49 protein-coding genes and 1 pseudogene (2 of these 50 running past the window's edge) are annotated in these 57,671 nt (G+C 58.5%); 21 read left to right on the top strand and 29 right to left on the bottom strand.

The annotated features are described in order from the left end of the window. Both ACQUTI_RS16305 and araC read right to left on the bottom strand, forming a co-directional pair. Positions 1-629 carry the 5' portion of a DedA family protein gene (locus ACQUTI_RS16305; RefSeq protein ID WP_087833114.1) on the bottom strand. Its footprint begins 139 nt before the window's first position, so the window shows 629 of its 768 coding nt (coding positions 1-629); the start codon lies at positions 627-629; its stop codon lies beyond the left edge, outside the window. 128 nt (positions 630-757) lie between these two features. Further along, positions 758-1,603, bottom strand: coding sequence for an arabinose operon transcriptional regulator AraC (gene araC / locus ACQUTI_RS16310; protein WP_004204301.1), 846 nt, complete (start codon positions 1,601-1,603; stop codon positions 758-760). 337 nt (positions 1,604-1,940) lie between these two features. Between araC and araB the strand changes: the two genes are divergently transcribed. The 6 genes from araB to rluA all read left to right on the top strand — a co-directional run bounded on the left by araB (position 1,941) and on the right by rluA (position 12,293). Continuing rightward, positions 1,941-3,650, top strand: a complete 1,710-nt coding sequence (araB, locus tag ACQUTI_RS16315) for a ribulokinase (RefSeq protein ID WP_064183584.1) — start codon at positions 1,941-1,943, stop codon at positions 3,648-3,650. 10 nt (positions 3,651-3,660) lie between these two features. Continuing rightward, entirely contained in the window at positions 3,661-5,163 is a 1,503-nt protein-coding gene (araA, locus tag ACQUTI_RS16320; protein ID WP_004204297.1) for an L-arabinose isomerase, read from the top strand. A 136-nt stretch (positions 5,164-5,299) separates the two neighbouring features. Further along, positions 5,300-5,995, top strand: a complete 696-nt coding sequence (gene araD, locus ACQUTI_RS16325) for an L-ribulose-5-phosphate 4-epimerase (protein ID WP_049004281.1) — start codon at positions 5,300-5,302, stop codon at positions 5,993-5,995. A gap of 175 nt (positions 5,996-6,170) precedes the next feature. After that, a complete protein-coding gene (gene polB / locus ACQUTI_RS16330; protein ID WP_053810770.1) occupies positions 6,171-8,528 on the top strand; it encodes a DNA polymerase II in 2,358 nt (785 codons plus the stop codon). Between the two features lie 187 nt (positions 8,529-8,715). Continuing rightward, the gene (gene rapA / locus ACQUTI_RS16335) at positions 8,716-11,622 is read left to right on the top strand and encodes an RNA polymerase-associated protein RapA (protein ID WP_017901204.1); all 2,907 of its coding nucleotides are present in this window, start codon (positions 8,716-8,718) and stop codon (positions 11,620-11,622) included. An 11-nt stretch (positions 11,623-11,633) separates the two neighbouring features. Further along, positions 11,634-12,293 (top strand): bifunctional tRNA pseudouridine(32) synthase/23S rRNA pseudouridine(746) synthase RluA, encoded by a 660-nt coding sequence (gene rluA, locus ACQUTI_RS16340; protein ID WP_004204288.1) that lies wholly within the window; start codon positions 11,634-11,636, stop codon positions 12,291-12,293. 42 nt (positions 12,294-12,335) lie between these two features. Here the strand turns inward: rluA and citX are convergent, their stop codons facing one another. Together citX and ACQUTI_RS16350 are read right to left on the bottom strand one after the other, a co-directional pair. Next, positions 12,336-12,875: a citrate lyase holo-[acyl-carrier protein] synthase gene (gene citX / locus ACQUTI_RS16345; protein ID WP_004204286.1), complete on the bottom strand. Its 540-nt coding sequence runs from the start codon at positions 12,873-12,875 to the stop codon at positions 12,336-12,338. 179 nt (positions 12,876-13,054) lie between these two features. After that, a complete protein-coding gene (locus tag ACQUTI_RS16350) occupies positions 13,055-14,419 on the bottom strand; it encodes a 2-hydroxycarboxylate transporter family protein (protein WP_428923321.1) in 1,365 nt (454 codons plus the stop codon). A gap of 332 nt (positions 14,420-14,751) precedes the next feature. Here ACQUTI_RS16350 and ACQUTI_RS16355 point away from each other — a divergent pair, with 332 nt between their 5' ends. After that, positions 14,752-16,377, top strand: a complete 1,626-nt coding sequence (locus tag ACQUTI_RS16355) for an ATP-binding protein (protein WP_017901206.1) — start codon at positions 14,752-14,754, stop codon at positions 16,375-16,377. Continuing rightward, positions 16,367-17,065: a response regulator gene (locus ACQUTI_RS16360; RefSeq protein ID WP_004204282.1), complete on the top strand. Its 699-nt coding sequence runs from the start codon at positions 16,367-16,369 to the stop codon at positions 17,063-17,065. Before ACQUTI_RS16355 ends, ACQUTI_RS16360 begins: the two co-directional genes overlap by 11 nt. Positions 17,066-17,095: 30 nt before the next feature. Here ACQUTI_RS16360 and djlA read toward each other — a convergent pair whose 3' ends face one another. Beyond that, complete coding sequence (gene djlA / locus ACQUTI_RS16365) at positions 17,096-17,923, bottom strand: co-chaperone DjlA (RefSeq protein ID WP_049093231.1); 828 nt, start codon at positions 17,921-17,923, stop codon at positions 17,096-17,098. A gap of 243 nt (positions 17,924-18,166) precedes the next feature. On the opposite strand from djlA, the gene lptD reads away from it, so the two are divergent. Genes lptD through apaH form a run of 6 tightly spaced genes read left to right on the top strand, consistent with a single transcriptional unit; the run spans position 18,167 to position 24,902 of the window. Further along, positions 18,167-20,515 carry an LPS assembly protein LptD gene (gene lptD, locus ACQUTI_RS16370; RefSeq protein ID WP_032455544.1) on the top strand — a complete coding sequence of 783 codons (2,349 nt, stop codon included), beginning with the start codon at positions 18,167-18,169 and terminating at the stop codon, positions 20,513-20,515. 54 nt (positions 20,516-20,569) lie between these two features. Beyond that, a complete protein-coding gene (gene surA, locus ACQUTI_RS16375) occupies positions 20,570-21,856 on the top strand; it encodes a peptidylprolyl isomerase SurA (protein WP_004204278.1) in 1,287 nt (428 codons plus the stop codon). 5 nt (positions 21,857-21,861) lie between these two features. Further along, the gene (gene pdxA, locus ACQUTI_RS16380; protein WP_048294146.1) at positions 21,862-22,851 is read left to right on the top strand and encodes a 4-hydroxythreonine-4-phosphate dehydrogenase PdxA; all 990 of its coding nucleotides are present in this window, start codon (positions 21,862-21,864) and stop codon (positions 22,849-22,851) included. Beyond that, entirely contained in the window at positions 22,848-23,669 is an 822-nt protein-coding gene (gene rsmA, locus ACQUTI_RS16385) for a 16S rRNA (adenine(1518)-N(6)/adenine(1519)-N(6))-dimethyltransferase RsmA (protein ID WP_004204275.1), read from the top strand. Before pdxA ends, rsmA begins: the two co-directional genes overlap by 4 nt. Positions 23,670-23,671: 2 nt before the next feature. Further along, complete coding sequence (gene apaG / locus ACQUTI_RS16390; RefSeq protein ID WP_004204274.1) at positions 23,672-24,049, top strand: Co2+/Mg2+ efflux protein ApaG; 378 nt, start codon at positions 23,672-23,674, stop codon at positions 24,047-24,049. A 4-nt stretch (positions 24,050-24,053) separates the two neighbouring features. Then, positions 24,054-24,902 (top strand): bis(5'-nucleosyl)-tetraphosphatase (symmetrical) ApaH, encoded by an 849-nt coding sequence (apaH, locus tag ACQUTI_RS16395; protein ID WP_004204272.1) that lies wholly within the window; start codon positions 24,054-24,056, stop codon positions 24,900-24,902. Between the two features lie 207 nt (positions 24,903-25,109). Here the strand turns inward: apaH and folA are convergent, their stop codons facing one another. The 8 genes from folA to ACQUTI_RS16435 all read right to left on the bottom strand — a co-directional run bounded on the left by folA (position 25,110) and on the right by ACQUTI_RS16435 (position 35,288). Then, complete coding sequence (gene folA, locus ACQUTI_RS16400) at positions 25,110-25,589, bottom strand: type 3 dihydrofolate reductase (protein WP_004204271.1); 480 nt, start codon at positions 25,587-25,589, stop codon at positions 25,110-25,112. Positions 25,590-25,762: 173 nt separating this feature from the next. Continuing rightward, positions 25,763-27,628 carry a glutathione-regulated potassium-efflux system protein KefC gene (gene kefC / locus ACQUTI_RS16405; RefSeq protein ID WP_032455542.1) on the bottom strand — a complete coding sequence of 622 codons (1,866 nt, stop codon included), beginning with the start codon at positions 27,626-27,628 and terminating at the stop codon, positions 25,763-25,765. Then, entirely contained in the window at positions 27,621-28,154 is a 534-nt protein-coding gene (kefF, locus tag ACQUTI_RS16410) for a glutathione-regulated potassium-efflux system oxidoreductase KefF (RefSeq protein WP_004204269.1), read from the bottom strand. The genes kefC and kefF overlap by 8 nt, the downstream gene beginning before the upstream one ends. Before the next feature lie 131 nt (positions 28,155-28,285). Continuing rightward, positions 28,286-28,519, bottom strand: a complete 234-nt coding sequence (locus ACQUTI_RS16415) for a YgdI/YgdR family lipoprotein (RefSeq protein ID WP_002888059.1) — start codon at positions 28,517-28,519, stop codon at positions 28,286-28,288. Between the two features lie 168 nt (positions 28,520-28,687). After that, entirely contained in the window at positions 28,688-31,912 is a 3,225-nt protein-coding gene (gene carB / locus ACQUTI_RS16420; RefSeq protein WP_017901208.1) for a carbamoyl-phosphate synthase large subunit, read from the bottom strand. Between the two features lie 17 nt (positions 31,913-31,929). Next, positions 31,930-33,078, bottom strand: a complete 1,149-nt coding sequence (gene carA, locus ACQUTI_RS16425; RefSeq protein ID WP_004204266.1) for a glutamine-hydrolyzing carbamoyl-phosphate synthase small subunit — start codon at positions 33,076-33,078, stop codon at positions 31,930-31,932. 457 nt (positions 33,079-33,535) lie between these two features. Continuing rightward, complete coding sequence (gene dapB / locus ACQUTI_RS16430) at positions 33,536-34,357, bottom strand: 4-hydroxy-tetrahydrodipicolinate reductase (protein ID WP_004204265.1); 822 nt, start codon at positions 34,355-34,357, stop codon at positions 33,536-33,538. A gap of 301 nt (positions 34,358-34,658) precedes the next feature. Next, positions 34,659-35,288, bottom strand: a complete 630-nt coding sequence (locus ACQUTI_RS16435) for a hypothetical protein (protein ID WP_064795068.1) — start codon at positions 35,286-35,288, stop codon at positions 34,659-34,661. Positions 35,289-35,380: 92 nt separating this feature from the next. Between ACQUTI_RS16435 and ACQUTI_RS16440 the strand changes: the two genes are divergently transcribed. Beyond that, a complete protein-coding gene (locus ACQUTI_RS16440; RefSeq protein WP_049093225.1) occupies positions 35,381-36,310 on the top strand; it encodes a LysR family transcriptional regulator in 930 nt (309 codons plus the stop codon). Here ACQUTI_RS16440 and ACQUTI_RS16445 read toward each other — a convergent pair. The 8 genes and pseudogenes from ACQUTI_RS16445 to ACQUTI_RS16480 form a co-directional block, all read right to left on the bottom strand. Continuing rightward, positions 36,273-36,623, bottom strand: coding sequence for a DUF805 domain-containing protein (locus tag ACQUTI_RS16445; RefSeq protein WP_049004272.1), 351 nt, complete (start codon positions 36,621-36,623; stop codon positions 36,273-36,275). The genes ACQUTI_RS16440 and ACQUTI_RS16445 overlap by 38 nt on opposite strands. 29 nt (positions 36,624-36,652) lie before the next feature. Next, the gene (rihC, locus tag ACQUTI_RS16450; protein ID WP_004204242.1) at positions 36,653-37,567 is read right to left on the bottom strand and encodes a ribonucleoside hydrolase RihC; all 915 of its coding nucleotides are present in this window, start codon (positions 37,565-37,567) and stop codon (positions 36,653-36,655) included. Positions 37,568-37,634: 67 nt separating this feature from the next. Beyond that, a complete protein-coding gene (gene ispH, locus ACQUTI_RS16455) occupies positions 37,635-38,585 on the bottom strand; it encodes a 4-hydroxy-3-methylbut-2-enyl diphosphate reductase (protein ID WP_002887979.1) in 951 nt (316 codons plus the stop codon). A 1-nt stretch (position 38,586) separates the two neighbouring features. Continuing rightward, positions 38,587-39,036: an FKBP-type peptidyl-prolyl cis-trans isomerase gene (fkpB, locus tag ACQUTI_RS16460; RefSeq protein WP_004204241.1), complete on the bottom strand. Its 450-nt coding sequence runs from the start codon at positions 39,034-39,036 to the stop codon at positions 38,587-38,589. Positions 39,037-39,152: 116 nt separating this feature from the next. After that, complete coding sequence (gene lspA / locus ACQUTI_RS16465) at positions 39,153-39,653, bottom strand: signal peptidase II (protein WP_004204239.1); 501 nt, start codon at positions 39,651-39,653, stop codon at positions 39,153-39,155. Beyond that, positions 39,653-42,469 carry an isoleucine--tRNA ligase gene (ileS, locus tag ACQUTI_RS16470; protein WP_004204238.1) on the bottom strand — a complete coding sequence of 939 codons (2,817 nt, stop codon included), beginning with the start codon at positions 42,467-42,469 and terminating at the stop codon, positions 39,653-39,655. Before ileS ends, lspA begins: the two co-directional genes overlap by 1 nt. Positions 42,470-42,512: 43 nt before the next feature. Next, entirely contained in the window at positions 42,513-43,451 is a 939-nt protein-coding gene (gene ribF / locus ACQUTI_RS16475; protein WP_004204236.1) for a bifunctional riboflavin kinase/FAD synthetase, read from the bottom strand. Between the two features lie 7 nt (positions 43,452-43,458). After that, positions 43,459-43,664: pseudogene (locus tag ACQUTI_RS16480) on the bottom strand (DUF2575 domain-containing protein); the annotation flags it as partial. A 116-nt stretch (positions 43,665-43,780) separates the two neighbouring features. On the opposite strand from ACQUTI_RS16480, the gene rpsT reads away from it, so the two are divergent. Next, a complete protein-coding gene (rpsT, locus tag ACQUTI_RS16485; protein WP_002887965.1) occupies positions 43,781-44,044 on the top strand; it encodes a 30S ribosomal protein S20 in 264 nt (87 codons plus the stop codon). Positions 44,045-44,152: 108 nt separating this feature from the next. On the opposite strand, the gene nhaR is transcribed toward rpsT, so the two are convergent. The 4 genes from nhaR to dnaK all read right to left on the bottom strand — a co-directional run bounded on the left by nhaR (position 44,153) and on the right by dnaK (position 49,592). After that, positions 44,153-45,049 carry a transcriptional activator NhaR gene (gene nhaR, locus ACQUTI_RS16490; RefSeq protein ID WP_002887961.1) on the bottom strand — a complete coding sequence of 299 codons (897 nt, stop codon included), beginning with the start codon at positions 45,047-45,049 and terminating at the stop codon, positions 44,153-44,155. 53 nt (positions 45,050-45,102) lie between these two features. After that, positions 45,103-46,278, bottom strand: coding sequence for a Na+/H+ antiporter NhaA (nhaA, locus tag ACQUTI_RS16495; protein ID WP_017901221.1), 1,176 nt, complete (start codon positions 46,276-46,278; stop codon positions 45,103-45,105). Positions 46,279-46,454: 176 nt separating this feature from the next. After that, positions 46,455-47,588, bottom strand: a complete 1,134-nt coding sequence (dnaJ, locus tag ACQUTI_RS16500; protein ID WP_002887955.1) for a molecular chaperone DnaJ — start codon at positions 47,586-47,588, stop codon at positions 46,455-46,457. 87 nt (positions 47,589-47,675) lie between these two features. Further along, positions 47,676-49,592 carry a molecular chaperone DnaK gene (dnaK, locus tag ACQUTI_RS16505; RefSeq protein WP_004204234.1) on the bottom strand — a complete coding sequence of 639 codons (1,917 nt, stop codon included), beginning with the start codon at positions 49,590-49,592 and terminating at the stop codon, positions 47,676-47,678. A gap of 396 nt (positions 49,593-49,988) precedes the next feature. Between dnaK and ACQUTI_RS16510 the strand changes: the two genes are divergently transcribed. The 3 genes from ACQUTI_RS16510 (at position 49,989) to satP (ending at position 51,826) form a co-directional block, all read left to right on the top strand. Next, the gene (locus tag ACQUTI_RS16510) at positions 49,989-50,393 is read left to right on the top strand and encodes a DUF2541 family protein (RefSeq protein ID WP_151629139.1); all 405 of its coding nucleotides are present in this window, start codon (positions 49,989-49,991) and stop codon (positions 50,391-50,393) included. A gap of 28 nt (positions 50,394-50,421) precedes the next feature. Next, positions 50,422-51,171 (top strand): acidic protein MsyB, encoded by a 750-nt coding sequence (msyB, locus tag ACQUTI_RS16515; protein WP_004204232.1) that lies wholly within the window; start codon positions 50,422-50,424, stop codon positions 51,169-51,171. 88 nt (positions 51,172-51,259) lie between these two features. Next, positions 51,260-51,826 carry an acetate uptake transporter gene (gene satP, locus ACQUTI_RS16520; RefSeq protein WP_049093220.1) on the top strand — a complete coding sequence of 189 codons (567 nt, stop codon included), beginning with the start codon at positions 51,260-51,262 and terminating at the stop codon, positions 51,824-51,826. Between the two features lie 56 nt (positions 51,827-51,882). Here the strand turns inward: satP and ACQUTI_RS16525 are convergent, their stop codons facing one another. The 3 genes from ACQUTI_RS16525 to tal form a co-directional block, all read right to left on the bottom strand. Further along, entirely contained in the window at positions 51,883-53,184 is a 1,302-nt protein-coding gene (locus ACQUTI_RS16525) for an MFS transporter (protein WP_004204230.1), read from the bottom strand. Positions 53,185-53,303: 119 nt separating this feature from the next. Continuing rightward, positions 53,304-53,891, bottom strand: a complete 588-nt coding sequence (gene mog / locus ACQUTI_RS16530; RefSeq protein ID WP_004204229.1) for a molybdopterin adenylyltransferase — start codon at positions 53,889-53,891, stop codon at positions 53,304-53,306. 99 nt (positions 53,892-53,990) lie between these two features. After that, on the bottom strand, positions 53,991-54,944 hold the full coding sequence (gene tal, locus ACQUTI_RS16535) for a transaldolase (protein WP_004204228.1): 954 nt from the start codon (positions 54,942-54,944) through the stop codon (positions 53,991-53,993). 202 nt (positions 54,945-55,146) lie between these two features. On the opposite strand from tal, the gene ACQUTI_RS16540 reads away from it, so the two are divergent. After that, entirely contained in the window at positions 55,147-56,577 is a 1,431-nt protein-coding gene (locus tag ACQUTI_RS16540) for an alanine/glycine:cation symporter family protein (protein ID WP_043522279.1), read from the top strand. A 77-nt stretch (positions 56,578-56,654) separates the two neighbouring features. Then, the gene (gene yaaA, locus ACQUTI_RS16545; protein ID WP_009309177.1) at positions 56,655-57,428 is read left to right on the top strand and encodes a peroxide stress protein YaaA; all 774 of its coding nucleotides are present in this window, start codon (positions 56,655-56,657) and stop codon (positions 57,426-57,428) included. Between the two features lie 48 nt (positions 57,429-57,476). On the opposite strand, the gene thrC is transcribed toward yaaA, so the two are convergent. Beyond that, a protein-coding gene (gene thrC, locus ACQUTI_RS16550; protein ID WP_002887863.1) for a threonine synthase crosses the window boundary here: on the bottom strand, positions 57,477-57,671 show its 3' end. It continues 1,086 nt past the right edge of the window; the window shows 195 of its 1,281 coding nt (coding positions 1,087-1,281); its start codon lies beyond the right edge, outside the window; the stop codon is at positions 57,477-57,479.

Below are 57,671 nucleotides of genomic sequence, written 5' to 3' on the forward strand. Positions count from 1 at the left end.
GACAGCCGATCGCCAGACGTTTTCGCGCTCCGCCACAGCCGCCAGCACAGCCACCCCGCCAGCCAGGCCAGCAGCGCCGCCCCCAGCAGCAGCCATTGAAAGCTGGCGCTGTTTTCATCGGCCGGAATATCAATCGCCGCGCCGGCGAGAATCCCCGGCAGGAAATAGAGCGGCGGCCAGAGCAGGCAGCCGATAATATTCGGGAGCACGAATTTGGCCACCGGCAGGTCGAGCATCCCGGCGACCATCGGCACCAGCGGACGCGTCGGCCCGACAAAGCGGCCAATCAGGATGGTGAGCATGCTGTGCTGGTGCAGCGCATGCTCGGTTTTTTCCAGCAGGGCGCGGTTTTTCTTCATGAACGACCAGCGGTGCAGCGGCTTTTTAAAGCGCCAGCCGAGCCAGAATGAGATCCAGTCTCCCAGCAGACAGCCCACGATCCCCGCCAGCCACGCCTGCCAGAAATTAACCTCACCGCCGCCAATCAGCGCCCCAAGGCCGGCCATCATCACCGTTCCGGGTAAAATAAGCCCCACCAGCGCCAGCGACTCGAGAAAGGCCACTAGCATCACGGCTAACAACGAGTAGACCGTGGATTGGGTAATAAAGTGTTCGAGCAATGCTTGCATAATGTACCCGGTTAAAAAACGAAGCCCGGATTCTCCGAAGCCATCGCGCCATCGTCAAGCCAACAATTGTCTTAATAGTTTACTGGCTGTGACATTTAAGCGGGTCATCATTTCACTTTCTTTACTTTTTATTCACATCCCGCGCGGAATTCGCTCGGGCTGGCGCCGGTGCATTTTTTGAACACGCGGGAAAAATAGAGCTGATCTTCAAAGCCGACGTTGCGCCCGACGGTGGCGATCGGCATCCGCGTGGTGCTCAGCAACAGTTTGGCCTGGCTGATGCGCTGGTCTTCACGCCAGCCGAGCACGCTGATCCCCAACTGCTGGCGGAACAGGTGCGACAGACGCGAGGGCGACAGGCAGACGTGCTGGGCGACGCTGGCGATATCAAAATGGCTGTCCGCCAGATGGTCGCTGATGTACTGGCAGGCGTCGCGCACCCGGTTATCCAGCGGCGGATGCAGCGATTCGTTGATCGCCTCCATCCGCCGCAGCAGGAGCTGTTCCAGCAGATTAATCGCCAGCAGTTCGGAATAGCGCCCCGCCCCCTGTCCGGCATCGACTATCTGGCCGAACAGCTCGCCAAAGCGCGCCTGCCACTGCTCGTCCGGACGGAAAAAGCCGGTCTGGGCGAAGATGGTCGGCCAGTTGAGCCACTCGTGCCAGTAGGCGCGCGGGCGGAAGTAGACCCACTGGTGATACCACTCGCTGGCGTCGGGATGGCGGCCGTAGTGATGGATCTCCCCCGGCGGGAACAGCAGCATATCGCCCGGCCGGCAGACAAACTGCTCGCCGTGGTTGTTGATCACCCCCTCGCCGCGGATCGTCAGGTTGAGGATATAGCCTTTCATACCCAGCGGGCGGTCGATAAAAAAATCCAGGTATCCCTGCGCCTCAATCGGCGTCAGACCGGTGACCAGATGAGCGTTAAAAGAGTAGCCCGGCAGCAGCGGATCGTTTTGCGTTTCGGCCATACGCGTGGTTCTCCCCGAAGGTATTAGTGACACCAATTGTCCATATTCATCATTTTATCGCTCTCGGCCCTGTCACGACTGCGACGGCAGTGGGAATTTCGCTAAAAAGCCGCACAGCAAGCGAAAAAAGCGCCAGCGGCGTGCATTCCACCGTGATATGCCGGGTAACAAAAGTGTCTATAAATACGACAGGAAAGTCCACATCGAATATTTGCACGGCGTCACACTTTGCGAGGTGACAGCAAAATAATCCATAAGATTAGCGAATCCGGCCTGACGGATTTTGCCGGGGATATCTACTGTTGCTGCATGAATGATTTCTGCATGGAGTAACAAGATGGCAATTGCGATTGGCCTCGACTTTGGTAGTGACTCAGTCCGCGCCCTGGCGGTGGAATGCGCCTCCGGCGCAGAACTGGCGGCAAGCGTGGAGTGGTATCCGCGCTGGCGGGAAGGACAGTATTGCGATGGCGCTAACAACCGGTTCCGCCACCACCCGCGAGATTACATCGAGTCCATGGAAGCGGCGCTGAAAAGCGTACTTGCCTCCCTGAGCGCCGAACAGCGCGCCGACGTCGTGGGCATTGGCGTCGACAGCACCGGCTCAACCCCGGCTCCCGTTGATGCCGAGGGCAACGTGCTGGCGCTGCGCGAAGAATTCGCTGACAACCCTAACGCCATGTTTGTCCTGTGGAAGGATCACACCGCGGTCGAGGAAGCCGAGGCGATCACCCGCCTGTGCCACCAGCCGGGCAAAGAGGATTACTCGCGCTATATTGGCGGGATCTACTCCAGCGAATGGTTCTGGGCCAAAATCCTCCACGTCACCCGGGAAGATAGCGCCGTCGCCCAGGCAGCCGCCTCGTGGGTGGAGCTTTGCGACTGGGTACCCGCCCTGCTCTCCGGCACCACCCGTCCGCAGGATCTGCGCCGCGGCCGCTGCAGCGCCGGGCATAAATCCCTGTGGCATGAGAGCTGGGGCGGTCTGCCGCCGGCCAGCTTCTTCGATGAGCTTGATCCCATCATTAACCAGCATCTGGCCTGGCCGCTGTTCACCGAGACCTGGACGGCCGATGTGCCGGTCGGCACGCTGAGCGCAGAGTGGGCCCAGCGCCTGGGCCTGTCGCAGACCGTGGCCATCTCCGGCGGCGCCTTCGACTGCCATATGGGCGCCGTGGGCGCCGGCGCACAGCCTAACGCGCTGGTGAAAGTCATCGGCACCTCCACCTGCGACATTCTGATTGCCGATAAAGAGAGCGTCGGCGACCGCACGGTCAAAGGCATCTGCGGCCAGGTCGACGGCAGCGTGGTGCCGCACTTTATCGGTATGGAGGCAGGCCAGTCCGCCTTCGGCGATATTTACGCCTGGTTCGGTCGCATTCTCGGCTGGCCGCTGGAGCAGCTAGCCCAGCAGCAGCCAGCGTTGCGGGAGCAAATCAAAGCCAGCCAAAAACAGTTACTGCCGGCGCTCACCGAAGCCTGGGCCAACAATCCATCGCTGGAGCATCTGCCGGTGGTGCTTGACTGGTTCAACGGCCGCCGCACGCCGAACGCCAACCAGCGCCTGAAAGGGGTGATCACCGACCTTAACCTGGCCACCGACGCGCCGGCGCTGTTCGGCGGTCTGATCGCCGCCACCGCCTTCGGCGCCCGCGCCATTATGGAGTGCTTCACCGAGCAGGGGATCCCGGTTAACAACGTCATGGCGCTTGGCGGTATCGCGCGGAAAAACCAGGTCATCATGCAGGCCTGCTGCGACGTGCTGAACCGTCCGCTGCAGATTGTCGCCTCCGATCAGTGCTGCGCGCTGGGGGCGGCTATCTTCGCCGCCGTCGCCGCCGGCGTCTATGAGGATATTCCAGCCGCCCAGCAGCGGATGGCAAGCCAGGTGGAAACCACCCTGCAGCCGCGCCCGGCGCAGGCACAGCGTTTCGAACAACTCTATCAGCGCTACCAACAGTGGTCGGTCAGCGCCGAACAACACTATCTCCCTTCGGCTGCAAAGGCGGAAAAAGCCCCGCAATCTCAGGCAGCGCTCACCCATTAAGGATACGAAAATGACGATTTTTGATAACTATGAAATATGGTTCGTTATTGGCAGCCAACATCTGTACGGCCCGGAAGCCCTGCGCCAGGTGACGAAGCATGCCGAACATGTGGTGAACAGCCTGAATGCGGAAGCCAAACTGCCGTGCAAACTGGTCCTTAAGCCGCTGGGCACCACCCCGGACGAGATCACCCACATCTGCCGCGACGCTAACTACGATGACAAATGCGCCGGGTTAGTGGTCTGGCTGCACACCTTCTCGCCGGCAAAAATGTGGATCAACGGCCTGACCATTCTCAACAAGCCGCTGCTACAGTTCCATACGCAGTACAATGCCGCGCTGCCCTGGGACAGCATCGATATGGACTTTATGAACCTGAACCAGACCGCGCACGGCGGCCGCGAGTTCGGCTTCATCGGCGCCCGTATGCGCCAGCAGCACAGCGTGGTGACCGGCCACTGGCAGGATAAAGAGGCCCACCAGCGCATCGGCGGCTGGATGCGCCAGGCGGTCTCCAGACAGGATACCCGTCATCTTAAAGTGTGCCGTTTCGGCGATAACATGCGCGAAGTGGCGGTGACCGACGGCGATAAAGTCGCGGCGCAGATCAAGTTTGGCTTCTCGGTGAACACCTGGGCGGTCGGCGATCTGGTGCAAGTGGTCAACAGCGTCAGCGACGGCGATATCAGCGCCCTGGTCGATGAATACGAGAGCAGCTATCGTCTGACCCCGGCGGCGCAGGTTCACGGCGACAAGCGTCAGAACGTGCTGGACGCCGCGCGCATTGAGCTGGGGATGAAACGCTTCCTCGAACAGGGCGGTTTCCACGCCTTTACCACCACCTTTGAAGATCTCCACGGCCTGAAACAGCTCCCGGGGCTCGCCGTACAGCGCCTGATGCAGCAGGGCTACGGCTTTGCCGGCGAGGGCGACTGGAAAACCGCCGCTCTGCTTCGCATCATGAAGGTGATGTCAACTGGTCTGCAGGGCGGCACCTCCTTTATGGAGGATTACACCTACCACTTCGACAACGGCAACGATCTGGTGCTCGGCTCGCACATGCTGGAAGTGTGCCCGACGATCGCCACCGCCGAGAAACCGATCCTCGACGTCCAGCCGCTGGGCATCGGCGGCAAAGCGGATCCGGCGCGCCTGATCTTCAATACTCAGACCGGCCCGGCGATTGTCGCCAGCCTGATCGACCTGGGAGACCGCTTCCGTCTGCTGGTCAATACCATCGAAACCGTCCCGACCCCGCACGACCTGCCGAAGCTGCCTGTGGCCAACGCCCTGTGGAAAGCGCAGCCGGATCTGCGTACCGCTTCGGAAGCCTGGATCATCGCCGGCGGCGCGCACCATACCGTCTTCAGCCATGCGCTGAACCTCGACGATATGCGCCAGTTCGCCGAACTGAATGATATCGAGCTGACGGTCATCGACAACGACACCCGTCTGCCGGCCTTCAAAGACGCGCTGCGCTGGAATGAAGTCTATTACGGTTCAAAACGCTAAGAGGTCGCCCCCTCACCCTCCCCTCTCCCCGCCGGGGAGAGGGTACCGGCCTGGCGCGATGCCGCCTTTCTCCCTCTCCCGCCAGGAGAGGGTCGGGGTGAGGGATACCCGACTCGCCTGCTATTCGGAGCACACTATGTTAGAAGATCTTAAAAGCCAGGTGCTGGAAGCCAACTTAGCGCTGCCGCAGCATAATCTGGTGACCTTAACCTGGGGCAACGTCAGCGCCGTCGACCGCGACCAGGGCGTTCTGGTTATCAAACCCTCCGGCGTGGATTACCGCGTGATGACCGCCGACGATATGGTGGTGGTCAGTCTGGAGAGCGGCGAAGTGGTGGAGGGTAAGAAGAAACCCTCGTCGGATACCCCGACCCATCGCCTGCTGTATCAGGCCTTCCCGACGCTGGGCGGCATTGTGCATACCCATTCGCGCCACGCCACCATCTGGGCGCAGGCCGGTCAAGCTATTCCGGCGACCGGCACCACCCACGCCGACTATTTCTATGGTCCGGTGCCCTGCACCCGGCTGATGACCGATGCGGAGATCAACGGCGAATACGAATGGGAAACCGGCAAGGTGATTGTCGAAACCTTCCGCCAGCGCGAGATCGACCCGGCGCAGATGCCCGGCGTGCTGGTGCATTCCCACGGCCCGTTCGCGTGGGGTAAAAACGCCGAAGACGCGGTGCATAACGCCATCGTGCTGGAAGAGATCGCCTATATGGGCATCTTCTGCCGCCAGCTGGCGCCGCAGCTGCCGGATATGCAGCAGACGCTGCTGGATAAACACTATCTGCGTAAGCATGGGGCCAAAGCCTACTACGGCCAATAATCACCCTGCTCGCGCTGCGTTTAGCAGGGCTCCGGCTCTGCACCGTCTGGCAGACCGGATAAGGCGCAAGCCGAAATCCGGGGCCACCTCAGCGCCGAATACCTGTATAAAATCCCAGCACCCATTGAGAAACCAGGCTATAATCAGGCCTGGTTTTTTATCATCGAGAGCACCCGTGACCCAGCCACGAGCAGGTTTTCTACTCACCCGTCACTGGCGGGACACTCCGCAAGGCACCGAGCTTTCCTTCTGGCTGGCCACCGACGACGGCCCGCTGCAGGTCACGCTGCCGCCGCAGGAGTCCGTCGCCTTTATCCCCGAAGCGCAGCGGGCGCAGGCTGAGCGACTGTTGCAGGGTGAGAAAGGCTTCCGCTTCGCCCCGCTGGCCCTGAAAGATTTCCACCGCCAGCCGGTTGTCGGCCTCTACTGCCGCGCCCATCGTCAACTGATGCGTCTGGAGAAGATGCTCCGCGACAGCGGCGTCACCCTCTATGAGGGCGATATCCGTCCGCCGGAGCGCTACCTGATGGAGCGCTTTATTACCGCCCCGGTGTGGGTGGAAGGCGAAACGCGCGGCCCACAGCTGGTTAACGCGCGCATGAAACCTAATCCTGACTATCGCCCGCCGCTGAAATGGGTGTCGCTGGATATCGAAACCAGCCGCCACGGCGAGCTGTACTGCATCGGCCTGCAAGGCTGCGGTCAGCGGGTGGTCTACATGCTGGGCCCCGAACCGGAAACGCCGCCAGACGTCGATTTCGATCTGGTCTACGTCGCCAGTCGCCCCCTGCTGCTGGAAAAACTCAACGCCTGGTTTGCCGATCACGACCCCGACGTGCTGATCGGCTGGAACGTGGTGCAGTTCGATCTGCGCGTCCTGCAAAAGCATGCCGAACGCTACCGCATCCCGCTAAGGCTCGGCCGCGGCAACAGCGAGCTGGAGTGGCGCGAGCACGGTTTTAAGAACGGCGTCTTCTTCGCCCAGGCCCACGGCCGGCTGATTATTGACGGCATCGACGCGCTGAAATCGGCGTTCTGGAATTTCTCCTCCTTTTCGCTGGAGGCGGTGGCCCGCGAGCTGCTGGGCGAAGGCAAAGCCATCGACAACCCATGGGATCGGATGGACGAGATCGATCGCCGCTTCCATGAAGATAAACCGGCGCTGGCCATCTATAACCTACAGGACTGCGAGCTGGTGACGCGGATCTTCCACAAAACGGAGATCATGCCATTTCTGCTCGAGCGGGCGACGGTCAACGGCCTGCCCGCCGATCGCCACGGCGGCTCGGTCGCCGCCTTCAGTCACCTCTATTTTCCGCGCATGCACCGCCTGGGCTACGTGGCGCCGAACCTCGGCGACGTGCCGCCCCAGGCGAGCCCCGGCGGCTATGTGATGGACTCCCGCCCCGGCCTGTATGACTCGGTGCTGGTGCTGGACTACAAGAGCCTGTATCCGTCGATCATTCGCACCTTTTTAATCGATCCGGTCGGCCTGGTGGAGGGCCTGGCGCAGCCCGATGACCAGCACAGCGTTGAGGGCTTCCTCGGCGCCCGCTTCTCGCGAGACAAGCACTGCCTGCCGGGGATTGTCAGCCAGATCTGGCACGGCCGCGATGAAGCCAAGCGCCAGCACAATAAGCCGCTCTCCCAGGCGCTGAAGATCATCATGAACGCTTTTTACGGCGTGCTGGGCACCAGCGCCTGCCGCTTCTTCGACCCACGTCTCGCCTCGTCGATCACCATGCGCGGCCACGCGATCATGCGTCAGACTAAAGCGTTAATTGAAGCCAATGGTTATGACGTCATCTACGGCGATACCGACTCCACCTTCGTCTGGCTTAAGCGCCCGCACAGCGAAGCGCAGGCGGCGGAGATCGGCCGGACGCTGGTGAACGACGTCAACGCCTGGTGGGCGCAGGAGCTTGGCAAACTCCAGCTAACCAGCGCCCTGGAGCTGGAATACGAAACCCACTTCTGCCGCTTTTTGATGCCGACGATCCGCGGCGCCGATACCGGCAGCAAGAAGCGTTACGCCGGAATGATTCAGGAGGGCGACGGCCAGCGCATGGTTTTCAAGGGTCTGGAAACAGTGCGCACCGACTGGACGCCGCTGGCCCAGCAGTTTCAGCAGGAGCTGTACCTGCGCATCTTTCGCAACCAGCCCTATCAGGATTATGTGCGGGAGACTATCGCCAGGCTGATGAACGGCGAGCTCGATGAGCAGCTGGTTTATCGCAAACGCCTGCGTCGGCCGCTGGCGGAGTATCAGCGCAACGTGCCGCCGCATGTGCGCGCCGCGAGGCTTGCCGATGAGCACAACCTGAAGCGGGGTCGGGCGCAGCAGTATCAGCAACGCGGCACCATCAAATACGTCTGGACCACCGGCGGTCCGGAACCGGTGGATTATCAGCAGTCGCCACTCGATTACGACCACTATTTGTCAAAGCAGCTGCAGCCGGTGGCGGAAGGGATCCTGCCCTTCGTCAACGACGACTTTGCTACAATAGTGACAGGACAGCTGGGGCTATTTTGATTTTTTCTCACCCATTCCGCGGGCGCAGAAGCCTGAAAATGAACCGTGAGGAGGACGTGACGAACGTTCTGCCATCCAGTAATATAGCGCCCTTTCCATTCCTGGCCCCAATTTTGACGCATCTCCGGTTGTACATGGAGATGATCAACTATTGCCTGCAATTAAAGAACTAAAGAGCCGAACATATATGCCTTTTACACTTGGTCAACGCTGGATTAGCGACACAGAGAGCGAACTAGGATTAGGGACGGTGGTAGCGCTGGATGCGCGCATGGTCACTCTCCTTTTCCCCGCCATCGGCGAAAACCGTCTGTACTCACGCAACGATTCTCCGATCACTCGCGTGATGTTTAACCCGGGCGACACCATTACCAGCCACGAAGGCTGGCAGCTCCACGTTGACAAAGTGCATGAAGAGAACGGGCTGCTGTCCTACACTGGCACCCGCCTCGATACCCAGGAAGCGAACGTCACCCTGCGTGAAGTGCTGCTCGACAGCAAACTGGTGTTCAGCAAGCCGCAGGACCGCCTGTTCGCCGGCCAAATCGACCGCATGGACCGCTTTGCCCTGCGCTACCGCGCGCGCAAGTTCCAGAGCGAGCAGTACCGCATGCCGTGGAGCGGCCTGCGCGGCCAACGCACCAGCCTGATCCCGCATCAGCTGAACATCGCCCACGACGTGGGCCGTCGTCACGCGCCACGCGTCCTGCTGGCCGATGAAGTGGGCTTAGGTAAAACCATCGAAGCCGGGATGATCCTGCACCAGCAGCTGCTCTCCGGCGCCGCCGAGCGCGTACTGATCGTGGTCCCGGAAACCCTTCAGCACCAGTGGCTGGTGGAGATGCTGCGCCGCTTCAACCTGCGCTTCTCGCTGTTTGACGACGAGCGCTACGCCGAAGCGCAGCATGACGCCTACAACCCGTTCGAAACCGAACAGTTGGTGATCTGCTCTTTAGACTTCGTGCGCCGCAGCAAGCAGCGCCTGGAGCACCTGTGCGACGCCGAGTGGGACCTGATGGTGGTCGATGAAGCGCACCACCTGGTGTGGAGCGAAGAGGCGCCGAGCCGCGAATATCAAGCCATTGAACAGCTGGCCGAGCGCGTGCCGGGCATTCTGCTGCTGACCGCGACGCCGGAACAGCTGGGGATGGAGAGCCACTTTGCGCGCCTGCGCCTGCTGGATCCGAACCGCTTCCACGATTTCGCGCAGTTTGTCGAAGAACAGCAGAACTACCGTCCGGTGGCCGACGCTGTCGCTCTGCTGCTGGCGGGCAACAAGCTGAGCGATAGCGAACTCAATACCCTCGGCGATCTAATCGGCGAGCAGGATATCGAGCCGCTGCTGCAGGCCGCCAACAGCGATCGCGAAGACGCTCAGGCCGCGCGCCAGGAGCTGGTCTCGATGCTGATGGACCGCCACGGCACCAGCCGCGTGCTGTTCCGTAACACCCGTAACGGCGTCAAAGGTTTCCCGAAACGCGAGCTGCACACCATTCGCCTGCCGCTGCCGACCCAGTACCAGACCGCCATCAAAGTATCCGGCATCATGGGCGCCCGCAAAACCGCGGAAGAGCGCGCGCGCGACATGCTCTACCCGGAGCAGATCTATCAGGAATTTGAAGGCGATACCGGCACCTGGTGGAACTTTGACCCGCGCGTCGAGTGGCTGATGGGCTACCTGACCAGCCATCGCTCGCAGAAGGTACTGGTGATTTGCGCCAAAGCCGCCACCGCGCTCCAGCTGGAGCAGGTGCTGCGCGAGCGCGAAGGTATCCGCGCCGCCGTGTTCCATGAAGGGATGTCGATTATCGAACGCGACCGCGCCGCGGCGTGGTTTGCTGAAGAAGACACCGGCGCCCAGGTGCTGCTGTGCTCCGAGATCGGCTCCGAAGGACGCAACTTCCAGTTCGCCAGCAACCTGGTGATGTTCGATCTGCCGTTTAACCCGGATCTGCTGGAGCAGCGTATCGGCCGTCTCGACCGTATCGGCCAGGCGCACGATATCCAGATCCACGTCCCGTACCTGGAAAAGACCGCGCAGTCGGTGCTGGTGCGCTGGTATCACGAAGGCCTCGACGCCTTTGAACATACCTGCCCGACCGGACGGACCGTCTACGACAGCGTCCATGACGAGCTGATCAACTACCTTGCGGCGCCGGAATCCACCGACGGCTTTGACGATCTGATCAAATCCTGCCGCCAGCAGCATGACGCTCTGAAAGCGCAGCTGGAGCAGGGCCGCGACCGTCTGCTGGAGATCCACTCCAACGGCGGCGAGAAAGCCCAGGCCCTGGCGGAGAGCATCGAAGAGCAGGATGACGACACCAGCCTGATCGCCTTCTCGATGAACCTGTTCGATATCGTCGGCATCAACCAGGACGACCGCGGGGAAAACCTGATCGTCCTCACCCCTTCCGACCATATGCTGGTGCCGGATTTCCCGGGCCTGCCGGAGGACGGTTGCACCATCACCTTCGAGCGTGACGTGGCGCTGTCCCGTGAAGACGCGCAGTTCATCACCTGGGAACACCCGCTGATCCGCAACGGCCTCGACCTGATCCTCTCCGGCGATACCGGCAGCAGTACTATTTCCCTGCTGAAGAACAAGGCGCTGCCGGTCGGCACTCTGCTGCTGGAGCTGATCTACGTGGTCGAAGCGCAGGCGCCGAAGCAGCTGCAGCTCAACCGCTTCCTGCCGGCGACCCCGGTTCGCATGCTGCTGGATAAAAACGGCAACAACCTCGCCGGCCAGGTGGAGTTTGAAAGCTTCAACCGCCAGCTGAGCGCGGTCAATCGCCACACCGGCAGCAAGCTGGTCAACGCGGTGCAGCAGGACGTTCATGCCATTCTGCAGCAGGGCGAAGCGCAGATCGCCAAGGCGGCGCAGGGGCTGATCGACGCGGCGCGTAGTGAAGCCGACGATAAGCTGACGGCGGAGCTCTCCCGTCTGGAAGCGCTGAAGGCGGTCAACCCGAACATCCGTGACGACGAACTGGCGGCGATTGAAAGCAACCGCCAGCAGGTGCTGGAGGCGCTGGGACAGGCCGGATGGCGTCTGGACGCGCTGCGTCTGATCGTCGTCACTCACCAGTAACGGAACGCGAAATGGCGATGGAAAACTACAATCCGCCGCAGGATCCCTGGCTGGTGATCCTGTATCAGGATGAGCACATCATGGTGGTCAACAAGCCGAGCGGCTTGTTGTCCGTGCCGGGTCGTCTTGATGAGCATAAAGACAGCGTGATGACGCGCATTCAGCGCGACTTCCCGCAGGCCGAATCGGTGCATCGCCTTGATATGGCCACCAGCGGCGTGATTGTGGTGGCGCTGAATAAGGCGGCCGAGCGCGAACTGAAGCGCCAGTTCCGCGAGCGCGAGCCGAAGAAGCAGTACATCGCCCGCGTCTGGGGCCATCCGCAGCCGGCGGAGGGCCTGGTGGATTTACCGCTGATTTGCGACTGGCCGAACCGGCCAAAGCAGAAGGTGTGTTATGAAACCGGCAAAGCGGCGCAGACCGAGTATGAGGTGCTGGAGTACGCGGAAGATAATACCGCCCGCGTGCGCCTGAAGCCAATTACCGGACGGTCACACCAGCTGCGCGTGCATATGCTGGCGCTGGGACATCCGATCCTTGGCGACCGCTTTTACGCCACGCCGGAGGCGCTGGCGATGGCCCCGCGCCTGCTGCTTCACGCCGAGACGCTCACCATCACCCACCCCGCCTACGGCAACGCGATGACCTTCCGCGCGCCGCTCGACTTTTAGGACCTCCCCGGCAGCGCTCTGCTGCCGGGGAATGCTAAGCCATTAATCGCGGGCAAACCACGCGTCAATCATCTGCTCAACGCGGGCAACGACGAGATCGGTGTCGTGACGACGGCTACGCGCGCAGGCGTGCGCCGGCTCATCGCACAGCAGGCAGCGGCGCTGCGACTCGCCCAGCGACTGGCGTCCCACCTGCCCGCTCTGCGGACAGATCACATCGATATCCCACAAGCGTCCCAGCGGATGGCTCTGCTCCAGCGTACTGCACATCGCTTTGATTTCGCTGGCCGGATGCGCCACGCACCACAGCGCTTCAGGCCCGGTCGGCAGCCACAGCACCTGACGATCCAGCGTTTGCCAGCGGTGCTTCCAAAGCAGCTGATCGCAGGCCTGGAGGGCTACGCCCATCATGTTGCGATAGCGAATGCTGTCCTTCACCGCCCCGGGGGTCACCAGGGTCAGGGAAATAACAGGCTGCTGATAATGGGCCAACCAGTCGGCCTGGCGGGCTGCACGCTGCTCTTTCGCCGCCAGCAATGCGTCGATGCTGACGCCCGCCTGGGCGGGAGTATCCACTGACATTAATTCCTCTCCTACATATGATAAATGCGACAGCGCCTGGACTGTCATAATGATGGTTGCGATAGCCGATCGCGCGCTGATTGTAACGCTAAATGCGGAGCATTTAGGATACAGAACGCAGATATTTTCGGCGTTCTGTAGCGGAAAATAGCAGTTTTATCGCTGAGCGTAGCGTTATATCACGCCAGATAGTGGCTGAGGAACAGCAACCCCAGAGAGACATTTATCGCCCCGCCAATCCGGGTAGCGATCTGCGCGAACGGCATCAGGCTCATGCGGTTACCAGCGGTCAGGATCGCCACATCGCCGGTGCCGCCCTGCCCGCTCTGGCAACAGGAGACAATCGCCACATCGATCGGGTGCATCCCTATCTTTTTACCGACCAGGAAACCGGTCGCCACCAGCGCGGAGACGGTGCTGACGATCACCAGCAGATTGGTGAAAGTGAAGGCGTTCACCAGCTCCTGCCACGGGGTGATCGCCACACCGACGGCAAAGAGGATCGGGTAGGTGACCGCGGTGCGGAAGAATTTATACACCATCTGCGATCCCTCCTGCAGGCGCGGAGACACCACATTAGCCAGCTTTAACAGCACCGCGAGAAACAGCATGCCCACCGGCGCCGGCAGACCAATCAGTTTGTGGCCGAGCATCCCCATCATATACAGCAGTACCGCCAGCAGCGCGCCGGAGGCCAGCGTCCCGACATCGGTTTTACCGTTCATGCCTTCACTCTCGCCGAGGCTGCGGGTTTCATGGCTGCGGTTCGGCATCAGTTGCCCTTCGCCGGTCAGATGCGGGAAGCGCTTGCCGAGCTGGTTGAGGCAGCCGGAGATGACGATCGCCGTCAGGCTGCCGAGCATCACCATCGGCAACACCCGGCCCAGGGCAACCCCCTGCTCCATATGCATCAGCGCGGCATAGCCCATCGACAGCGGGATCGCCCCTTCCCCCACGCCGCCGGCCATGATCGGCAGCACGATAAAGAAGAACACCTGAAACGGCTCCATGCCCAGCAGCGTGCCAACGCCGATGCCCACCAGCATGCCGACCACCTCGCCGCACAGCATTGGGAAGAAGATCTTCAGGAAGCCCTGAATCAGGGTGGTGCGGTTCATACTCATGATGCTGCCGACGATAATGCAGCAGATATAGAGATAGAGGATGTTGGTGGATTTATAGAATTTGGTGGTGGATTCCACGACCACGTCTGGCAGCAGGCCGTAATGGACCAGCGCGGAAGGAATAAAAGTGGCGCAGATCGCCGCCGCGCCGAGTTTCCCCAGCACCGGCAGGCGTTTACCAAACTCGCCGCAGGCGAAGCCAAAGAAAGCCAGAGTGGCCACCATCACCACGATATCGCTCGGCAGTTTACCGCCAAGGCAGTCGAGGGCAATCAGCCCCCCGGCCAGCAAAAACAGCGGCAGCGGGACGATCCCTACCTTCCAGTTATCCATGATGTGCCACCAGCGCTGCCGGAGCGTGACTTTCGGCGTATTGATCGGTTCAAGGGTTGCAGAGAATGCATTGTCTGTCGTGCTCATAAATTCAGCCCTGTCGTTATTATTCATTTTCAGCGTAAAGGGACAGCGGCGTCGTTAATGTGAAGCTCCCCGAATTAAAAAAGAAGTTTTAATGGTCACTATGGTTTTTATGGTTTCTATTCGTGGATCCGCGCAGGGGTGATATATCTCTGATTTATTATCGTGGTTTTTATGGTTTTTATGGTTTTTATTTCCCATCACGCCTTATATCCACCGCAACCGCTGGCGGCAGCCCGCGCCTGCGCCGCTGATCACAACTTTCCTTTAACATTTACGTCACGTGACAGAAAAATGATAGAGTGCCGGTATGGTGAATACGTCGTCTGGGACCTATGAAATTATCTTTTCAATATAAGCTGTTTATTTCGCTGGTCGCTTTTTTCTCAGTCCTCTTTATCGCACTGGGTATTTATTATTACTTTGATGCCAGCCGCCAGCTTTATCAGGAAATGAGCGCCCGGGCCAAAATTCAGGCCGAAGAGATAGCCCTGATGCCAAATTTACGTCAGCAGGTCAGCCGGCATGACCCACAGGCGATTCAGGCGTTTATGCAGCAAATCGCCGCCCATAGCGACGCCAGCTTTATCGTCATCGGCGACCGCCAGGGGGTGCATCTGTTTCATTCGGTCCATCCGGAGTGGGTCGGCACGCGGCTGGTTGGCGGCGACAACCAGGCGGTACTGGAGGGAAAATCCATTACCACCATTCGCAAAGGCGGACTTGGGGTCTCGCTGCGCAGCAAAACGCCGATCGTCGATGACGAGGGGCGGGTGATCGGCATTGTCTCCGTCGGCTACCTCACCAGCTATCTCGACAGCATTACCCTGACCAAAGTGATCAATATTTTTATCGCCGCCGTTCTGCTGCTCATCGCCCTGTTTATCTTCTCCTGGTACTTTACCCGCAGCATCAAAAAGCAGATTTTTTCGCTCGAGCCGCGGGAGATAGGCCTGCTGGTGCGACAGCAAAAAGCGATGATGGAGTCGATCTTTGAGGGGGTGATCGTCATCGATCGCCAGCGGCGCATTGAGGTGATAAACCATGCCGCCCGCAGCCTGCTGGGACTCAGCCAGCCCGCCAGTCAGCTGCGCGGTCAGTCGATTGACAGCGTGATTTCCCCGCAGCCCTTTTTCGCCAGCGGCGACATGCTTGAGCGCGACACCCACGATGAGCTGTGCCGCTTCAACCAGTTGACCGTGCTCGCCAGTCGGGTGCGCATTATGCTGGAGAATACCCTGCAGGGCTGGGTGATCACATTCCGTGACCGCAATGAAATCAATGCCCTCACCGCCCAGCTGAGCCAGGTGAAGCGCTATGTCGACAATCTGCGCATCATGCGCCACGAGCAGCTCAACCGGATGACTACCCTCTCCGGCCTGCTGCATATGGGCCATTATGACGAAGCGATCCGCTATATTCAGGCCCAGTCGGAACATGCTCAGGAGCTATTGGACTTTATCTCCTCGCACTTCCACTCGCCGACGCTGTGCGGTCTGCTGCTCGGCAAAGCCACCCGCGCCCGCGAAAAAGGCGTGGCGCTGAGCTTCGACCCGGCCTGCCGCATCGACCGTCCCCTGCCGTCGCTGATGGAATCCGAGCTGATCTCCATCATCGGCAACCTGCTGGATAACGCCATCGAAGCCACGCAGCGCGCCGAGCTTCCGCATGAGCCGGTGGAAGTCCTGATCCAGCTCAACGCCCGGGAGCTGATTATCGAAGTGGCCGACCGCGGCGTCGGCATCCGCCCCGATATCCGCGAGCGCATTTTTGAACGCGGCGTCACCACCAAAACCCGTGGCGATCACGGCATTGGTCTGTATCTTATTGAACATTATGTCACTCAGGCGGGCGGCACCATCGAAGTCGCCGATAATGCGCCGCGGGGAACGATCTTCACCCTGTTTATCCCGGCCGACGCACCTGCCCGTCCGCACCCGGAGGCCCACGATGCATCATGACCTGGTCGATGTGCTAATCATTGAAGATGAGAGCGAGCTGGCGCGCCTGCACGCCGAGCTTGTGCAGAAACACCCGCGTCTGCGGCTGGCGGGCATGGCGGCCTCCCTCGCCCAGGCCCGCCAGTTGCTCCACGCCACCCCGCCGCAGCTGGTACTGCTGGATAACTATTTGCCGGACGGCAAAGGGGTGACGCTGATGACCGATCCGGCGCTGGCGACCAGCCAATGCTCGGTGATCTTTATCACCGCCGCCAGCGATATGGAAACCTGCAGCCAGGCTATCCGCAACGGCGCCTTCGACTATATTCTTAAGCCGGTATCATGGAAGCGGCTGAGTCAGTCGCTGGAGCGTTTTATCCAGTTCTACGATCAGCAGCGGGAGTGGAAAATTGTCGATCAGCAGAACGTCGATTCCCTCTATCAACTGCAGGCGAAGAACTATCGCGTAGATAGTGGCAGCAAGGGGATTGAAGAGAAGACCCTGGCGCTGGTGCAGGGTCTGTTTAGCGGCCGGGAAGCACACTGCTTTTCCGTTGATGAGGTGGTCAGCGCCGCCGGACTCAGCAAAACCACCGCCCGCCGCTATCTTGAACACGGCGTTGAGACCGGGTTTCTGGAGGTGGAGATGCTGTATGGAAAAATCGGCCATCCGCGGCGGCTGTATCGCCGCGCACAGGCCAAACGCTAACCCCCCTCGCCGGGCGAGGGGCTGAAAAACTCAGAAGCCGCGCTGTTCTTTGATCAGCTCCCAGGCCTTCTGGATCTCCTGGGCTTTCTGTTTGGCCATCTCCATCATCTCCGGCGGCAGCCCTTTCGCCACCAGCTTGTCCGGATGGTGCTCGTTCATCAGCTTACGATAGGCGCGCTTCACCGTCGCCGCGTCGTCAGTCGGTTTCACCCCCAGCACGTTGCAGGCGTCCTCCAGCGTTGGCCCGCGCTGCGCCTGCTGCCAGCCGGCGTTGCCGCCGTGCCGACCATAAGATTGCTGCTGCGAACCGCCGCCAAACTGGGCGCCGCCCTGCATCATTCGCAGGAATTGATCGAACTGGGCGCGAGAGATGCCAAGCTCATCGGCGATGACGAACAGCACTTCACGTTCGTTAGGGTGCAGTTCGCCGTCAGCGAACGCCGCCTGCAGCTGAATTTCCAGAAACATCCGAATCAGATCGAAGCGGCCAAAGCAGACGCTGCGCAGCTGGCGCATCTTCTCGCGCAGCGGATAATTGTCGGCTTTGCCGTCGCGAAACGCCTGCTGCGCCGCGGTACGCGAAGCGCCGTGCAGATTCATGCGATCCATCAGCACATTGGCGACGTGAATATCCGCCTCGGTAACGCGACCCTTGGATTTGGTCAGATGCCCCATCACTTCAAAGGTGGTGGAAAAGAAGAGCGACTGACGCTCCTGCTGATTGGCGAAGAGATTCAACCGGCGGCTGCGCGCCCGGTCAAACATATGGCCGACCAGGAAGCCGAGCACCACGCCCCAGAACCCACCGCCCATCAGCAAAGCTACTGCCACGCCAATCACTTTACCCAAATACTGCATAGACTCCCCAACTGTTTGTCGCCGTTAAGCACGAATATGACCGCACGTTACCCGGCACTCGCGCCTCGGTCAATTGTGGGACATAGCCTATAATTTGCTTTATCATACTCGTCATTCAACAGGGTGCCTAACGCTCGGGCTCGAAACGGGCAGGATTAACACTAGCGTGATAAAGTTGAGTAAGTTAGGCTCTGACCGTTTGCAAGCCGCTGCCACAAGATGATGGAACAATAAATACAACGTATGAAAAAACGTATTCCCAGCCTCCTGGCTACGATGATTGCCAGCGCCTTGTATAGCCAACAAGGCCTCGCTGCCGATCTCGCAACGCAATGTATGCTTGGCGTGCCAAGCTTTGATCGTCCGCTCGTGGAAGGGCGGCCTGGCGATCTGCCGGTGACGATTAACGCCGATCATGCGAAGGGCAATTACCCGGACAACGCCGTCTTTACCGGCAACGTCGATATCAACCAGGGGAATAGCCGCCTCCGCGCCGACGAAGTTCAGCTGCATCAGCAGCAGGCCGCGGGCCAGGCGCAGCCGGTGCGCACAGTGGACGCGCTGGGCAACGTGCATTACGACGATAACCAGGTGATCCTCAAAGGACCAAAAGCCTGGTCGAATCTGAATACCAAAGATACCAACGTCTGGCAGGGCGATTATCAGATGGTCGGACGCCAGGGACGCGGTACTGCTGACCTGATGAAACAGCGCGGTGAAAACCGCTATACCATTCTGGAAAACGGCAGCTTTACCTCCTGTCTGCCGGGCTCCGACACCTGGAGCGTCGTGGGCAGCGAAGTTATCCACGATCGCGAAGAGCAAGTCGCCGAGATCTGGAACGCCCGCTTCAAGCTTGGCTCCGTGCCGATTTTCTACAGCCCCTACCTGCAGCTGCCGGTGGGCGATAAGCGTCGTTCAGGCTTCCTGATCCCGAACGCGAAATACAGCACCAAAAACGGCGTGGAATTCTCCCTGCCGTACTACTGGAACATCGCGCCAAACTTCGATGCCACCATCACCCCGCACTATATGAACAAGCGCGGCGGCGTGATGTGGGAAAACGAATTCCGCTACCTGACCCAGCTCGGCAGCGGCTTAACGGAGTTCGACTACCTGCCGTCGGATAAAGTCTACGAAGATGACCACTCCAGCGACAGCAACAGCCGCCGCTGGCTGTTCTACTGGAACCACTCCGGGGTTATCGATCAGGTGTGGCGTCTGAACGCTGACTACACCAAGGTCAGCGATCCTGACTACTTCAACGATTTCAGCTCGAAGTATGGTTCCAGTACCGACGGCTATGCGACGCAGAAATTCAGCGCCGGGTATGTCAATCAGAACTTTGACGCCACGGTCTCAACCAAGCAGTTCCAGGTCTTCGATCGGGAGTCGAGCAACTCCTACTCGGCTGAGCCGCAGCTCGACATTAACTACTACCAGAACGATGTCGGTCCGTTCGATACCCATCTGTACGGCCAGGTCGCCCATTTTGTTAACTCGAATAACAACATGCCGGAAGCGACCCGCGTTCACTTCGAACCGACGATCAACCTGCCGCTGTCGAACGGCTGGGGCAGTCTGAATACCGAAGCCAAGCTGCTGGCGACCCACTACCAGCAGAGCAACCTCGATAAGTACAACGCCGCCAACGGCACGGACTACAAAGAGTCCGTTAGCCGCGTGATGCCGCAGTTTAAAGTCGACGGCAAAATGGTCTTCGAGCGCGACCTGCAGGAGGGATTCACCCAAACGCTGGAACCACGCATGCAGTATCTGTATGTGCCGTACCGCGATCAGAGTGAAATCGGCAGCTACGACTCCACGCTGTTGCAGTCGGACTACACCGGCCTGTTCCGCGACCGTACCTATAGCGGTCTCGACCGCATCGCGTCGGCCAATCAGGTCACTACCGGTATCACCTCGCGCGTGTATGACGCCGCCGCGGTGGAACGTTTTAACATTTCCGTTGGTCAAATCTACTATTTCACCGAGTCACGCACCGGTGATGACAACATCAACTGGGAGAACAACGACACCACGGGTTCACTGGTATGGGCCGGCGACACCTACTGGCGCATTGCCGATAACTGGGGTCTGCGCGGCGGGATCCAGTACGATACGCGTCTGGATAACGTCGCAACCGGTAACGGCACCATTGAATACCGTCGCGATGAAAACCGCTTAGTCCAGCTTAACTATCGTTACGCCAGCCCGGAATATATTCAGGCCACACTGCCGTCATATTCCACCGCGGCGCAATATAAAGAGGGTATCTCGCAGGTGGGGATGACCGCCAGCTGGCCGATCGTCGATCGCTGGTCCGTGGTCGGTGCCTACTACTACGATACCAATACCCGAAAAGCAGCAAACCAGATGTTGGGTGTCCAGTATAACTCCTGCTGCTACGCCATCCGTCTTGGCTACGAACGTAAAGTCAACGGCTGGGATAGCAACAACAACGGCGGCGAGAGCAAATACGACAACACCTTCGGAATCAATATCGAATTGCGCGGTCTGAGCTCTAACTACGGCCTCGGCACCCAGCAGATGCTGCGTTCGAACATTTTACCGTACCAGAGCTCCCTGTGATGCGGCTGGTTTACAACATCATCCGCATTTGCGGTTAATCGAAATGGAAAAAGTATGAAGAACTGGAAAACGCTGCTTCTCGGTATCGCCATGATCGCGAATACCAGTTTCGCTGCCCCCCAGGTGGTCGATAAAGTAGCGGCCGTCGTCAATAATGGCGTCGTGCTGGAAAGCGACGTCGATGGTTTGATGCAATCGGTTAAGCTCAATGCTGGTCAGGCTGGCCAACAGCTGCCGGATGACGCGACCCTGCGCCATCAGATCCTCGAAAGACTGATCATGGACCAGATCGTGTTACAGATGGGGCAGAAGATGGGCGTGAAGGTCTCTGACGACCAGCTCGATCAGGCCATCGCCAACATCGCTAAACAAAACAACATGACCATGGATCAGATGCGCAGCCGTCTGGCCTATGAAGGCATCAACTACAACACCTACCGTAACCAGATCCGTAAAGAGATGCTGATTTCGGAAGTGCGTAACAATGAAGTGCGTCGTCGCATCACCGTGCTGCCGCAGGAAGTGGAAGCGCTGGCCAAACAGATCGGCGACCAGAACGACGCCAGCACCGAGCTCAACCTGAGCCACATCCTGATCCCGCTGCCGGAGAACCCGACCTCCGATCAAGTCGCCGCGGCCCAGGAGCAAGCGAATGCTATCGTTGAGCAAGCGCGCAACGGCGCCAACTTCGGTAAACTGGCGATCACCTACTCCGCCGACCAGCAGGCGCTGAAGGGCGGCCAGATGGGCTGGGGTCGTATCCAGGAGCTGCCGGGCATTTTCGCCCAGGCGTTAAGCACCGCGAAGAAAGGGGATATCGTCGGTCCGATCCGTTCCGGCGTCGGCTTCCACATTCTGAAAGTGAACGATCTGCGCGGCGGGACCCAGAACATCTCCGTCACTGAAGTGCATGCCCGTCATATTCTGCTGAAGCCATCGCCAATCATGAACGATGCGCAGGCTCAGGCGAAGCTGGAGCAAATTGCCGCCGACATTAAGAGCGGGAAAACCACCTTCGCTAAAGCGGCGAAAGCGTATTCTGAAGATCCGGGCTCGGCGAACCAGGGCGGTGATTTAGGCTGGGCCACGCCGGATATCTTCGACCCTGCGTTCCGCGATGCGCTGATGCGTCTGAACAAAGGGCAGACCAGCGGACCGGTGCACTCCTCCTTCGGCTGGCACCTGATCGAACTGCTGGATAGCCGTCAGGTCGACAGAACCGACGCCGCGCAGAAAGATCGTGCTTACCGTATGCTGATGAACCGCAAATTCTCTGAAGAAGCGGCAACCTGGATGCAGGAACAGCGCGCCAGTGCGTATGTTAAAATTCTGAGCAACTAATATCGATGCCTGAAACCCATAAAGTTGTTATCACTCCCGGCGAACCAGCCGGGATTGGCCCTGACCTGGTCGTGCAGCTTGCCCAGCGCGACTGGCCAGTTGAGCTGGTGATCTGCGCCGACGGCGCCCTGTTAACTGACCGAGCCCAAAGGCTCGGTCTTCCTTTATCTCTCCTGCCATACGATCCTGCGCAACCGCCCGTTCCGCAGCGTGCCGGTACGTTGACGCTGCTTAACGTCCCGCTGAGCGTCCCGGCGGAGCCCGGCGTGCTGAACGTACAGAACGGCGCCTACGTGGTCGAGACGCTGGCGCGCGCCTGCGACGGCTGCCTGAGCGGCGAATTCGCGGCGTTAGTGACCGGCCCGGTGCACAAAGGCAACATCAACGACGCCGGCATCGCCTTCACCGGTCATACCGAGTTCTTCGAAGAGCGCGCGCAGGCCAGCAAAGTGGTGATGATGCTGGCGACCGAGGAGCTGCGGGTGGCGCTGGTGACGACCCATCTGCCGTTGAAAGCCATCAGCGAGGCGATAACGCCCGACCTGCTGCGCGAGATCATCACGATTCTCGATCACGACCTGCGCACGAAATTTGGTATTGCCCAGCCGCACGTGCTGGTTTGCGGGCTTAACCCGCATGCTGGCGAAGGCGGTCATATGGGAACGGAAGAGATAGACACCATCATTCCGGTGCTGGAAGAGATGCGCGGGAAGGGGATGAACCTCAGCGGTCCGCTGCCAGCTGACACCCTTTTCCAGCCCAAATACCTTGACCATGCCGATGCGGTACTCGCGATGTACCACGATCAGGGCCTGCCCGTGCTAAAATACCAGGGCTTTGGCCGCGGCGTGAACATTACGCTCGGTTTACCTTTTATTCGTACCTCCGTCGACCACGGCACCGCACTGGAATTAGCGGGCCAGGGAACAGCGGACGTCGGCAGTTTTATCACGGCGCTTAATCTCGCCATCAAAATGATTGTTAATACCCAATGAATAATCGAGTCCATCAGGGCCATTTAGCCCGTAAACGCTTCGGGCAGAACTTCCTCAACGATCAGTTTGTGATCGACAGCATCGTCTCGGCGATTAATCCGCAGAAAGGCCAGGCGATGGTTGAAATCGGCCCCGGTCTCGCCGCGCTGACCGAGCCGGTCGGCGAACGCCTTGACCAGTTGACCGTCATTGAGCTGGACCGCGATCTGGCGGCACGCCTGCAGACGCATCCGTTCCTCGGGCCGAAGCTGACCATCTATCAGCAGGATGCGATGACCATGAACTTCGGCGAACTGGCGGAGAAAATGGGTCAGCCGCTGCGCGTCTTCGGCAACCTGCCGTACAATATTTCGACCCCGCTGATGTTCCATCTGTTCAGCTATACTGATGCCATTGCCGATATGCACTTTATGCTGCAGAAGGAAGTGGTGAATCGTCTGGTTGCCGGACCGAACAGTAAGGCGTATGGTCGGTTAAGCGTGATGGCGCAATATTATTGCCAGGTGATCCCGGTACTCGAAGTGCCGCCGAGCGCGTTCACCCCGCCGCCTAAGGTCGATTCCGCGGTGGTCCGTCTGGTGCCGCACAGCACGATGCCGTATCCGGTCAAAGAGATCCGGGTACTGAGCCGCATCACCACCGAAGCGTTCAACCAGCGCCGCAAGACCATCCGCAACAGTCTCGGCAACCTGTTTAGTGTGGAAGTGCTGACCGAGCTGGGCATTGACCCGGCCATGCGTGCAGAAAATATTTCCGTGGCGCAGTACTGCCAGATGGCCAACTGGCTGTCTGACAATCTGCCATCGAAGGAGAGCTAACCATGATCAATTCGCCTCGTGTTTGCGTCCAGGTGCAAAGCGTCTATATCGAATCGCAATCTTCTCCGGAAGAAGAGCGCTACGTCTTCGCTTATACCGTCACCATTCGCAATCTGGGGCGGAGTCAGGTTCAGCTGCTTGGCCGCTACTGGCTCATCACTAACGGCCACGGTCGTGAGACTGAAGTTCAGGGTGAAGGGGTGGTCGGCGAGCAACCGCATATTCCCGCCGGCGGTGAATATCAATATACCAGCGGCGCGGTCATTGAAACGCCGCTGGGAACCATGCAGGGTCATTATGAGATGATCGATATCGACGGCGCGCCGTTCCGTATCGAGATCCCTGTTTTCCGTCTCGCAGTTCCAACGCTCATTCATTAAAACAATGTCAACATACCTTATTGGCGACGTTCACGGTTGCTACGATGAACTGATCGCATTATTAGCGCAGGTTGAATTCGACCCGCGGAGCGATACGCTGTGGCTGACCGGCGATCTGGTAGCCCGTGGCCCGGGGTCGCTGGAGGTTCTGCGCTATGTCAAATCTCTGGGCGACAGCGTGCGACTGGTGCTGGGCAATCACGATTTACACTTGCTGGCGGTCTTCGCCGGCATCAGCCGCAACAAGCCGAAGGATCGTCTGAAATCACTGCTGGAAGCGCCGGATGCCGATGAGCTGCTTAACTGGCTGCGTCGTCAGCCGCTGCTCCAGGTGGACGAAGAGAAAAAGCTGGTGATGGCCCATGCCGGCATCACGCCGCAGTGGGATCTGGAGACCGCCCAGCAGTGCGCGCGCGATGTTGAAGCGGTGCTCTCCAGCGACTCCTACCCTTTCTTCCTTGATGCCATGTACGGCGACATGCCGAATCACTGGAGCAACGAGCTGAGCGGCCTGGCGCGCCTGCGCTTTATCTCTAACGCTTTTACCCGCATGCGCTACTGCTTCCCGAACGGCCAGCTGGATATGTACTCGAAAGAAGCGCCCGAGGACGCCCCGGCGCCGCTGAAGCCGTGGTTTGCCATTCCTGGTCCGGTCAGCAGTGCCTACAGCATTGCCTTTGGCCACTGGGCGTCGCTGGAGGGACGCGGTACGCCGGAGGGCATTTACGCGCTGGATACCGGCTGCTGCTGGGGCGGTGAACTCACCTGCCTGCGCTGGGAGGATAAGCAGTACTTTACCCAGCCGTCGAACCGGCAGAAAAGCCTCGACGAAGGCGAAGCCGTCGCGTCCTGAGTCTTCCCGGATGGCGGCGCGTTGCGCCTTATCCGGGCTACATTTCCTTGCGATTTGTCGCCCTAGCAGCGCTCCCGAAAGACGAAGCCCGCGACGGGTAACATGGCGCAAAAAAGTAGTGGCAGCGTCATCGGCGCTGAATTCACGCCAAAGAAAACCCCGGTCACGCCAGACGCGACCGGGGTTTTTCATTGCTATCCTTCCCGCTTAACGGCGTTCGAGGATCTCAAAGCAGTAGCTGTGGGAGTTCTGCGCGTCGGCGTCATGAAACTCGCTGAACACCGATTCCCACTGGTCCGGATCGTAATCCGGGAAATGGGTATCGCCTTCCACTTCCGCATCGATATGGGTCAGATAGAGCTTCTGCGCCTTTGGCAGGAACTGCTCATACACCCGACCGCCGCCAATCACCATGATCTCTTCCACATCGCCGCAGGCGGCAATCGCTTCGTCAACGGAGGAGACCCACTGCACGCGATCGTCGCTGCCTGGCTTGCTGCTGATCACGATATTTTTACGCCCCGGCAACGGGCGCCCAATGGATTCCCAGGTCAGACGCCCCATCACTACCGGCTTATTTAATGTGTTGCGTTTGAACCAGGCGAGATCGGCAGGCAGGTTCCATGGCATGGCGTTTTCCATACCAATGACGCGATCTACCGCTAACGCCGCAATCAGACTGATCATTCATTCATTCCTGAGTACAAAAAATTGTCGCCACTATACGGAAAGCGTACAACTTCGTCGACTGGCCGGAGGGTAAAGAATAAGAAAATTTTCTGATTTGCTGGCAAGCCCACGTTCACACCGTGGGCCGCCAGAACAGGATCCAAACGAAAACAGAATGTTACTGATTAGCGTCAGGCGGAGGGCTTATTTCCCGGCTCATCGGCGATATCGCCGGTATGCCTGCCCTCTTCCGTCCCCTGCCAACCGTGCCGCTGCACCAGCGACAGATGATGACGATCTTCGTTGATGATGCCGGTCAGCATATCGCTGGTCCGCTTGAAGACCGCCACCCGCGACGCCGCGTCGTTTTCCGCCATCGCCACCATCTCTTCGACCATCTGCAGGTTGAAACGACGGAACAGATCGGCCCGCTCGCGCGCTTCATACGCGCCGAGCCCCAGCGCCTCCAGGGTCATTCGGCCGGATTTCAGTGCCGCCTCGAAGGTTTCACGCTCCGGGGCATCAACGCCAGCCTGACGCAGCTGGATATAGTGATCGACATCGCGGGCGCGGGAGATAATCTGCAGATGCGGAAAATGCTCTTTTACCCTCGCCACCAGCTCCAGGCTGACGTGCGGATCGTCAATGGCATTGATCAGTACCTCCGCCTTTTCGGCGCCGGCCGACTCCAGCAGATCGACCCGGGTGGCGTCGCCGTAGAACACCTTCATATCAAATTTGCGCAGAGTATCGACATGGTCCGGGTCATGATCGAGGATCACCATCTTCACCCCGCTGGAGAGCAGTAGTCGCCCGGCGATCTGCCCGAAGCGGCCAAAGCCGGCGACAATCACCCGCGGCTGCTCTTCATCAATCTCGTCCGCATCCCGCGCCTGGCCGCTGGACGATTTCTCCAGACGGGTCAACAGCACCAGCAGAATGGGGGTTGCCGCCATCGACAGCGCCACCGCCAGGGTCAGCGCCTTTGCCCATTCGCCGTCCAGCACCTCCGCCATCCGCGCGGCGCCAAAGACCACAAACGCGAACTCACTCCCCTGCCCCAGCAGCACCGCAAACCAGCGGCGCTGAGCGCGAGGCACGCCAAGCGGCCTGGCGATAAGCCACAGCATCAGCATTTTTATCGCCAGGAAACCCACCAGCAAAATCACGATACGCAGCGGATGGGTGACCAGGGTGCCGAAATCAATCGACATCCCGACGCCGATAAAAAACAGCCCCAGCAGCAGGCCTTTAAACGGCTCAATATCGCTTTCCAGCGCATGGCGATACTCGGAGCTGGCCAGCAGCACCCCGGCGAGAAACGCCCCCATCGCCATCGACAGCCCCACCTCCTCCAGCAACAGCCCAAAGCCGAAGACCAGGAACAGGGCCACGGCGCTGAATACTTCGCGCAGACCGGAACGGGCGACAAAACGCAGCAACGGACGGGTCAGATAGCGCCCCAGCACCACCACCAGCGCCAGCGCCGCGGCCACCTTCAGCGCGGAAAGGGCAAAAGCCATCAGCGAAGTGGCGCCGCCGCTGGCCGCCAGCAGCGGGATCATGGCCACCAGCGGGATCGCCGCGATATCCTGGAACAGCAGCACCGCGAAGGCGCTGCGCCCCATCTGCGATACCGTCAGATTGCGCTCATTCATCGCCTGCATGGCGATCGCGGTTGAGGAGAGCGCCAGGGTCATACCGATCAGCTCGGCCACCTGCCAACGCAACCCCAGCAGCATGCAGAAGAGGCCGATCAATACCCCACAGGCCACCATCTGCAGCGCACCGCCGCCAAACACCGAAGCGCGCAGCTTCCACAGACGCTGCGGATCCAGTTCCAGACCAATGACGAACAGCATCAGCACCACGCCAATCTCGGCAAAGTGCAGAATCGCCTCGGCATCGGTCACCAGCCGCAGCCCCCACGGCCCAATAATACAGCCGGCGATGAGATAGCCCAGCACCGACCCAAGCCCAAGGCGGACGGCGATGGGCACAATCAGCGCCGCGGCGCCCAGGTAAATCAGCGCCTGTATCAGCGTATGGCTATCCATTCTGATGTGCCTCCTGCCAGTCGATTAAGCGTTGACGATAATGGCGGGCCTGCGCCTGCAGCGTTTCGTCATCGCAGATAAAGGTGCAGTGCATGGCGAACGGCGGCAGCCATTTCATCCCGCAGTAGAGCGCCGTGGCCTGCAGCGGCTGCGCCAGCACCGGGAAACCGGGAAACGAACCGATATCAAAGTGGCTTTCACCGCCGCCGGTGGTCACCGCCCACATCAGCGATTTACCGCGCAGCGCAATACCGTTATGGCCATAGGCCCAGCCGTGCGACAGCACTTTGTCCATCCACAGCTTCAGCAGCGGCGGCACGCTATACCACTGCATCGGGTGCTGCCAGATAACCAGATCGGCACGGGCGAGCGCCGCCTGCTCGGCGGCGACATCGATATTAAAGTCGGGATAGAGTTGATAGAGGGAGCGTATCTCTACGCCTTCAAGCGTCCCTGCTTGTTCAAGCATTCGCTTATTCGCATGCGAATGCTGCGGATAAGGATGCGCATAAATTATCAGAATCATTGATTGGCCTGCGTTAGCTCTTGTCGTAATCAGCAAGAGTGTAGACAGTTAAATGAACCGCTTACAATGATAACTGTGATTTATGTCGCGGTGGTGGACACAACGCGCGCCTGAATGGCAAACGTCAGGCCTTAATTATCCAGCTCATCCATAGATTTCACCTGATCGCGGTTAATCTGCTCCACGCGTCCGGTTTCGGCATTTTTGTAAGAGACCAAACCGGTATCATCATCCACCTGCGGTTTACCGCTGGTGACAATGGTCTTGCCGTCGGTGGTTTTGATCGACTGATTCGATGAGCAGCCGGCCACGAACATGATTGCCGTCGCTGCCAGTGCGGATGCCACCAGAATATTGTTCCGCATTGTATCCTCCTGTCTTTTCATCAATAGGTATCGTTATGGTGCTAACTATAGTTAGCCTGACCCGACAGGGGGTTAAAAGCAGAACTCTCTGAAGATGGCCGCAGCCAAAAAAATGGGCTGACGAAGTCGTCAGCCCAGGTGTGTTGCTATCCGGCCAGGCCGGAGCGCTTATTTGGTGATTTGCGCGTGCATTTCCTGAACCGAAATCACCTTGTCGGTGGCGTCAGCGTTCAGCGCCATCGCGGTGGCAAAGCCGCCGTTCAGGGTGGTGTCATAGTGCACTTTGTACTGCAGGGCGCTGCGGCGAATCAGCTTGGAGTCTTCAATCGCCTGACGACCTGCGGTGGTGTTGATGATGTAGGTATATTCGCCATTCTTGATACGGTCCTGAATGTGCGGACGACCTTCATGCACCTTGTTCACCAGACGCGGGTTGATGCCCGCTTCGCCCAGCACAATCGCCGTGCCGTGAGTCGCATCCAGCTCGAAGCCAAACTTCAGCAGCTTCGCTGCCAGGTCAACCACGCGCTCTTTGTCGCCTTCGCGGACGGAGAGCAGCGCGCGACCTTGTTTCTTCATGGTCGAGTTGCTGCCCAGCTGCGCCTTGGCGAACGCTTCGGCAAAGGTGCGGCCGACGCCCATCACTTCCCCGGTGGAGCGCATTTCTGGCCCTAACAGCGGGTCAACGCCCGGGAATTTGTTGAACGGCAGAACCACCTCTTTCACCGAGTAGTACGGCGGGATGATCTCTTTGGTCACGCCCTGCTGCGCCAGCGTCTTACCGGCCATCACGCGCGCCGCCACTTTCGCCAGCGGTACGCCGGTGGCTTTGGAGACGAACGGCACGGTGCGCGCCGCACGCGGGTTGACTTCAATCAGATAGACTTCGTTATCTTTCACCGCGAACTGGACGTTCATCAGACCGCGAACCTGCAGCTCGAAGGCCAGCTTCTGCACCTGCTCGCGCATCACATCCTGAATCTCTTTGCTCAGGGTATAGGCTGGCAGGGAACAGGCGGAGTCGCCGGAGTGGACGCCTGCCTGTTCGATATGCTCCATGATGCCGCCAATCAGCACCATTTCGCCATCGCAGATGGCATCGACATCCACTTCAATCGCGTCGTCGAGGAAGCGGTCCAGCAGCACTGGCGCGTCGTTGGAGACGCTGACCGCAGTCTGGAAGTAGCGGCGCAGATCCTGCTCGTCATAGACGATCTCCATCGCCCGACCGCCGAGCACGTAAGACGGACGCACCACCAGCGGGTAGCCAATCTCTTTCGCTTTCTCTACCGCCTGCTCAATGGCGGTGACGGTGGCGTTCGCCGGCTGCTTCAGCTTCAGACGGTCAACCGCGTGCTGGAAGCGCTCACGATCTTCCGCCCGGTCGATAGCGTCCGGGCTGGTACCGATAACCGGTACGCCTGCGGCTTCCAGGGCGCGCGCCAGCTTCAGCGGAGTCTGCCCGCCGTACTGCACGATAACGCCTTTTGGCTTCTCGATGCGCACGATTTCCAGCACGTCTTCCAGGGTAACCGGCTCGAAGTACAGACGGTCGGAAGTGTCGTAGTCGGTAGAGACGGTTTCCGGGTTACAGTTGACCATGATGGTCTCGTAACCGTCTTCGCGCAGCGCCAGCGAGGCGTGTACGCAGCAGTAGTCAAATTCGATACCCTGACCGATACGGTTCGGGCCGCCGCCGAGGACCATGATTTTATCGCGGTCAACGGACGGGTTGGACTCGCACTCTTCTTCATAGGTGGAGTACATGTAGGCGGTATCGGTGGCGAATTCCGCGGCGCAGGTGTCCACGCGCTTGTAGACAGGGTGCAGGTCATACTGGTCGCGCAGTTTACGGATTTCCGCTTCCCGCACGCCCGCCAGCTTCGCCAGACGCGCATCGGCAAAGCCTTTACGTTTCAGGGTGCGCAGGAAGTCAGCGTCGAGGCCGTTGATGCCCACTTCCGCCACTTTCTCTTCCAGACGGACCAGCTCTTCAATCTGCACCAGGAACCAGCGGTCGATGTTGGTCAGGTTGAAGACGCCGTCAACCGAGAGGCCCGCGCGGAACGCGTCGGCGATGTACCAGATACGCTCAGCGCCGGCGTCTTTCAGCTCGCGGCGGATTTTGGTCAGCGCTTCCGGATCGTCGAGGCTCACTTTCGGGTCGAAGCCGGTGGCGCCCACTTCCAGACCGCGCAGCGCTTTCTGCAAGGATTCCTGCTGGGTACGGCCAATCGCCATCACTTCGCCGACGGACTTCATCTGGGTGGTCAGACGGTCATTGGCGCCGGCGAATTTTTCGAAGTTAAAGCGTGGGATTTTAGTGACCACGTAGTCGATGGACGGCTCGAAGGAAGCCGGGGTACGGCCGCCGGTGATGTCGTTCATCAGCTCGTCGAGGGTGTAACCTACCGCCAGCTTGGCTGCCACTTTGGCAATCGGGAAACCGGTGGCTTTGGAGGCCAGCGCCGAGGAGCGGGAAACGCGCGGGTTCATTTCAATAACGATCAGGCGACCGTTTTTCGGGTTGACCGCGAACTGAACGTTAGAGCCGCCGGTTTCGACGCCGATTTCACGCAGCACCGCCATCGAGGCGTTACGCATGATTTGGTATTCTTTGTCGGTAAGGGTCTGCGCCGGCGCAACGGTGATGGAGTCACCGGTGTGGATCCCCATGGCGTCGAAGTTTTCGATAGAGCAGACGATGATGCAGTTGTCGTTCTTATCGCGCACCACTTCCATCTCATACTCTTTCCAGCCGATCAGCGATTCATCAATCAGCAGCTCGTTGGTAGGAGAGAGATCCAGGCCGCGGGTACAAATCTCTTCAAACTCTTCGCGGTTATAGGCGATGCCGCCGCCGGTGCCACCCATGGTGAACGACGGACGGATGATGCACGGATAGCCGACGTCAGCCGCTACCGCCAGCGCCTCTTCCATCGTATGGGCGATACCTGAACGCGCGGTGTCGAGACCGATTTTTTTCATCGCGATATCGAATCGGCGACGGTCTTCGGCCTTGTCAATCGCATCGGCGGTGGCGCCAATCATGGTCACACCGAATTCAGCCAGCACCCCCTGACGCTCCAGCTCCAGCGCGCAGTTCAGCGCCGTCTGGCCGCCCATGGTCGGCAGCACCGCGTCCGGGCGCTCTTTTTCGATGATTTTGCGCACCACTTCCCAGTGAATCGGCTCGATGTAGGTGGCATCGGCCATTTCCGGGTCGGTCATGATGGTCGCTGGGTTAGAGTTCACCAGGATAACGCGGTAGCCCTCTTCGCGCAGGGCTTTACAGGCCTGGGCGCCGGAGTAGTCAAACTCGCACGCCTGACCGATAACAATCGGGCCCGCGCCCAGGATCAGGATACTTTGTATGTCTGTACGTTTTGGCATGGCTCTTTTACTCCTGATTATTTCGCGGACTGACGGTATTGCTCAATTAACTCGATAAAGTGGTCGAACAGCGGCGCGGCATCATGCGGCCCCGGGCTCGCTTCAGGGTGCCCCTGGAAGCTGAACGCCGGCTTGTCGGTGCGATGGATCCCCTGCAGGGTGCCGTCGAACAGCGACTTGTGGGTCACGCGCAGGTTGGCCGGCAGCGTCGCCTCATCCACGGCGAAGCCGTGGTTCTGGGCGGTGATCATCACCACGTTGTTATCAATATCTTTCACCGGGTGGTTACCGCCGTGGTGGCCGAACTTCATCTTAATGGTCCTGGCGCCGCTCGCCAGCGCCAGCAGCTGATGGCCGAGGCAGATGCCGAACACCGGAATATCGGTCTCGAGGAATTTTTCAATCGCCTCGATAGCGTAATCACACGGCGCCGGGTCGCCTGGGCCATTGGAGAGGAAAATGCCGTCCGGATTGAGCGCCAGCACATCCGCCGCCGACGTCTTCGCCGGCACCACCGTCAGGCGGCAGCCGCGGTCAACCAGCATGCGCAGGATGTTGCGTTTCGCGCCGAAGTCATACGCCACGACGTGGAACGGCAGCTCGCTTTCCGCTTTCGCTTCCGGCAGGTCGCCCGCCAGGGTCCAGCTGCCTTGCGTCCAGCTGTAGGTTTCTGCGGTGGTCACTTCCTTCGCCAGGTCCATGCCGTTCAGGCCCGGGAACGCTTTCGCTTTTTCCAGCGCCAGCTGGGCATCCGGGCTGTCGCCCGCGATGATGCAGCCATTCTGTGCCCCTTTCTCACGCAGCAGACGCGTCAGCTTGCGGGTATCGATATCGGCAATCGCCACGATGTTATGGCGCTTCAGATAGGAAGAGAGGTCTTCGGTACTGCGGAAGTTGCTGGCAATCAGCGGCAGGTCGCGAATAACCAGACCCTGAGCATGTACCTGAGAAGATTCTTCATCGGCGGCGTTGGTGCCGACATTACCAATATGAGGATAAGTAAGAGTGACGATTTGGCGGGAATAGGAAGGATCAGTGAGGATTTCTTGATAACCGGTCATTGAAGTATTGAAAACGACTTCCCCAACCGCCGTGCCGGTTGCCCCGATGGCCCGACCGTGAAACTGGGTTCCGTCTTCCAGAACCAATAGCGCTGACTTAATCAAAACATCCTCCAGAGAATATCCACTCACTTTATTTGCATATTAATTCATAAACACGATCTGAATCAATGCAAATCTGTTGCCCGCAGATTTTTGGCAAACGGCGGCATTCTGGAGAGATGTCGGATAAAAGTCAACTTAAAGCGGAGATTTTTAATGTCATTTTACGCCACTGGCGCATAACATGTGATTTTTACGCCAAAAAGATCAACAAACCTGGCTGAGAAAACGCTTGCGGACGGCGAAGAGTGTAAAACCTGGCGCTGGACGGCAAAAAAGTGGACCAGATGGTCAAAATTTACATTTCATTCACTTGAAAACCGAACAATACCCTAACTTATAGCCCATTCAGAAAAATAACAACCCAAAGCGGCCAAAAATAAAAAAGGGCAACAAAATATTGCCCCTTGCATCAATAACTTATTGATAGCAATAACCACATCACGATGGGTAATAATCGTTATAAACTATTCAGATCCAGCACGTCACGCATATCAAAAAGCCCGCTTTTCTTGCCTTTCAGCCACAATGCAGAGCGAACCGCGCCATTAGCAAAGGTCATTCGACTGGAGGCTTTATGGGTGATCTCGATACGTTCGCCAATATCAGCAAACATCGCCGTATGCTCCCCGACGATATCCCCCGCGCGGACGGTGGCGAAGCCAATGGTGCCCGGGACGCGTTCGCCAGTGTGGCCTTCACGGCTGTAGACCGCGCAGTCCTTGAGATCTTTGTTCAATGCTCCGGCGATCGCTTCGCCCATCGCCAGCGCGGTGCCTGACGGCGCATCCACTTTATGCCGATGGTGCGCTTCGATAATTTCGATGTCGGTGTAGTCGCCCATCACCTTCGCCGCCTTCTCCAGCAGCTTTAACAGGACATTGACGCCGACGCTAAAGTTCGCAGCGAAGACAATGGCAATCTCCTGCGCAGCATCGCGAATCGCCTGCTTGCCGGCGTCGTCAAAACCGGTGGTGCCGATGACCATCCCTTTGCCGTGGTCGCGGCAAAACGCCAGATGGTTCAGCGTGCCTTCCGGGCGGGTAAAATCGATCAACACGTCGAAATCATCTTTTACCGCCGTCAGGCTGCTCTGCACCGTGACGCCCGCTTTGCCGGCACCTGCCAGCTCGCCGGCGTCGCTGCCCACCAGGCTGGACCCTTCACGCTCCAGCGCCGCGCCCAGCGCCACTCCATCCATCTGCAGCGCAGCCTGAATTAACTGGCGTCCCATCCGGCCGCCCGCGCCGGCGATGGCCACGCGGATTTGTGCATCATGCATAGCTATTCTCTTTTGTTAACATTACGTAAATTGTTTTCAGAGTAACCAGCCCGTCAGCGGGCCGCTACTCAAAAACGCCGATAATTAGAAATTTATGACAAACGGCGGACGATATCAGTAAAAACTATACGATTGTGCTGAAATGCGTGCTTTGCGGGTGCAGGCGCTCTCTCTGAGGCAATATATCGACGTTTTCGTCATCTGTCGGTATTAAGAAATAAGATGCACTAAAGCTGGCATACTCGACCGACCAGCATTGAAATGCTATGGAAACATTATACTTCTGGTAGAGCAGAAAGCCTTACGCCAGGGTGTAGCTGACCACCAGCTGCCCCTTCTTCATCTTAATCTGACTAATGACAATGTCGCCCAGCTCCGCCAGACGGGCGACGTGGGTGCCACCGCAGGGATAGGCGGGCAGCTCGCCGAATCCCACTTTGCGCATGCCGTCAGCGTACGTCACCTGACGCGGTAAGTCCTGCGCCTGCCATGCCTTTACTAGCGCCAGTAGCGCACTGGCGTCCGGCAGCGCGGCGCTATTCCTGCTGGCAAAGGTTATCCGCCCTTCGCCGGGCCAGTGGTGCGCTTTCACCGGTTGCCAGCCAAGCTGTTCGCCCGCCAGGCCAAGCAGGTGGCCGGCAGAATGCAGACGAGCATGCAGCTGTCTCGCGGAGGCATCAATTTTCATCTCCACTTCACCGAGGGGAAGCAGTTGCGACAGAATATGCAGCACCCTGTCGCCGCGCACAACCACCGTCTCAACGGCCTGTCCGGCAATCCAGCCGCAATCCGCCGGTTGACCGCCCCCTTGCGGGTGAAACAGCGTCCGATCCAGTTCGATGGCGTAACGGCCATCCGCTTCTGCAGTGCAGGCGATGATCTGGGCGCGCCCGTCGGTAGCATCGCTGGTGTAATAAACCCGTTCAGTCATAGTGATTCTCCTCTCTGTTCGCCCAGTATATTATTAATACCGACAGCGATAATCCCATCATTCGCCAATGCACTCTTGCTCCAGGAGCACAAATGAATCTGAACCTCCTGCCCGACCTTGCCCTCTTCGTACAGATCGTCGACCAGGGCAGCTTCTCCGCCGTCGCCCGCCAGAGCGGCATTACCCCTTCCGCGGTTAGCCGTAGCGTGTCGCGGCTGGAGCGAGAGATGGGCTGCAAACTGCTGCAGCGTACCACTCGCAAGCTGCGTCTGAGCGATGCCGGGGAAACGGTTTACCAGCATGCCCAGCAGATGCTGGAAGCGGCGCGACAGGCGATGGATTCCGCCGGCAGTCGCCAAACGGTCGCCCAGGGAAAGCTGACGCTCAGCGTACCGAAAGCCATCGGCCGCTTTGTGATCCATCCGCTGATGATGGCGTTTTTTCACCGTTACCCGCAGGTTGACGTCTGCCTGCGGCTGGAAGATCGCCCTCTGGATTTTATCGATGACGGTATCGATCTGGCGCTACGCATCACCGATACCCCCTCGCCCGGCCTGCATGGCAAACCGCTGATGCCGGTCACGCACGTTATCTGCGCCACTGAAGCCTATTTACAGCGCCACGGTATGCCGCACACGCCGCAGGAACTGCGGGCGCACAGTTGCATCAGCCTTGGCGAAACGCCTGCCGACGCGCGCTGGAAGTTCCGTCGGGAAGGGAAAACCGAAACGGTGCAAACATACGGGCGGTACGCCGCCAACCATACCGCCGTGCGCCTCGACGCGGTTAAGCAGCATCTGGGGATCGGCAGCCTGCCGCTGTTCACCGCCCGCGAGGCGCTGGCGAATGGCGACATTGTGCAGGTGCTGCCCGAGTGGGAATTTATCAGCAGCTATTCCGGCGATCTGTGGCTGCTGTGGGCGGGAGATAAGCATATGCCCGCCAGAATGCGGGCGATGATTGATTATCTCAGCGAGACGGTGCCTACGCTGAACGCAGGCAGCACAGAGCCAGCGAAATAACCGCAAACCACGGAATGATAACCCCCAGCACGAACCAGATCCCGGAGCGGCCGATGTCATGCATCCGCCGGCAGCCAACTGCCAGCAGGGGGATCGCCATCAATAGCAGCCACAGCGCCGCAAAGGGTATGACCACAAAGCTGAGGATGCCGTAGCGAGGGTCTAGGCGGGTTGCCAGACACCAGACGGCCAGCGGCGCGCTGGCGATCAGTAGATTGATAAGAAAAAACGTCCAGAACTGCTGTCGGCTGGCCCGGCCGCTAAAATTAAAGGTCTCTTTCCAGCCGCTCAAATACGCCTGTCCATAGGTCATTGCTTCTCTCCTTGAAGATTGGGTGGGTATTACGGCGCCAGAGCAATCACCTCCGCCGCCCAGCGCTGAAACCCTTCCACGTCGATATCCAGCGCCACCTGGGCGTTCGCCGGCTGACCCAGTCGTCCTTCAATATCCACCACCGTGGTGCCGGCGGTCCAGGTGCCCTGCGTCTCCACCGCCACAAAACATGGCTGCAGAGTGAACAGTTCCGGGCGGGCCAGCCATGCGATAGCGCAGAGATCGTGCATTCGCAGACCACTGCTCATGCTGCCGCTGCGATAGTGGCTAAACAGCGCATGGAGCATTTTACCGGTCTGGTTCAGCGTCGGCAGGGTTGCCAGATAATCCGCCGTCAACAGCGCCCGATTGGTGACGTCCAGCCCGCACATCACAATCTCCAGCCCGCTGTGGAAGACTTTCGCGGCAGCTTCCGGGTCGATGGCAATATTGAATTCGGCATTCGGCGTAAAGTTGCCGCGGCCCGCCGAGCCGCCCATGATCACCAGCCGGCGAATGTTGAATACGCATTCCGGATACTGGGTCAGCAGCAGCGCAATATTGGTCAGCGGGCCAATCGCCACCAGAGTGATCGGCTCGGCAGCGTGCATAAGCGCATCACGGATCGCCTGGAAGGCCGGCTTCGCCAGCGGCTGACGTTGATGCTCAACAAAGTCATACCCTTCCATACCGGATTCGCCATGCACCGAAGCGGCATCGCGCAGGGGACGCACCAGCGGCATCGAAGCGCCCTGCGCCAGCGGCACATCGGCATGCCAGAAGTGCAGCAGCTGCAGCGCGTTACGGGTCGTCTTCTCCACCGAGACATTGCCCGCCACGGTGGTCATTAGCTGCAGATCCAGCTCGGGAGCGAACAGCGCCGCAGCAATGGCGGCAGCGTCGTCGATGCCCGGGTCAGTATCAAGAATGATCGGTAAGCGCATGGTTTCTCCCTAAAAAAAATGCCAGACGTTAAGTCTGGCATCTTCTCATATTGCAGGCGGAAAGAACTTACTCTACTTCACGGACATCCACACGCAGCTCTTTCGGCACTTCAAAAACGATATTCTCTTCTCGGCCTTCCAGCGGCACCGCTTCGCCACCGCCCAGCTCCTGCAGCCGGGTGATAACGTTCTGCACCAGAATATCCGGCGCCGATGCGCCCGCCGTCACGCCGACGCAGGCCGCATCCTTGACCCAGGCTTCCTGAATATCGGAGGCATCGTCAATCAGGTAGGCTGCCTTACCCATCCGCTGCGCCAGTTCGGCGAGGCGGTTAGAGTTGGAGGAGTTTTTCGAACCGACCACCAGCACCACGTCAGCCTGCTCCGCCAGCGCGCGCACCGCTTCCTGACGGTTAGTGGTGGCATAGCAAATGTCGTCTTTGCGCGGGCCGACGATTTTCGGGAAACGCGCGCGCAGCGCGTCAATCACATCAGAGGTATCGTCCACCGAGAGGGTGGTCTGGGTCATAAACGACAGCCGGGCGTCGTTTTTGACTTCCAGCTTGAGAACATCTTCCGGCGACTCGACCAGGTACATGCCCCCTTGCGGGTTATTGTACTGCCCCATAGTGCCTTCGACTTCCGGGTGTCCGGCATGGCCGATCAGAATCGACTCTTCGCCACGGCGGCTGGCGCGGGCGACTTCCATATGCACTTTCGTCACCAGCGGACAGGTGGCGTCGAACACCGTCAGGTCGCGGCTCTTCGCTTCATTCCGTACCGCCTGCGATACGCCGTGAGCGGAGAAAATCAGGATCGCGCCGTCCGGTACTTCGCTGATCTGTTCGATAAATATGGCGCCGCGCTTGCGCAGGCTATCCACCACATAGCGGTTATGCACCACTTCATGACGAACATAGATCGGCGCGCCGTACAGCGTCAGCGCGTTTTCTACAATGCTGATAGCGCGGTCAACGCCAGCGCAAAAGCCGCGCGGGTTAGCCAACAGGATCTGCATGTTACTCCTCCAGCGCCGGATCGATCTCCAGCACTTCAATATCAAAATGAACGGTGCGCCCGGCCAGCGGATGGTTGAAGTCGACGGTGATGGAATCGCCGTTCACTTCACGGATCACGCCAGGCATTTCGCTGCCATCCATTGCGGTAAAGAGCATAATCGCGCCGATCTCCGGCTCGCCGGCGTCGATAAACTCGCGGCGAGAGAAATACTGAATCAGGTCCGGGCTCGGGACGCCAAAAGCGGCGTCAGGCTCCAGCGAAAAGGCCTTTTTCTCGCCCTCTTTCAGACCAAGAAGCTGTTGCTCCAGCCCTTCAGACAGGGAGGTGTCGCCGAGGCGAAACAGCGCCGGTTTGCCATTGTTACGGGTGGACTCGGCGGTGGATCCATCGTCCAGCTTCAGCGTGAAGTGAACGAGAACCGCGCTGTTGCTCTGTACGGATTTAGACATGCAAATTGCTCGCTTGTTTTAGGTCACCTGTTGCCCGGAGGCGCTACGCTTACCGGGCGACGGGAGACCACACATTCTGTAGGCCGGGCAGGCGTGGCGCCACCCGGCATTAACCTTTACACCTGCTCTTTTGCGGTCGGTTTCGGCAAGAAGCCTTCCAGCACAATCATCGCCGCGCCGATGCAGATAGCGCTATCGGCGAGGTTGAAAGTGGCGAAGTGCCAGTCGCCGACGTAGAAGTCGATCATATCGACCACAAAGCCGTGCCACAGGCGATCGAACAAGTTGCCCAGCGCGCCGCCGATAATCAGGGCGTAGGCAATATTGTTCAGCTTTTGCGACGCCTTCGAACGGTACATCAGTACCGTCAGCACCACGCAAATGCCGATCGCGATCCCGGAAAAGAACCAGCGCTGCCAGCCGCCGCTGTCGGCGAGGAAGCTAAAGGCCGCGCCATAGTTGCGGGCATAATGCAGATTAAGCGACGGGAACAGCGGAACCGTCTCCCCCAGAGCGAAGTTCTGGAGGATCAGGAATTTGCTACCCAGATCGATAATCAGCACGGCTACGACCACCCACAGCCAGCGTAGCCCCGTTGAACAGATCGATTTACTCATCAGGCGAATTTACGTTGCTCGCCGTCACCGGCGACGTTGCTCACACAGCGTCCGCAGATTTCCGCGTGTTCCGCCACCTTGCCGATATCGGTGGTGTAATGCCAGCAGCGCGGGCATTTCTCACCTTCAGCTTTACTCAATGCGACTTTCAGCCCTTTGAGCAGTTCGCTCTGCTGCGCATCAGCAGATGCGCTCGCATAGTCTGCGACGTTCGCCCCGGAGGTCAACAGGACAAATCGCAATTCATCCCCCAGTGCGTTGAGCTTAGCGGCCAGGTCGGCATCAGCATACAGCGTCACCGCAGCTTCCAGCGAACCACCGACTTTCTTATCCGCACGCGCCTGCTCGATCACTTTGTTGACTTCGCCACGGACTTTCAGCAGCTCATCCCAGAAGCCGTCATTCATCGCTTCGTCGTCGGCCAGGCCGAAGAGACCCTGATACCATTCGCCGGTAAAGACGTATTTCTCACGCTCGCCCGGCAGGTAACCCCAGATTTCGTCCGCAGTGAAGGACATGATCGGCGCCATCCAGCGCACCAGCGCTTCCACGATGTGGAACAGCGCGGTCTGGCAGCTGCGACGCGCCACGCTGTCCGCCTTAGCGGTGTACTGGCGGTCTTTGATGATGTCGAGGTAGAACGAGCCCATCTCAATGGAGCAGAAGCGCATCAGGCGCTGCACCACTTCGTGGAAGTCGTAGGATTCGTAGGCTTTCAGGATATCTTCCTGTGCCGCCTGCGCGCAGCCGACCGCCCAGCGATCCAGCACCACCATCTCTTCCGGTTTGACCATGTCTTTTGCCGGATCGAAACCGTTCAGGTTCGCCAGCAGGAAGCGCGCGGTGTTACGGATACGACGATAGCTGTCCGCGGCGCGTTTGAGGATCTCGTCAGAGACCGCCATTTCGCCGGTGTAGTCGGTGGAAGCCACCCACAGTCGCAGGATGTCGGCGCCCAACTTGTTCATCACGTCCTGCGGGCTAACGGTGTTGCCGATAGACTTGGACATTTTGCGCCCCTGACCATCGACGGTGAAGCCGTGGGTCAGTACCTGACGATAGGGCGCTTTGCCTTTCATCGCCGTGGAAATCATCAGCGAGGACATGAACCAGCCACGATGCTGGTCGGAGCCTTCCAGATACATATCGGCGGCGTGACCGGCGAATTCCGGACGCACGTCAACCACGGAAGAGTGGGTCGATCCGGAGTCAAACCAGACGTCGAGGGTATCCGGCACTTTCTCGTAGCTGTCAGCGTCATCGCCAAGGATGTCGCGGGAATCGAGATCCCACCACGCCTGGATGCCGTCGACTTCAACACGCTTCGCGACTTCTTCCATCAACTCAAGGGTACGCGGGTGCAGTTCGTGGGTTTCTTTATGCACGAACAGCGACATCGGCACGCCCCAGGTACGCTGACGGGAGATACACCAGTCAGGACGGTTGGCGACCATCGATTCGATACGCGCCTGGCCCCAGTCCGGGATCCACTGCACGCCTTTGATCTCTTTCAGCGACTGCGCGCGCAGGCCTTTCTGATCCATGCTCACGAACCACTGCGGGGTGGCGCGGAAGATGATCGGCGACTTGTGGCGCCAGCAGCACGGATAGCTGTGCTGCATTTTTTCCACATGCAGCAGCGCGCCGCGCTCACGCAGCATCTCAACGATGATATCGTTGGCTTTGAAGACGTTGATACCGTCCAGGGACGGATAGGTGCCTGGCAGATAAGCTCCGTCCGGGCCAACCGGGTTAGCGATTTCCAGACCGTATTTCTGGCTGATCGTGTAGTCGTCCGGACCGTGGCCGCCGGCGGTATGCACCGCGCCGGTACCGGCATCCAGCGTCACGTGGTCGCCAAGGATCGCCGGCACGTCGAAATCCAGGAACGGATGCTGGAAACGCATCAGTTCAAGCTCGGCGCCGTTCACCGCCGCCAGGATGGTGTAATCGGCCGCGCCAACGCGCTTCATCACGCTCTCGACCAGGTCTTTCGCCAGGATCAGCGCCTGACCGTCAACCTGCACCAGCGCATAGTCGAACTCCGGCGACAGGGAGATAGCGCGGTTAGCCGGCAGGGTCCACGGAGTGGTGGTCCAGATAACCAGCGACACCGGGCCGTTGACGTCGGCGACGCCGAATTTCGCCAGCACCGCGGCTTTATCTACCGCGTGGAACGCCACGTCGATGGATGGGGAAGTCTTGTCGTAATACTCCACTTCCGCTTCCGCCAGCGCGGAACGGCAGTCTACGCACCAGTGCACCGGCTTGGCGCCTTTATGCAGATGGCCGTTGCCGATGATTTTGCCCAGCGCGCGAATGATATTGGCTTCGGTTTTGAAGTCCATGGTCAGGTACGGATGCGACCAGTCGCCCAGCACGCCGAGGCGAATAAAGTCTTTACGCTGGCCGTCGATCTGCTCGGCGGCATATTCGCGGCACTTGGCGCGGAATTCTGCTGCGGTGAACTTCTCGCCCGGCTTGCCGTATTCCTGCTCTACTTTCAGCTCGATCGGCAGACCGTGGCAGTCCCAGCCCGGAACGTAAGGCGAGTCATAGCCCGTCAGTCCTTTGGACTTAACGATAATGTCTTTCAGAATCTTGTTTACCGAGTGACCAATATGAATGCTGCCATTCGCATAAGGAGGGCCATCATGCAGAATGAAGGTTTTTTTGCCTTTTTTGGCTGCACGAATGATGCCGTACAGGTCATCATCGGTCCAACGCGCCAGCATTCCCGGTTCGCGTTTGGCGAGGTCGCCACGCATAGGGAACCCTGTTTCCGGCAAATTCAGGGTCGATTTATAGTCACTCATCAGATTCTCGGTTCCGTATTTCGGTTTGATAAACACCAGTGGCTCAGGCCTGGCTGGTCAGCCCAAATAATTCGCGGGCCGTTAACTCATCACGTGCGATTTGCGCCTTCAGCTCGTCCAGCGACGCAAACCGCTGCTCATTACGTATCTTTTTACGCAGTACTACATTGATATGGCGACCGTAGAGGTCCATTACAACGTCCAACAGATGCACTTCGAGCTGCTGACGCACGCCCGCTACCGTTGGACGGGTGCCAATATTGGCGACACCGGCGATCGGTTTGTCGCCCAGACCTGTCACTTCTACCGCATAGACCCCTTTAACCGGGGAAACCTGACGACGCAGCGGTAAGTTCGCCGTCGGAAAACCTATGGTACGGCCCAGTTCGTCGCCATGCACGACGCGTCCGGAAATGCTAAACGGATGGCCGAGCAGCGTCTCCGCAAGAAGAAGATCGTCATCGGCCAGCGCCTGACGCACCGCCGTGCTGCTGATCCGCACCCCGCCTTCGCAGAAGGTTTGGGTGCTGGTGACGTCGAAGCCGTATTCCGCCCCCGCCTTTTGTAATAACAAGAAATCCCCCTGGCGACCAGCGCCAAAGCGGAAATCGTCACCGACGGCAAGGAACTGCACGCCCAGGCGGCGCACCAGCAGTTCACTGATAAAATCCTGCGCCGTCAGCGCGGCGAACCGGCGGTCGAAGCGAACGCACAGCACATAGTCGACCCCGCTTTCAGCCAGATAGCTCAGCTTTTCACGCAGGCGGGTCAACCGCGCCGGGGCTTTATCGGCGGCAAAAAGCTCGAGCGGCTGGGGTTCGAAAATCATCACCACCACCGGTAAACCGCGCTGGCGGCCCTCTTCGCGCAATCGCTGCAGCAGCGCCTGATGCCCACGATGCACGCCGTCAAAATTGCCAATGGTCAGCACGCACCCGTGCGGGGCCTGACTGAGATTATGTATGCCGCGTATCAGCTTCATGTCTGGCTCAAAACAGTGAAAATCGTCCGAGTATACCTTGTACAACTGTCAACGTTAACCAGCGATTGCTCCTCGGCAACGAAAGTTCTCAGGAATTCATTCACTCAGCGCGGGTAAGCGGGAAAACCGCCCGCCCCCGGCGATTTTTATGGTGGAAAAGCTGTATTCGCCTGCAACAAGCTGGTAGAATCTTGCGCCATCACTACGTAATGAAGCGCTGTGGTGTTAAACGGCGCTTATTTGCACAAATCCATTGACAAAAGAAGGCTAAACGGGCATATTCCTCGGCCTTTGAATTGTCCATATAGAACACATTTGGGAGTTGGACCTTGGCTAATATCAAATCAGCTAAGAAGCGCGCCGTTCAGTCTGAAAAGGCTCGCAAGCACAACGCTAGCCGTCGCTCTATGATGCGTACTTTCATCAAGAAAGTATACGCAGCTATCGAAGCTGGCGACAAAGCTGCTGCACAAAAAGCATTTAACGAAATGCAACCGATCGTGGACCGTCAGGCTGCTAAAGGTCTGATCCACAAAAACAAAGCTGCGCGTCATAAGGCTAACCTGACCGCTCAGATCAACAAACTGGCTTAATCGCTGCTTGTTGTCGCTTTGTGAAAAAACCCGCGAAAGCGGGTTTTTTTATGCCTGTCATCTTCCCCGCCCTGGCGCGACCTGAGCCACGCCAGCCACGCTTTCCGGCTATCTGGGTTCAGTAAACAGCGACGAATAATCGCGATTGCAGATGCGCTGTACCGCCGGATGCTGAATCATCCGTTCGGCGAAAATAGCGTGATACTCCTCCATCACGCTATCCATGCGGCCAATTTCGACAATCGATTCATCATGATAGAAATCATGCGCGTAGAGCGTCGGCGCGACAAATATCGCATTATGCGCAGCGCCAAAGGCTTTCATGAGCGCCGCGTCGTCAAACTCGCCGAGAATCTCCACCTTCAGCCCCTGCACATTAATCCAGTTCAGCAGCTTACGTCCCAGCATCGATCGTCGGCCGGGGATTAGCAGCCGTCGCTCTTCGAGACAAGCCGGGAACGGCTTCGTCGGCGCCGGGTTCATACACCAGAAGCTGACGCTACACTCGCCAATCTTCACCGAAAACAGCCCTTCCTGCTGCGTCGAGTCGATCGGGCAGTCAGAGATAATCATATCGAGCTTATGCTGGCTCAACTGCTCCAGCAGCAGCTCATGGGTGGATTCAAAACAGCGCAGATGAATCTGCTCGCTTTCGACAACGGCGGCATCCAGCACGCCGCTGACCAGCCGCTTCGAGAGCGCATCGGCCACGCCGACGTCAAACAGCAGATTAGACTCTTTGCGATAGTTGACGATGTCGAGCATCTCCTGGCTCAGGGTAAACATCCGGTCGGCATAGCGGAAGACCAACTCCCCGAGCTCGCTCGGCTCCAGCCCTCTTCCCTTGCGCTTGAATAATTTACCCTGCAGACGCTCCTCCAGCGCTTTGATCTGCCCGGTAATGGTCTGCGGCGTCAGAAACAGCGCCTCCGCCGCGCCCACGACAGACCCTTCTTTATAGACGTGCCAGAAGTAGTACAGATGGTTGTAGTTGATATGTGACATGCTTCTCTCCCTGATAATGTCCTGGAGGGCCGGAGAGGCCCTCCGCAGAAAGGTTATACCGCGAGGCGAGTATCCGTCGCGCGCTGACGCAGTATGAGGTATCCGGTGACGGCCGATAACACTGAGCCGATCAAGATGCCAAGCTTGGCCCAGTTGATCAACGCGGGATCCACGTTGCCAAAGGCGAGACTGGCGATAAAAATCGACATCGTAAAGCCAATCCCGCACAGGATACCCACCGCCATAATCTGCCCGCAGGTGGTCCCCTCCGGCAGCGAGGCCCACTTCAGCTTCAGGGCCAGCCAGCAGAACAGGCTGATCCCCAGCGGCTTACCGATAAACAGGCCGGCCATGATGCCCAGAGGCAGCAGCGACGTCAGTCCATCAAGTGTGACCCCCTGCAACGAGACACCCGCGTTGGCAAAGGCAAACAGCGGTAGGATCATAAACGCGACCCACGGGTGCAGGACATGCTCAAGCGCTTTGGCCGGGGATTTACCCTGCTTTTCCTGTAACGGAATCATAAAGCCGACGATGACTCCGGCAAGCGTCGCGTGAACGCCGGACTTCAGCACCGCCGTCCACAGCACCGCGCCGACCAGAATATAGATCCCAGTGCGCCGCACGCCGCTCAGATTCAGGGCCACCAGCACCGCAATCGCCGCCGCCGCCACGCCCAGCGAGAGCATTGACAGGTCGTGGGTATAAAACAGCGCGATAATCACGATAGCCCCCAGGTCATCAATGATCGCCAGCGCCATCAGGAAAATCTTTAGCGCCGTCGGGACGCGGCTGCCTAACAGCGCCAGCACGCCAAGGGCAAAGGCAATATCCGTCGCTGCCGGGATCGCCCATCCCTCTCTGGCGACAGGATCCTGAGCGTTAAAGGCCAGATAGACCAGCGCCGGGACGATCATCCCGCCGAGCGCGGCAATCACTGGAAAGACCGCCTGACGACGACTCGCCAGCGAGCCCTGAATCAGCTCGCGTTTGACCTCGAGGCCAATCAGCAAGAAGAACACCGCCATCAGGGCATCATTGATCCAGAGCAGCATATTCTTGTTGATCTCCAGCGCCCCCACCCGCAGCTGTACAGGCGTATCAAGGAAGGAGTGATACAGACCGCTGGTCACGCTGGTATTGGCCATGACCATCGCCAGCACCGCGGCGATGATTAAGACAATGCCGCCGGAAGCATCGCTACTGAAGAATCGTTGCAGATGTTTCACTTTTACTTTCATCCTGTTGGTGAATAACTCGATAAAAGCATAATACACAAACTGATAACTCGAAAAAATCAGATTTAAGTTGAGTAAACATTCGATTTTTACGAATCAAAGAGGAGCGATAAGACAAAAAAAGCCCGGGCAGCAAAGGCCCGGGCCAGGAGTCAGCGAAAGCGGAATTAGCGGGTCAAATCGTCGAAGAACTTCTTCACACCGTCGAAGAAGCTTTTCGAACGCGGGCTGTTGTTTTCCCCGGTCGGGCCGCCGAAGCTTTCCTGCAGCTCTTTCAGCAGCTGCTTCTGCTTCTCGTTCAGCCCCACCGGCGTCTCCACCACCACCCGGCACAGCAGATCGCCCTGCGCGCCGCCGCGAACGGATTTCACGCCTTTGCCGCGCATGCGGAACAGTTTGCCGGTCTGGGTTTCGCCAGGAATCTTGAGATTGACACGGCCGTCGAGCGTCGGGACCTCAATCTCGCCGCCCAGCGCAGCCATGGTGAAGTTGATCGGCACTTCGCAGTACAGGTTGTTGCCTTCACGCTCAAAGATAGCGTGCTGCTTCACCTGGACCTGAACGTACAGATCGCCTGCCGGTGCGCCATGCTCGCCGGCTTCACCTTCACCCGCCAGACGGATCCGGTCTCCGGTATCCACGCCCGCCGGGATTTTAACCGACAGGGTTTTGGTCTTCTCAACGCGGCCGTGACCATGACATTTATTGCACGGATCTTTAATCAGCGTACCGCGTCCCTGACAGTGCGGACAGGTCTGCTGTACCGCAAAGAAGCCCTGACGCATCTGTACCTGGCCTGCGCCATGACAGGTCGGACAGGTTTGCGGTTTGCTGCCTGCTTTGGCGCCGCTGCCGTGGCAGACGTCGCACTCTTCCAGCGTCGGAATACGGATCTCTTTGGTGACGCCACGTACCGCTTCTTCCAGCGTCAGCTCCATGTTGTAACGGAGATCGGCGCCGCGCGCCGCGCGCTGCCGGCCACGTCCGCCGCCAAAGATATCGCCGAAAACATCGCCAAAGATATCGCTGAAGTCCGCACCGCCGCCAAAACCGCCGCCGCCGCCCATGCCGCCCTGCTCAAAGGCCGCGTGGCCGTACTGATCGTAGGCCGCACGCTTCTGGGCATCAGTCAGGATTTCATACGCTTCTTTGATTTCTTTAAATTTGGCTTCGGCCTCTTTATCACCCTGGTTGCGGTCCGGGTGATACTTCATGGCCAGGCGCTTATAAGCCTTTTTGATTTCACGCTCTTCCGCTGTTTTGGAGACGCCTAAAATCTCGTAGTAATCTTGCTTTGCCATCGGTGTTTTTCAGCCCCTTAACATGCGTGCACGGGCGGAGAGGAAACCTCTTCGCCCGTGCCAGTGTTTTACCCGTTCAAAGGGCGATTATTTTTTATCTTTCACTTCTTCGAACTCAGCGTCGACAACATCGTCGTCTTTCGCGTTGCTCGCCTGAGCGTCAGCGGAACCCGCCTGCTGCTGAGCATGCTGCTGCTGGGCGATTTCCATCAGCTTCTGGGAAGCCTGCGCCAGCGCCTGCATTTTCGCTTCGATGTCCGCTTTGTCTTCACCTTTCAGCGAAGTTTCCAGCGCGGTCAGCGCAGACTCGATGGCAGTTTTGTCGTCAGCCGGCAGTTTATCGCCTGCTTCTTCAACCTGCTTGCGAGTGCTGTGCAGCAGATGGTCGCCCTGGTTGCGGGTCTGTACCAGCTCTTCGAACTTACGGTCAGATTCGGCGTTAGCTTCCGCTTCGCGAACCATTTTCTGAATTTCTTCTTCATTCAGACCGGAAGACGCTTTGATGGTGATCTTCTGCTCTTTACCGCTGTTTTTGTCTTTCGCGGAGACGTGCAGGATACCGTCAGCATCGATGTCAAAGGTCACTTCGATCTGCGGCATGCCGCGCGGCGCCGGGTTGATACCATCCAGGTTGAACTGACCCAGAGATTTGTTATCAGACGCGCGTTTACGCTCACCCTGCAGCACATGGATGGTGACCGCAGACTGGTTGTCTTCAGCGGTAGAGAACACCTGGCTGTGCTTGGTCGGGATGGTGGTGTTTTTGCTGATCAGCGCAGTCATCACGCCGCCCATGGTTTCGATACCCAGCGACAGCGGGGTCACGTCGAGCAGCAGAACGTCTTTCACATCACCAGTCAGTACACCGCCCTGAACGGCAGCACCGATCGCCACGGCTTCATCCGGGTTAACGTCTTTACGCGGTTCTTTACCAAAGAACTCGGCCACTTTCTTCTGCACCATCGGCATACGAGTCTGACCACCAACGAGGATCACGTCGTTGATATCGGAAACGGACAGACCGGCATCCTGCAGGGCTACTTTCAGCGGCTCGATGGAACGGTTAACCAGGTCTTCTACCAGGCTTTCCAGTTTCGCGCGAGTCACTTTGATGTTCATATGTTTCGGACCGGTCGCATCTGCAGTGATGTACGGCAGGTTAACGTCGGTCTGCTGAGCAGAAGACAGTTCAATCTTCGCTTTCTCAGCGGCTTCTTTCAGACGCTGCATCGCCAGCGGGTCGTTACGCAGGTCAATGCCCTGATCTTTCTTAAATTCATCAACGAGGTAGTTGATCAGACGGGTATCGAAGTCTTCGCCGCCCAGGTGGGTGTCACCGTTGGTCGCCAGTACTTCGAAGGTTTTTTCGCCATCCACTTCGTCGATTTCGATAATAGAGATATCGAAAGTACCACCACCGAGGTCGTAAACCGCGATAGTACGGTTGCCCACTTCTTTATCCAGACCGTACGCCAGCGCGGCCGCGGTCGGTTCGTTGATGATACGTTTGACTTCCAGACCGGCGATACGGCCAGCATCTTTGGTGGCCTGACGCTGCGCATCGTTGAAGTAAGCCGGTACGGTGATAACCGCTTCAGTTACCGGTTCACCCAGGTAATCTTCAGCCGTTTTCTTCATTTTTTTCAGCACTTCAGCAGAGATCTGCGGCGGTGCCGTTTTGGTGCCTTTCACATCCAGCCATGCGTCGCCATTGTCTGCGGCAACAATTTTGTATGGCATGATAGAAACGTCACGCTGAACTTCTTCGTCCTGGAAGCGGCGGCCAATCAGGCGTTTAATCGCAAACAGGGTGTTTTGCGGGTTTGTCACTGCCTGACGTTTAGCCGGCTGACCAACCAGAGTTTCACCATCCTGGGTATAGGCAATGATAGAAGGCGTGGTGCGATCGCCTTCGGCGTTCTCCAGCACGCGTGCAGTAGTGCCATCCATAATCGCTACACAAGAGTTGGTAGTACCCAGGTCGATACCAATAATTTTACCCATCTAAACGTCTCCACTAAAAATTCGATCAACATGTGGTTGTGAACCTGTAATAAGGGCGAAACCTGCGGTTTCAACTGCCCAGACATCATTTTTTTTCAGGTTCTTCACTGCGGTTGACTACAAGATGGGGTCGCCCACTCCGGCATCAAGGGGCAAGTAGAAAAATTTTTTGCCGGGGACCAGCCGACGCCCTCGCCCCCTGTCGCCGATGGCTCAGCAAAGGATATTGCCGGGCGGCAAAAAAGATGGCGAAACATCCATATAAATAACGAATAAAATAACCAAATATATTCATAATATCATTGACATAAAACGCAATACTTGTGCGCTAAAAGCCCCGTTTTCGCAGTGATAAGATCCCCGCCCTCGCACTTTATTTATTCAGGGGACAGATTAATGAAATCACTATTCCGGCTTTCAGCGGGGCTTATCCTTAGCGTGTCAATTATCACCTCGGCGACCGCCAACGACCATAAGATCCTCGGCGTGATCGCCATGCCGCGCAATGAGACCAACGATCTGACGCTGAAGCTCCCCGTCTGCCGGGTGGTCAAACGTATTCAGCTCAGCGCCGAGCGCGGCGATATACAGCTCTCCGGAGCAACCGTCTACTTTAAGGCCAGCCACGGCGCCAGCCACACGCTGAACGTGCCCGCCGGGATCAAAGAGGGCAACACCACCGGCTGGATCACCCTCAACAGCGATAACGACAACAAGCGCTGTGTGAAAAAAATCGCCTTCTCAGGCCACACGGTCAATTCCTCAGATATGGCCTCACTGAAAATTATCGGCGACGACTAACGTCGTCCCCTGCCCGAGAGAAAACGTTATGCGTATTAATTATCTGGATGATGACGATCTCGCCTTTCTGCCTGAGTGCAGCGAGGCGCATCTGGAAGCGTTTACCCGTATTCTGACCCACGGGGAAAATGGCAAACCCCGTCTCTCCAGTACGCTGCTGCGCAACGAAACCTTTCTGTCTATGGAGGGCCACCCGGAGCGCTATCGCCGCAACTGGCAGTTGATCGCCGGCGAGCTACAGCATTTCGGCGGCGACAGCATCGCCAATACGCTGCGCCGCCATGGCAAATTTTATCGCGCCATCCTGCTGGATGTGTGTAAGAGGCTGAAGGCAAAGGTCGATAAACAGATGACGACGCCGCAGATCGAGCAACAGTTGTTGACGCATTTTCTGCAGCACAGCTGGAATAAGCTGGATGCGGAACAAAAAACGCAGTTTCTCGCCGCGGTGGAGTGCCGGAGTCTTGAGCTGGAAAGCCTGCTGCCCCATCTGTTGAGACGCCGCAAGCTGAGTGAAGGCGTTGCCCTGCTACTGGATGAGCGGTTAACCGCCATCCTGCGCACGCACGCCGCCGTGAGCGTCATCGGTCATGGCCTGGTACGCGGCGCCGGGCTGGGGGGGCCGCTTGGCGCCGCGCTGAACAGCGTGAAAGCGGTGAGCGGCAGCGCTTATCGGGTCACCATCCCCGCGGTCCTGCAAATTGCCTGTTTACGACAAATGCTCCACTCGTCGTCGGGCGCAACTGAAATTGGTGAAAAATACCCCGCCAGATCATAGACAGCCTTTACGCGCCTCATTATTATGCCGCGCCCCGCCGCCAAGTCGCGGGGTAATGCTTCCCTTTTAATGATAATTTTGAGGAATTATGGGCAACACTAAGTTGGCTAATCCGGCACCGCTGGGCCTTATGGGCTTCGGCATGACCACTATTCTGCTTAATCTGGCGAATAGCGGCCTCTTCGCATTCGATGTAGCTATCCTGGCGATGGGCATTTTTTACGGTGGCATTGCGCAAATTTTTGCCGGCCTGCTGGAATACAAAAAAGGCAACACCTTTGGCTTGACCGCTTTTACCTCCTACGGCAGCTTCTGGCTGACGCTGGTTGCTATCCTTCTGCTGCCGAAAATGGGCCTGGCTGATGCGCCGAACGCGCACTTCCTCGGCATGTATCTCGGCCTGTGGGGTATTTTTACGTTGTTCATGTTCTTCGGCACGCTGAAAGCCGCACGTATGCTGCAGTTCGTGTTCCTGAGCCTGACGGTGCTGTTCGCGCTGCTGGCGATTGGGCATCTGGTAGATAACGAAGGCATCGTGAAAGTAGCCGGCTGGATCGGCCTGATCTGCGGCGCCAGCGCCATTTACCTGGCGATGGGCGAAGTGCTGAACGAGCAGTTCGGCCGCACCGTGTTGCCGATCGGCGAACCGCGTTAATCTTCCGCCGCCGCCCTGTGACAGGGCGGCGGCTGGTCATCATCGGTAAACCCTGCTTAGCGCTGCAGCTCCCCTTCCGGCAACCTCGCCGCCGTCAGCCCCTGACGCAGCCAGATACCTAATCCCAAGCCCATCAGCGACAAGGCCAGAACATACCAGGCCGGGGCCATCGGCGACACCCCCATCAGCATCGTGACGGCAATCGGCGTCAGGCCGCCAAAAATCGCGTACGACAGATTGTAGGAAAAGGAAATGCCGGTGAAGCGCACTTCCGCCGGGAAGGCCCGCACCATGACATAAGGCACCGCCCCCACCACGCCCACGCAGAGTCCCACCGTACCGTACAGCAGAAACAGCCGCTGCGGGCTGGCGCCGGACAGGTGATAAAATGCCCAGCTGGCAACCGCCAGCAGCAGGCTGCCGACGATAAAGGTGCGGCTGGCGCCGAAGCGGTCCGCCGCCAGCCCGGCGAGCAGACAGCCGATGCACAACATAATCGTGGCAATGCTGTTGGCCTGCAGGGTCATCGCCGGGGCGAAGCCATAGTGTTTCTGCAGCCAGACCGGCGACATCAGGATCACCACCACCACGCCTGCCGACAGCAGCCAGGTCAGCAGCATAGAGACCGCCACCGCCTTCTGGTGCTTGAGGACGACCGCCTTTACCGGCAGTTCCTGCGCCAGCGCTTTGCGCTGCTGCATCTCAAGGAAAATCGGCGTCTCCTGCAGCCAGCGGCGCAGATACATCGCCACCAGGCCAAATACGCCCCCCAGCAGGAAGGGGATCCGCCAGCCGCCGTCGTGGATCCCCTGCGGCGTCAGGCTGGTGTTGATAAGCGTCGCCACCACCGATCCCAGCAGGATGCCTACGGTCAGGCCGGCCGTCAGCGTGCCGCAGGCGATACCAATGCGTTTTTCCGGAACATGCTCGGCGACAAACACCCAGGCGCCAGGCACCTCGCCGCCGATCGCCGCCCCCTGCAGAATACGCATCAGCAGCAACAGCAGCGGCGCGACGATACCCACCGAGCTGTAGGTCGGCAGCAGACCAATCGCCAGGGTCGGCACCGCCATCAGCAGAATGCTGAGGGTAAACATTTTTTTACGCCCTACCAGATCGCCAAAGTGGGCCATGATGATCCCCCCCAGCGGACGCGCCAGGTAACCGGCGGCGAAAATGCCAAAGGTCTGTACCTGGCGCAGCCATTCCGGAATATCCGCGGGGAAGAAGAGCTCGCCGACGACGGCGGCGAAGAAAACGAAGATGATAAAGTCATAAAACTCCAGCGCGCCGCCAAGGGCGGCCAGCGTTAGCGTTTTATAATCCTGGCGGTTGAGCGGTCGGTTTGCATATGACATAACGCGATTTCATCCTGAGGTGTGCAGCGTATTTTATAGTGTGTAAAGTAAACAGCACTATATCGTAAATAAAACGGCACACCATCAGCGATGCAGGTTATGTCACAAATGCATCAAATTCAGGATAAAGTTTCGCGTCTGGCGCTTTTTGGACGAAATGCTTCTACCACACGGCCATCGGTTTCCACATAAGGCCCCTCCAGCAACTGTACACAATAAGGTACACTTGCGAAAATACCGTGCACCAGCACGTTGCCGTCAGCATCTTTCACCCCTTCCAGGGTCTCCTGAATCGCTTTCGGTTGTCCTGGTAGATTGAGGATCAGCGCCTGCTTGCGGATCACCCCGACCTGCCGGGAAAGGATCGCCGTCGGCACAAAGTGTAGGCTAACCTGGCGCATTTGCTCGCCGAAGCCCGGCATCTCGCGATCGGCAATCGCCAGCGTGGCGTCGGGCGTCACATCGCGACGCGCAGGGCCGGTTCCGCCGGTGGTCAGCACCAGGTGGCACCCCATCTCGTCAACCAGTTCGCACAGCGTTTGCTCAATAATGACCTGCTCATCCGGAATCAGGCGAGTCTGCAGTTCAAAAGGGGTGGTGAGGGCACGCGCCAGCCACTCTTCCAGTGCCGGGATGCCTTTGTCCTGATAGACGCCGCTGGAGGCGCGATCGGAAATGGAAACTAAGCCGATTCGTAAGGTATTCATGGTTATTCCGTTCAAACTGTAGCGTTAAACGAAATGATACACTGCTGCTGGCGGGACAGACAGTGTAATGTGGCCGACGGGCGTCGGCCACCTGCGGGATTACAGCAGTTCGCCGATCATTTTTTCCAGTTTTTCCTGGTCGATCGCAAACTTACGGATACCTTCCGCCAGTTTGTCTACCGCCATCGGATCCTGGTTATGCTGCCACAGGAATTCAGATTCGGTAATACGCTCCGGACGTGCTTTCACTTCACCGGTGTACACCAGTTTACGCTCAACGGCCCCTTCGCTCTCGGACAGCTCTTTCAGCAGCGCTGGCGCGATGGTCAGGCGGTCACAGCCAGCCAGTTCGAGAATTTCACCAACGTTACGGAAGCTGGCGCCCATCACTACGGTTTCATAACCGTGCTGCTTGTAGTACTCGTAGATTTCGCTGACGGAAACCACGCCCGGATCTTCTGCCGGCGCGTACTCTTTCTTGTCGGTGTTGGCTTTGTACCAGTCGAGGATACGACCAACGAACGGCGAAATCAGGAAGACGCCCGCTTCGGCGCAAGCACGAGCCTGAGCGAAGGAGAACAGCAGGGTCAGGTTGCAGTTGATGCCTTCTTTTTCCAGCTGCTCAGCGGCGCGAATGCCCTGCCAGGTGGAAGCCAGCTTGATCAGAATACGATCGTTGCTGATGCCCGCGTCGTTATACAGCTTGATGATGCGCTTAGCTTTGGCGATAGACGCTTCGGTGTCGTAGGAGAGACGTGCATCCACTTCGGTGGAGATACGGCCCGGGATCAGTTTCAGGATTTCGAGACCGATGTTCACCGCCAGCTTATCGGAAGCATCAAGGATCTGCTGCGCGCGATCGCTGCTCTGGCTACGAGCCCAGGCCACAGCGTCGTCAATCAGCTTACGGTACTCAGGGATCTGAGCCGCGCCGAGGATCAGGGAAGGGTTGGTGGTGGCATCCTGAGGCTGATACAGCTTCATTGCCGCAATATCTCCGGTGTCAGCGACGACAGTGGTGTACTGACGCAGAGAAGTTAATTTATCCGTCATGATATATTTCTCTTAAACAGCAGTTAAGGGGATGTAACCGGTCTGCCCAGATGATAACACGCTGCCGGGTCAGCGCAACCGCCGACGAGAGAAGAGCGCAGAGTGTGATAAACTATGCAGATTAATTTGCTGAAAGCGCAAGGATTGTCACTTAATTGGTAACGCTTACACTGGCGTGCCGGCATGGACAAGAGGATGTTTAATGCCTGATTTTCTCTCATTTATCAATGAAATACTCTGGGGCTCAGTGATGATTTATCTGCTACTGGGCGCCGGCATCTGGTTTAGCTGGCAAACCCGGGGTATTCAGTTCCGTTACGTGCGCAAATTTAGCCGCAGTCTGAAAAAAAGCCTGCACCCGCAGCCGGGCGGTTTAACCTCTTTTCAGGCGTTATGTACCAGTCTTGCCGCCCGGGTTGGCAGCGGTAATCTTGCCGGCGTCACGCTGGCCATCGCCGCCGGCGGACCAGGAGCGGTATTCTGGATGTGGGTCTCCGCCCTGCTCGGCATGGCCAGCAGCTTCGCCGAATGTTCCCTTGCCCAGTTGTATAAAGAACGCGACAGCCGCGGCCAGTTCCGCGGCGGCCCGGCCTGGTATATGGCGCGCGGGCTCGGCATGCGCTGGATGGGCGTGCTGTTTTCGATCCTCCTGCTGCTGGCCTATGGCTTTATCTTCAATACCGTGCAGGCCAACTCCGTGGCTCATGCCCTGCGCTATGCGTTCGATCTGCCGGCGGCGGTCAGCGGCGGCGTGCTGGCCGTTGTCGTTCTGCTGGCCATCCTCCGCGGTTTACGCGGCGTGGCGCGCCTGATGCAGTGGATAGTGCCCATCATGGCGCTGCTATGGATCGCCGCCAGCCTGCTTATCGGCCTGTGGCATATCACCGCCCTGCCGACGATTTTCGCCACCATCTTTCGCTGCGCCTTCGGCTGGCAGGAAGCCGCCGCCGGCGCGGTGGGCTACACCATCAGCCAGGCGCTGACCAGCGGCTTTCAGCGCGGCATGTTCTCCAATGAAGCAGGGATGGGCTCTTCGCCTAACGCCGCCGCAGCCGCCGCCTCATGGCCGCCGCACCCGGCGGCGCAGGGTATCGTGCAGATGATAGGCGTGTTTATCGATACCATCGTGATCTGTACCGCCAGCGCGATTATCGTCATGCTGGCGCCGCGGCCCGACAATGAATATACGCTCAATGGTATTCAGGACTTGCAACACGCGATGAGCGTGCTGGTCGGCGGCTGGGGAGCGGATTTTATCGCCCTCATCGTGCTGCTGTTCGCTTTTAGCTCTATCGTGGCCAACTACGTGTATGCGGAAAATAATCTGATCTTTCTGCATCTGGATAAGCCGCGTTATATCTGGGGTCTGCGAATACTCACCGTCCTGATGGTGCTGTTGGGGACCCTGGTTAGCCTGCCGGTCGTCTGGCAGAGCGCGGATATCATTATGGCGCTGATGGCGATGACCAACCTGACGGCCATCCTGCTGCTCTCCCCGACGGTGCGAATTATCGCCAGTGATTATCTGCGTCAGCGCCAGCTGGGCATCCAGCCCACTTTTGATGCATCGCGCTATCCCGAGATTCACCAGCAGCTGGCCCCGGGCGCGTGGAATGAACTGCCGCGCGAATAGCGCGGCAATCGCAGCTATCGATCCCACCATGCACTTTTTTTGTTAAAATTCGTCGAAATTACCTGCAAGGACTGGATATGCTGATTCTGATTTCACCTGCTAAAACGCTCGATTATCAAAGCCCGCTGGCAACGACTCGCTATACCCAGCCCGAACTCCTCGAGTATTCTCAAGAGCTTATCAGCATCGCCCGTCAGCTGACCGCGCCGCAAATCGGCAAGCTGATGAGCATCAGCGACAAGCTGGCGGATCTGAACGCCACCCGTTTCCACGACTGGCACCCTGACTTTACGCCGCAAAATGCCCGCCAGGCGATCCTCGCCTTTAAGGGCGATGTCTACACCGGCCTGCAGGCAGAGACGCTCACTGAGGACGACTTTGACTTCGCCCAGCGACACCTGCGCATGCTCTCCGGCCTGTATGGCGTGCTGCGCCCGCTGGACCTGATGCAGCCCTACCGCCTGGAGATGGGGATCCGTCTGGAAAACCCGCGCGGTAAAGATCTGTACCAGTTCTGGGGCGATACCATTACCGAGAAGCTGAATCAGGCGCTGCAGGCTCAGGGCGACGATATCGTCATCAACCTGGCTTCCGATGAGTATTTTAAATCGGTGAAAACGCAAAAATTGCAGGGCCAGCTGATCAAGCCGGTCTTCCTCGATGAGAAGAACGGCAAATTCAAAGTGATCAGCTTCTATGCCAAGAAAGCCCGTGGCCTGATGAGCCGCTACATTATTGAAAATCGCTTAACCCAGCCGGAGCAGCTGAAATCCTTTAATAGCGAAGGCTATTTCTTTGATGCGGAGGCATCGGAGAAAGGCGAACTGGTGTTTAAACGCCACGAGCAGTAAGTAAGCGTCCCCCTGCGGCGTTCGAGGCGACAGGGGGACGGTAAGGATTTAGCCCATCATCAGCTTACGCAGCGCGGCGAAATCCGCCGGCAGGTTGTGAGACAGCAGCGGCAGGTCGGCGCGGTCGGCCAGCTCTTTCGGCAGCGGCAGGGTCTCCTGCAGGATCTCCTCCACGCTCTCTTTGAACTTCGCCGGATGGGCGGTGCCGAGGAAGAGACCGTACTCTCCCGGCTGCAGCTGATC

It is taken from the genome of Klebsiella sp. 7-CIP_Kleb. (genome assembly GCF_050378655.1).
GTDB classification, from domain to species: Bacteria; Pseudomonadota; Gammaproteobacteria; order Enterobacterales; family Enterobacteriaceae; genus Klebsiella; species Klebsiella quasipneumoniae.

What these genes read in the sequence shown, in the direction of transcription:
- araC (WP_004204301.1), bottom strand. Translation starts at nt 1,603, where the DNA reads ATGGCCGAAACGCAAAACGATCCGCTGCTGCCGGGCTACTCTTTTAAC.
- araB (WP_064183584.1), top strand. Translation starts at nt 1,941, where the DNA reads ATGGCAATTGCGATTGGCCTCGACTTTGGTAGTGACTCAGTCCGCGCC.
- araA (WP_004204297.1), top strand. Translation starts at nt 3,661, where the DNA reads ATGACGATTTTTGATAACTATGAAATATGGTTCGTTATTGGCAGCCAA.
- araD (WP_049004281.1), top strand. Translation starts at nt 5,300, where the DNA reads ATGTTAGAAGATCTTAAAAGCCAGGTGCTGGAAGCCAACTTAGCGCTG.
- rapA (WP_017901204.1), top strand. Translation starts at nt 8,716, where the DNA reads ATGCCTTTTACACTTGGTCAACGCTGGATTAGCGACACAGAGAGCGAA.
- rluA (WP_004204288.1), top strand. Translation starts at nt 11,634, where the DNA reads ATGGCGATGGAAAACTACAATCCGCCGCAGGATCCCTGGCTGGTGATC.
- citX (WP_004204286.1), bottom strand. Translation starts at nt 12,875, where the DNA reads ATGTCAGTGGATACTCCCGCCCAGGCGGGCGTCAGCATCGACGCATTG.
- ACQUTI_RS16350 (WP_428923321.1), bottom strand. Translation starts at nt 14,419, where the DNA reads ATGAGCACGACAGACAATGCATTCTCTGCAACCCTTGAACCGATCAAT.
- ACQUTI_RS16355 (WP_017901206.1), top strand. Translation starts at nt 14,752, where the DNA reads ATGAAATTATCTTTTCAATATAAGCTGTTTATTTCGCTGGTCGCTTTT.
- ACQUTI_RS16360 (WP_004204282.1), top strand. Translation starts at nt 16,367, where the DNA reads ATGCATCATGACCTGGTCGATGTGCTAATCATTGAAGATGAGAGCGAG.
- djlA (WP_049093231.1), bottom strand. Translation starts at nt 17,923, where the DNA reads ATGCAGTATTTGGGTAAAGTGATTGGCGTGGCAGTAGCTTTGCTGATG.
- lptD (WP_032455544.1), top strand. Translation starts at nt 18,167, where the DNA reads ATGAAAAAACGTATTCCCAGCCTCCTGGCTACGATGATTGCCAGCGCC.
- surA (WP_004204278.1), top strand. Translation starts at nt 20,570, where the DNA reads ATGAAGAACTGGAAAACGCTGCTTCTCGGTATCGCCATGATCGCGAAT.
- pdxA (WP_048294146.1), top strand. Translation starts at nt 21,862, where the DNA reads ATGCCTGAAACCCATAAAGTTGTTATCACTCCCGGCGAACCAGCCGGG.
- rsmA (WP_004204275.1), top strand. Translation starts at nt 22,848, where the DNA reads ATGAATAATCGAGTCCATCAGGGCCATTTAGCCCGTAAACGCTTCGGG.
- apaG (WP_004204274.1), top strand. Translation starts at nt 23,672, where the DNA reads ATGATCAATTCGCCTCGTGTTTGCGTCCAGGTGCAAAGCGTCTATATC.
- apaH (WP_004204272.1), top strand. Translation starts at nt 24,054, where the DNA reads ATGTCAACATACCTTATTGGCGACGTTCACGGTTGCTACGATGAACTG.
- folA (WP_004204271.1), bottom strand. Translation starts at nt 25,589, where the DNA reads ATGATCAGTCTGATTGCGGCGTTAGCGGTAGATCGCGTCATTGGTATG.
- kefC (WP_032455542.1), bottom strand. Translation starts at nt 27,628, where the DNA reads ATGGATAGCCATACGCTGATACAGGCGCTGATTTACCTGGGCGCCGCG.
- kefF (WP_004204269.1), bottom strand. Translation starts at nt 28,154, where the DNA reads ATGATTCTGATAATTTATGCGCATCCTTATCCGCAGCATTCGCATGCG.
- ACQUTI_RS16415 (WP_002888059.1), bottom strand. Translation starts at nt 28,519, where the DNA reads ATGCGGAACAATATTCTGGTGGCATCCGCACTGGCAGCGACGGCAATC.
- carB (WP_017901208.1), bottom strand. Translation starts at nt 31,912, where the DNA reads ATGCCAAAACGTACAGACATACAAAGTATCCTGATCCTGGGCGCGGGC.
- dapB (WP_004204265.1), bottom strand. Translation starts at nt 34,357, where the DNA reads ATGCATGATGCACAAATCCGCGTGGCCATCGCCGGCGCGGGCGGCCGG.
- ACQUTI_RS16435 (WP_064795068.1), bottom strand. Translation starts at nt 35,288, where the DNA reads ATGACTGAACGGGTTTATTACACCAGCGATGCTACCGACGGGCGCGCC.
- ACQUTI_RS16440 (WP_049093225.1), top strand. Translation starts at nt 35,381, where the DNA reads ATGAATCTGAACCTCCTGCCCGACCTTGCCCTCTTCGTACAGATCGTC.
- ACQUTI_RS16445 (WP_049004272.1), bottom strand. Translation starts at nt 36,623, where the DNA reads ATGACCTATGGACAGGCGTATTTGAGCGGCTGGAAAGAGACCTTTAAT.
- rihC (WP_004204242.1), bottom strand. Translation starts at nt 37,567, where the DNA reads ATGCGCTTACCGATCATTCTTGATACTGACCCGGGCATCGACGACGCT.
- ispH (WP_002887979.1), bottom strand. Translation starts at nt 38,585, where the DNA reads ATGCAGATCCTGTTGGCTAACCCGCGCGGCTTTTGCGCTGGCGTTGAC.
- fkpB (WP_004204241.1), bottom strand. Translation starts at nt 39,036, where the DNA reads ATGTCTAAATCCGTACAGAGCAACAGCGCGGTTCTCGTTCACTTCACG.
- lspA (WP_004204239.1), bottom strand. Translation starts at nt 39,653, where the DNA reads ATGAGTAAATCGATCTGTTCAACGGGGCTACGCTGGCTGTGGGTGGTC.
- ileS (WP_004204238.1), bottom strand. Translation starts at nt 42,469, where the DNA reads ATGAGTGACTATAAATCGACCCTGAATTTGCCGGAAACAGGGTTCCCT.
- ribF (WP_004204236.1), bottom strand. Translation starts at nt 43,451, where the DNA reads ATGAAGCTGATACGCGGCATACATAATCTCAGTCAGGCCCCGCACGGG.
- nhaR (WP_002887961.1), bottom strand. Translation starts at nt 45,049, where the DNA reads ATGTCACATATCAACTACAACCATCTGTACTACTTCTGGCACGTCTAT.
- dnaJ (WP_002887955.1), bottom strand. Translation starts at nt 47,588, where the DNA reads ATGGCAAAGCAAGATTACTACGAGATTTTAGGCGTCTCCAAAACAGCG.
- dnaK (WP_004204234.1), bottom strand. Translation starts at nt 49,592, where the DNA reads ATGGGTAAAATTATTGGTATCGACCTGGGTACTACCAACTCTTGTGTA.
- ACQUTI_RS16510 (WP_151629139.1), top strand. Translation starts at nt 49,989, where the DNA reads ATGAAATCACTATTCCGGCTTTCAGCGGGGCTTATCCTTAGCGTGTCA.
- msyB (WP_004204232.1), top strand. Translation starts at nt 50,422, where the DNA reads ATGCGTATTAATTATCTGGATGATGACGATCTCGCCTTTCTGCCTGAG.
- satP (WP_049093220.1), top strand. Translation starts at nt 51,260, where the DNA reads ATGGGCAACACTAAGTTGGCTAATCCGGCACCGCTGGGCCTTATGGGC.
- ACQUTI_RS16525 (WP_004204230.1), bottom strand. Translation starts at nt 53,184, where the DNA reads ATGTCATATGCAAACCGACCGCTCAACCGCCAGGATTATAAAACGCTA.
- mog (WP_004204229.1), bottom strand. Translation starts at nt 53,891, where the DNA reads ATGAATACCTTACGAATCGGCTTAGTTTCCATTTCCGATCGCGCCTCC.
- tal (WP_004204228.1), bottom strand. Translation starts at nt 54,944, where the DNA reads ATGACGGATAAATTAACTTCTCTGCGTCAGTACACCACTGTCGTCGCT.
- ACQUTI_RS16540 (WP_043522279.1), top strand. Translation starts at nt 55,147, where the DNA reads ATGCCTGATTTTCTCTCATTTATCAATGAAATACTCTGGGGCTCAGTG.
- yaaA (WP_009309177.1), top strand. Translation starts at nt 56,655, where the DNA reads ATGCTGATTCTGATTTCACCTGCTAAAACGCTCGATTATCAAAGCCCG.